Here is a 57,671-nt window from a genome sequence, read left to right on the forward strand (position 1 = left end):
CCCTTCCCATTCCGAACAGGGTAGTTAAGCCCGATAGCGCCGATGGTACTGCCACACCAGGTGGGAGAGTAGGTCGCCGCCTCCTTCAAACCCCTTTACAATTCGTAAAGGGGTTTTTTTATTGCTTATTTTTACTACATGCAAACACCTAACACAATTTTAGAGGAGAAATGGAATGCTTATTCTCATGGTATCGGTATTTTATTGTCTTTATTTGGGGTTTTATATTTATTGTATAATAATGCTATAAGGAGCTTGCAGTGGCCCTTAATGGTCTATGGTGTTTCTCTGGTTCTGATGTTTACGGCTTCTACCATTTATCATTCTGTTTACAAGAGCTCTCTTAAATTTAAGCTACGAAAACTAGATCATATAAGTATCTATTATTTAATTGCGGGTACTTATACTCCCATTTGTTTAACCTTACTTAAAGATGGTAGAGGTTTATTGTTATTATATTTAGTTTGGGGAATAGCCATTTTTGGAACTATTTTAAAGTTATTTTTTACAGGGAGATTTGAAGTGTTTTCTCTTGTGCTTTATGGTATAATGGGTTGGTTAGTAGTCATAGATTTTCCATTTATCTTAAGCTTAAATGATGTTAGTTTTGTTTGGTTGGCTATTGGTGGGTTCTTCTACACTTTTGGAATTTTTTTTTATGCCAATAGGCGGATTTCTTTTAATCATTTAGTTTGGCATGTTTTTGTATTATTAGGTGCAGCGTCGCATTGGTATTTTATCTATTCTGAAATAGTGATTTAATAGAGAATTAAATTAAGTATAGTTCCTCATAATTTTACATTATATTTTACTTTTTGATAAGGCTTATTTAAAGCATCTTACAATATAGTTTACGTTTTACCATGTTATTTTTGGAAATAAACGTTAGTGCTATGCGTGTAGTAATAGAGCGATTGTTTCCTTTTTTAATTATGCTATTAGTTTTGACTCCCTTTTTGTTGTTGAATAAAATTGAGTTAATGCAAGAAATAAATCAAAGGAGGACTATTTTTTTAGATGCTTTATTTCTTAAAGCAAGTTCCTTAGGTAATGCTATAACCGTATTATTAGTATTACCAATCTTATTACGTTTTAGGTTGAAATGGTTGGCCATTTTTATAATTGGTTTTTTAATTCAAGCATTTATAGTAATACTTTGTAAAAAAGGCTTGTTTCATGGTGAGTTGCGACCCTTATTGTTTTTTAGACGTTCTGGTTTAATGCATACCGTTGACCTGATTCCTGGTTTAAAAGTTAGGCACGTAAATACGTTTCCTTCTGGACACACAGCTACTATATTTTATTTGGTTTCCTTTTTTGCAATATTGGCTAGAAATAAAGTTGCCAGTTGGGTTTTGGTTGTTGTTGGTCTTTTTGTAGGATTTTCTAGAATCTATCTTTTTCAACATTGGTACGCTGACGTGTATGTGGGTATGTTTTTCGGAATTTTATCTTCGGTTTTAGCTTACTTGTTCGTTAAGAATGTACCTAAAGATTGGCATTCTAAACAATTAGTGCTTCGTAATTCTAAAGTGTTTAAAAATGCTCAACAGGTTTTAAAACAATTGTTTAATTGATAAGTTCTTTCATAAAAAGCAAGTCTTTGTTACTACAAATAAGTATAGTGTTTGTAGTCAGTTTTATGTGCTGTATAGCTTTTTCTTGGACGTATCCTATTTACATTTTAGATGAGGCCAGAAATGCTGAGGCAGCAAGGGAGATGTTTGTAAATCGTAATTTTGTTACTCCTTTTTTTAATAATACACTTAGAACAGATAAACCTGTGGTGCATTATTACTTTATGACTATAGCGTATCATTTATTTGGGGTAAATGCTTTTGCTGCACGCTTTTTTTCCGCTTTTTTTGGAGCTCTTACATTTGCTGCCACTTTTTATTTTTCTCAAAAGTTTACTTCTATAAGGGTGGCGGTAATCAGTTGTACGGTACTACTATCTTCTCTTTTTTTTATTCAAGAATTTCATCTTTCAGTACCTGATCCTTATTTAATTTTTTTTACGAGTTTTGGTTTGTTTAGTTTATACAGCTTATATATAACTAACAACCGAAAATGGTTTTTTCTAGCATATTTTAGTTTTGGTTTTGGTATTCTTAGTAAAGGACCTATAGCTATAATTTTACCTTTATTAAGTGTAGCTTGTTATTTGTTGTATAGTAAGCAATTATCTTTAAAATCTATATCTAAATTAAAACCAATAGCGGGTTTTTTATTGGTAGTTACAGTTGCTGTACCATGGTTTTATTTAGTCCATGTAGCTACGGAAGGACAATTTACTAACGGTTTTTTTCTAGACCATAATTTAAATCGATTTAATACTGGTAAAGAAGGTCACGGTGGTTTGTTTTTACTTACGTGGGTATTTGTTTTAGTTGGATTACTGCCATTTTCATTTTTTTTGATTCCCGCTTACCGCCATTTTTTTAAATCTAAGGATAGAACTTCAATCGTTGCGTTTAGTGCAATTATTGGTGTGGTAACTATTGTTTTTTTTAGTGTGGCTAGCACAAAACTGCCTAATTACACTATGCCTTGTTATCCTTTCTTGGTTTTAGTGATTGCTGTTTATTTTGATATGGTGTTTAGGAAGATTGAAACATATAAAAAGGCGATAGCTAGAGGATTATTGCTATTACTCATAATTTCTTGCTTACTACCCGTAGGGGGATATGTCGCTTTGTACTTAGAAGAAGGAGTAACTCAATATAGGTGGTATTCGTTACTGTTGCTTGTTCTACCTATTGGTTGTATTCTTTGTCTTTATCAATTTAAAAATAAACGATTTAAAAATTCCTTTTTCTATTTGGCAATTAGTTGGGTGGTTATGGGTTTCTTTTTATTTGGTATTATTTATCCTAAACTAGCCAAAGAGACTCCTACAGAAAAAGTAAAAGCAGTATTAGGGAGTAGTCCTCAATTTGTAGCCTTTCAACGTTTTGATAGTGCTTTTCCATTTAATTTTGAAGCTACATTTAATGTGGTATTCACTATAGAGGAACTAGAATTGTTTTTAGATAATAATCCCAATTATTACGTACTTACCAATACAGGAGACAGGTCTTTATTATTTCAACTTAACCAAAAGTATCAATTGCAATTAAAGCAAAAGGCATTATTTGAAAATCACACCACTCGAGTTTACAAAAAGTAAGCTGTGGCAATTCCTAATATAATTACTAATAGTTTTTGCAGATTAAAAGAATGTCCTTTTGAGCTTTCGAATAATATAATGGTAGCAATGTGTAAAAATACCCCAACGGCTAAGGCTTGTAGGTATATTTTGTATTGTGTAAACCAGGTAGATTCCAGAGCTAAAAAGCTTCCTAACGGTGTCATAAAGGCAAATAGTACAATAAATAAAACGCTTAAAGAAAATTTTAAACTTGAATTAATCAAGAATATAGATAAAATCAAGGCCACCGGGACTTTATGAATTAAGATGCCATAAAGTATATTAGAATCGCTAGCAACAGGCATGCCTTCTACTAGAGCATGTATGGCAAGGCTTAGGAATAGTATCGTAGGGAACTCATTTTTTTTGAGAACAAAATGCATATGACCATGTTCTGCGCCTTTAGAGAAAAACTCTAAGAATACTTGCAACAACACTCCTGCTAAAATAAATAAGGCAACAACTTTAGAATCGGTTTCCTTATACACTTCTGGCAATAACTCAAAAAAGGTTATAGATAGCAGAAAAGCACCACTAAAAGCTAGCATTAAATTAATATATAAGGTCTTTTTAGGCTTGGTTAGATAAACAAAAACAAAGCTTAAGAGTACCGCTATTATGGGTAAAACGTAAATCATTAGGCAATTAAAAGCGTAAGGTGCAAAATTACCCTATTTTTGGAGAATTGAATGTATTTCTATGAGTGGTAATTTTAAAATGTTAGCAAAAACATTGTACGGTTTTGAGCCTTTATTGGCGAAAGAGCTTCGCAATTTAGGAGCTATCAATGTAAAGGAGGGAGTACGTAATGTAACCTTTGAAGGTGATACAGGTTTTATGTACAAAGCAAACCTTTGTTTACGTACAGCATTAAAAATTTATAAACCTATTAAGGAATTTAAAGTTTTTAATGAAAAACAGTTGTATCGTGAATTATTCTTGTTGGATTGGCCATCTTTTTTTGATGTAGATAAAACCTTTGCCTTTGATACTACCATGCATACAGAAGTTTTTAATAATTCCATGTTTGTTTCTCAGCGTGCAAAGGATGCTTTGGTAGATAAATTTAGAGAGGTGACACAGAAGAGACCTAGTGTAAATTCTCAAAATGCAGATGTTAGAATTAATATTCATATTTATGAAAATAACTGTACAGTTTCTTTAGATAGTTCTGGGGCTTCTTTACATCAACGAGGGTACAAAATTGCCACTAATATTGCTCCGATTAACGAAGTTCTAGCGGCGGGCCTTTTGTTGCAAAGTGGATGGGATGGATTAACAGATATGCTAGACCCCATGTGTGGTAGTGGAACCTTCTTGATTGAGGCGGCTATGATAGCTTGCAATATCCCGGCTAATATTAACAGAACATCTTACGCATTTGAAAACTGGATGGATTATGATGAGGAATTGCATCATATAATTATTGATTCTTGTTTAAATAAAGTAAGAGAGTTTAAACACAAAATCATTGGTTACGATAAGGCACCTTCTGCGGTGCGTAAAGCACAAGAAAATGTGGATAACGCAAATTTGAGTGAATATATTACCATAGAACGAAAAGACTTTTTTAGGACAGAAAAGCCAACGGAAAATAAACTTCATCTAGTTTGTAATCCGCCCTATGGAGAGCGTTTAAATGTGGATGTGCCTACATTTTATGCTAAAATAGGAGACACTTTAAAGCAGAGCTATCCAGGAACAGATGCATGGATAATTACTTCGAATTTAGAAGCACTTAAGTCTGTTGGATTAAGACCTTCAAAAAAGATAAAAGTCTTTAATGGTAAGTTAGAAGCACGTTGGTTAAAGTATGAAATGTATGAGGGAAGTAAAAAAGCTAAATATCAGAATTAATACTAAAAAAGTGCCTTAAAAGGCACTTTTTTAGTATTAAGATTATACATCGCAACGCAATAAAGCATCTTTAAGTGCTGCTATTTCATCATCCCAAGTAACCACAAATTCTTGTGCTACATAGCCAGTAAAACCAGTATCTTTTATTGCTTTGATAATTGCAGGGTAATAAAGTTCCTGTGATTCGTCAATCTCATGCCTACCCGGAACCCCTGCCGTATGGTAGTGACCAAAGTATTCATGATACTGCTGTATGGTATTTATAATATCGCCCTCTTGTATTTGCATATGATAAATATCGTATAACAGTTTAAAGTTATCAGAACCTAAACGCCTACAGAGTTCTACACCCCATAAGCTGCTATCGCACATGTAGTCTGGATGATTAATTTGATTAAATAATTCCATCTGTATCACTACTCCATATTTTTCCGCTATGGGCATTAGCTTAGAAAGTCCTTCATAACAATTGTGTAAGCCTACAATATCATTCATGCCACGGCGGTTGCCACTAAAACAAATTAAATTAGTGTAGCCAGCATCAGCAACTTTTGGTATTACCTCTGTATAATTTTTAATAAGTTGTGCATGATTTTTAGGGTCGTTAAAACCATCTGTAAGACCTAATTCGGCACCATTACACATGGCACAGTGGATATCATATTTCTTTAGTAAATCAAAATTGTCAGGTCCAATAAGATCAATCCCTTTAACACCCAAATCTCTTAGTATTGCAAGAAATTCTTCTAAAGGATACATATTAAAACACCATTGCGCTACGCTATGATTAATGTTGTTTTTTAATTTAAAATCCTTTTCTTGTGTCATGGTTTGTGCAGCTAGATTAGTAGTTGCTACGCCTGCAGAGGCAGCCGCGGCAGTGGTAATAAAATTTCGTCTTTTCATTGTTTGCGGTTGTTAACTCTAGAAAGATACCAAATTAGTTATAAATGTATAACCAACACCATAAAGAAAAACTATTAGAGTTAGCGCATTATAAAATGCCTTTTGGTAAATATAAGGGTCGCTACTTGGTAGATTTACCTATTGCTTATTTAGTATGGTTTAGGCAAAAAGGCTATCCTCCAGGCAAATTAGGAGAACATATGCAAACTATGTTAGACGTTAAGTCTGATGGACTTGAGCCATTAATCCGAAAATTACAAAAAGAATTTCCGATATAAATTCCCAATTTTTTTACCGTTTGTTGTAATTTTACGCCCCGTAACGTTGAATTTTGAACATGTCAGAGACCAAGTACATTTTTGTTACGGGAGGAGTAACGTCATCTTTAGGTAAAGGAATTATAGCCGCTTCATTAGCTAAACTACTACAGGCCAGAGGTTATAGAACCACAATTCAGAAATTAGATCCTTATATTAACGTAGATCCAGGAACGTTGAATCCGTATGAGCATGGGGAATGTTATGTTACCGATGATGGTGCAGAAACAGATTTAGACCTTGGTCACTACGAGCGTTTTTTAAACGTGAGAACTTCCCAAGCCAATAATGTAACCACAGGTAGAATTTACCAAAGTGTAATAGAGAAAGAGCGTAGAGGAGAATTTTTAGGAAAAACGGTACAGGTAGTACCGCATATTACCAATGAAATTAAAGAACGCATCCAAATTTTGGGTAAAAGTGGCGATTATGATATTGTTATTACAGAAATTGGCGGTACTGTAGGGGATATTGAATCTTTACCATACATAGAAGCAGTTAGGCAATTGATATGGGAGTTAGGTGATAACAACGGTATTGTAATTCACTTAACCTTGGTGCCGTATTTAGCCGCTGCTGGTGAATTGAAAACCAAGCCAACCCAGCACTCGGTTAAAACGTTGATGGAGAGTGGTATAAAAGCAGATATTTTGGTTTGCCGTACAGAGCATGATATTTCTGAAGAAAAGCGAGAAAAGCTAGCTCTGTTTTGTAATGTTAAAAAAGAAGCTGTTATACAATCTATAGATGCAAGTACTATTTATGATGTGCCTTTGTTAATGCAAGAACAGGGGTTAGATACAGTAGCGCTTAAAAAATTGGCATTAGCGGATAATACAGAACCAGATTTAGAAAACTGGAAAGGCTTTTTACAACGTCATAAAAATCCAAAAAACGAAGTTACCATTGGTCTTATTGGTAAATATGTAGAATTGCAAGATTCTTACAAATCTATTTTAGAGGCTTTTATCCATGCAGGTGCTGCAAACGAGGTTAAAGTAAATGTAAGATTTATTCATTCAGAATATTTAAAGCCCAATAACGTGGATAAAAAACTAATGGGCTTGGATGGTCTTTTAGTAGCTCCAGGATTTGGAGAGCGTGGTATTGAAGGTAAAATTAAGGCCGTGCAATTTGCACGAGAAAACAAGGTGCCATTTTTAGGTATTTGTTTGGGAATGCAAATGGCGGTTATAGAGTTTGCTAGGAATGTTTTAGGGCTAGAGAACGCTAATTCTATAGAGATGGATTCAGATACGCCACATCCAGTAATTAATTTGATGGAAGAACAAAAATCGGTTGTAGATAAAGGCGGTACTATGCGTTTAGGGGCATGGGAATGTGTGTTGACTCCGGGCAGTTTAGCAAGTACCGTATACAATGGTGCAGAACGTATTATGGAGCGGCATCGTCATAGATTTGAGTTTAATAACGCATATAAAGAAGAACTAGAAAACGAAGGCATGTTAGCTACGGGCTTCAATACAAAAACTAATTTGGTAGAAATTGTAGAAATTCCAGATCATCCGTGGTTTGTTGGAGTGCAATATCACCCAGAATATAAAAGTACTGTAGCCAACCCTCACCCTTTATTTGTAGGGTTTGTAAAAGCAGTTTTAAACAAGAAAGTAGAACAAAGCAATGCCAGTTTGGCATAATGCCTAATTTTGGACATATATTTGCTAGCTAGTAGCGTATAAATTATTCTAAGTTATTTTCATGGAAGAAAAGAAATTGGACGTCAAGTCTATAATAGGTTTCGTATTAATTTTTGGAATCCTATTAGGCTGGATGTACCTAAGACAGCCTTCTAAAGAAGAGTTGGAAGCTGAAAAGGCCAAACAAGAACAACTCGCAGCTGCAGAAAAAAAGGCAGAAGAAGCAAAACAACAACCTAGCCAAAATCAATCTAAACCAAGTTTAAATCTTAATGATTCTACGGCAGTAGCAAATTACAAGAGTGCTATTGGTGCTTTCGGATTTACAGAAGCCACAAATGGAACAACAGTTTTAGAAAATGATGTGCTGTATTTGGTTATTGCTAATAAAGGAGGTCAAATAGTAGAGGCTAAAATGAAGGAATTCGTCACTTTTGATAGTATTCCGGTGTATTTAGTAAAAGATGGTAATGCGGATTTTGGGATTAGTTTTTCCACAACCGATAATAGAACGTTAGCAACGCAAGATTTATATTTTGAGCCAAATCTTACCAAAAGTGGCGATAATCAGGTGCTTTCTATGAAAGCTAGGGTTGCAACAAATCAGTTTTTAGAATTTAGGTATGAGATGAAGCCTAAAGACTACTTAGTAGATTTTACAGTTAGGTCTCAAGGCCTGGGTAGTGTCGTAAACTCATCTAAAGAAGTAGATTTAAAGTGGGATTTAAAAGGGATAAGGCATAACAAAAGTGTGCGTTATGAAAACAGATACACCCGCTTAACATATAACCATGAAGATGGTAAAATTAGCAAGCTTTCTGAAAACAGTGATTTAGACGAAGAAACAGAAGAAGAAGTAAAGTGGTTGTCTTACAGGCAGCATTTCTTTAGTTCCATTCTTGCAACGGATAAGCCTTTTAGTACTGCTGCTATCTCCTCTAAGAATTTAGTAGAAGAGGAAAGTAGAAGTATTAGATACACTAAAGATTATTCGGCTAAAATGCCATTGAGTTTGCAAGGAGGCGAATTTAATCAAAGCATGTATTGGTATTATGGACCAACCGATGTTGATGTACTTTCTTCTTATGAAAAAGAAGACAAATACAAAGATTTAGACTTGGTAGAATCTATACCTTTTGGATGGGGAATTTTTGGTTGGATAAATCGCTATGTATTTACGCCACTTTTTGGATTGTTAAGTTCTTTTTTGCCTTATGGTATCGCCATTATAGTAATGACGATAATGGTGCGTTTGGCCTTATCACCAGTAACGTATAAGTCTTATCTATCTCAAGCTAAAATGAAGGTGTTAAAACCAGAGATTACAGAGCTTAATGAGAAGTATAAAGACAATGCTATGAAAAAGCAGCAAGAAACGATGAAACTGTATAACAAAGCAGGAGTTAGCCCAATGAGTGGTTGTGTGCCTGCATTGTTGCAATTGCCAATATTCTACGCATTGTTTATGTTTTTTCCAACATCATTTATGTTGCGTCAAAAGCCTTTTTTATGGGCAGAAGATTTGAGTTCTTATGATACGATATTTGAACTTCCTTTTTCCATTCCATTTTATGGGGATCACGTAAGTTTATTTCCAATTTTAGCGTCTATTGCTATCTTCTTTTATATGACGCTTACCACTGGGCAAACTATGCAAATGCAGCAACAACCAGGTATGCCAAACATGAAATTTATCATGTATTTGTCTCCTATTATGATGTTATTTTTCTTTAATAACTATGCTAGTGGATTGAGTTTATATTACTTTATCTCTAACTTAATTACCATCTTTATTATGTTGGCTATTAAGAACTATATTATAAATGAGGATAAGATTCATGCTCAGATACAAGAAAACAAGAAAAAGCCTAAAAAGGAAAATCGTTTTCAACGTAAGATGAGAGAAATGATGGAAGAAGCAGAAGCGCAAAAAAATACTGGAAAAAGAAGGTAAATGTTTCTGTTATTTTAAAATTCCTGGGGGGAACTTTTTTAGAAAGTTTCCCCCTTTTTTTAGGGGGGAAACATTTCAACATAATAGGTATAGTTTGGAAAGATTTAGGACCCCAAAGATGCGGGCTTTTGAGTGCTTAAAAAATTTTTAGTTGTCAATTACCCAATTTTGTATGGTAAAATATCCAAGGTTGATGTCTCTCCGATGAACGGTACTTTTGTCCATAAAAAAAGCCCTGAGACATAATTTTCTCAAGGCTTTCTATTATTTTTTTGTATCTGATTGACTATCCGTGCAATGCGTCTATTACCTCTTGTGGCAACAATACTTTGTCAATAATATGTACAACGCCGTTACTAGCCTCATTATCCGCACCTGTAACATTTGCATTAGTATCTGTCTTATCGTCTAATTGAACTCCTGCACTTAAATCTATGGTAATAGTTTCAGTCTGTAGGGTTGTCACCATTTGTCCATTTGTTAATTGTCCAGATGTTACCGCAGCGCCAGAAACCACATGGTAAGTTAAGATTTTAGCTAATAAAGCTTTTTCTTCTGCAGTGTCAAAGTCTGCAAGACTATTATATTCACTTCCTAAGCTATCTAATAGCGCAGCAAAAGCTGCGTTTGTAGGAGCAAAAACTGTAAAAGGTCCTTCGCCGCTTAAAGCCTCTACTAGGCCTGCATCTGCCTGTACTAAAGCATCTACTAGTAAACTTAAATCGTCTACAGACATCGCCAATTCTGGAATGTTAGGCGTGTGTAAACTAGCAACAAAATCTACAGCAGCTTGTGGTAGTAAAACTTTATCTATAATGTGTACCACTCCGTTAGAAGCATCTACATCTGGCGTTACAACACTCGCAGGCATATCTGTAGCATCCGCTATAAAAACACCGCCAGTAAGGTTTACTGTTAACATATCTTCACTTACTGTAGTTAACATTTGACCATCTGTCAAATCTGTAGAAAAAGCTTCTGTACCCGCAATTACATGGTAAGTTAAGATATCTACCAATAAAGCTACTTCTTCTTCGGTATCAAAATCGTCTAAAGAATTGTAGTCATCACCTAATGCTTCTAATAAAGCGACAAAAGCAGCGTTGGTTGGAGCAAAAACTGTAAATGGACCTTCACCACTTAAAGTGTCTACAAGACCTGCATTGGCTTTTACTAACGCATCTACCAATACGCTTAAATCATCAGTCTCCTGGGCAAGTTCTACAATATTTTTCATATTTAAACTAGCTACAAAATCAATAGCAGCTTGTGGTAATAAAACTTTGTCAATGGTATGTGCAACACCGTTTGTTGCCATAATATCTGTACCCGTAATGTTTGCATTTGCATCAGAAGCATCTCCAATTACAAATGTTTCTCCGCTTGCAATAACTTCAATAGAGTTATCTGTTAAAGCTGTGCCAACAGTGCCTGCTGCTAAATCAGCAGCTAAAACCTGAGCCGGAACTACGTGGTACAATAAAATGTCTTTAAGTAGTGCAATTTCTTCTTCTGTATCAAAATCATCTAAAGAATTGTAATCATCTCCTAAGGCTTCTAACAAAGCAATAAAAGCATCATCAGTAGGCGCAAATACAGTGAAGGGACCGTCAGATTGTAATGTAGCAACCAAATCTGCTTTTATTACAGCAGCTTCTAAAACAGTTAAAGTTTCTGATTCAACTACAATTTCCACTAAATCTTGCCCTTCTTCTTCTGGCATAAGCGCATCTAAAACTTCTTGAGGTAATAACACTTTATCAATAACATGCACTATTCCGTTGCTAGCCATAACATCTGCAATTACAACTTCCGCATCTGTTTCGGTGGCATCGCCAATAAACACACCACCAGTTAAAGAAACACTTACACTTTCTCCTTGCACAGTAGTTATGGTTTGTCCATCAGATAAATCTGTTGAGGCCGCAGCAGTTCCTGCCACAACATGATACTGTAATATTTTACCTAATAAGGCTTTTTCCTCTTCAGTATCAAAATCTTCCAAAGAATCGTAACCATCTAAGCCAGCTAATAAAGCTGTAAACGCCTCGTTGGTAGGAGCAAATACTGTAAAATTACCCTCTGCACTAAGCGTACCTACTAAATCAGAATTTGCATTTTCATCTGCCTTTACCAATGCGGCAACTAATGAACTTAGCGCTTCCGTGTTTTGGGCAGTAGCAACAATGTTTGCTTCCATTTCTGGTTCCATTTCTTGCCCGTCATCGTCATCACTGTCACAAGACAGGATAAATAGTGAAAAAAAAGCCAGTACTAGATAATTACTGATGCTTAAAAAATTTTTCATAGTCAAATAGTTTAAAAATTGTTTAATTGAATATTTAATTAAGTCAACATTATATTCATATACGCTAGTAATTAGTTACTTATTTGTGTAAGCATTTATGATGTTTGTTGAATTAAACACTATAAAGATTAAACAATATTCTTAAGGTTGCGTCTGTTTAATGTAATTTTGCAAAAGTTTAACAAAATGAGATTAAACAAAAAAAAGACCGCAACAATTAGCGGTCTCTTTTTAATTAGGGTGGGTGTTTATTATAAATGCTTTAAAACAGCTTGTGGAATTAGTACTTTATCTATAAAATGTAAGGTGCCATTACCAAATGCGATATCGGTTTTAGTCACTTTAGCAGCTTTATTAGTTTTGTCAATTAAATTGATTTCACCATTTAAGTGTACCCTTATCGCTTCACCTTGAAAACTCACAAGATCTTCACCATCTATAAAATCATTTGCATTTTTGTTTTGATAAAGAACCAAATGGTAGGCCAAAATTTTACTCAGGATTACTAATTCCGCTTCTGTATCAAAATCAGCTAAACTTTCTATTCCATCTAAACTTTTAAACAGGTTTAGGAATGCGGCATTGGTAGGCAAGAATATAGTAAATTTACTTTGGGTAGTCAATCCATTTTTTATTTCATCACCAGCCATTAATAAAGCGGTCATTACAATTCTATTCTCTTTTAATTCTGCTGCTAAAGCATTAAAAGTTGATGTAGTTTGTTCCGCTAAGCGGTCAACTACTGTTGCCGGTAGTAAAAGGTTGTTTACAATATGTATGGTTCCGTTGCTTGCTGGTATATTTCCATATCTTAACGTAGATGTCAGCCCAACTCCGTCAGTAAAATTTATTGTACCATTAGTGTTGTTTATAGTGATAGGTTCTCCTAATAAGGTAGTAATGTTACCGCTTTTGAGCATGTCTTCAGTAATATTTTTTGGTATTATGTGGTACTGAAGTACTTGTCTTAGTATATCAATTTCAAAAGATGAAGTATAATCATCTAAGGAAGCATTACCTAAAAGAGCAAACAAAAATATGATAGTCTCATTAGCGGGTGCTAAAACCGTATATGGGCCATCTTCTCCTAAGGTATCCAATAAACCAGTAAGTTCTAACGCCTGCTGCAGAAAGCTAAGTTCTGTAGTTTGTTCTACCAACGCTTTAATACTAGTAGCATTTGGGTCAGGAATATCATTCACATCAATACCTATACTGGCCAATAACTCTGCTGTTTCTGGTGAGATTAGAATTTTATTAATTACATGCACTACACCATTGGTTGCAAGTTTATCAATTTCTGTTAGAGCGGCATTGGTGTTAGAGGCATCATTAATTTCCCATCCGTTAGCCGTGGCTACTAACTCAAAGTTTTGGTTGGCTTGTAAAGTAGCATATGCAGTTGCTTCCAAATCTGCTGCTAATAGATTCTGATTTACAACATGGTATTTTAAAATATCTTGTAACAACAAGATTTCTATACTATTATCAAAATCACTAAAAGACGCATATCCTTCTCCCAATAAATCAAAAAGTACTTGTACAGCGTCATCCGAAGGGGCGAAGACCGTAAATGGACCTTCTTCATTAAGAGTGCTTTCTAAACCAGCTACTTGTAAGGCATCTTTGAGTAAGCTCAAATTTTCTGTGGTGCCAATTAGTTCAGCAACTGTTTTATCGGAATTTTGTTGAGGGTTTAGAGCATCTAATACAGCTTGTGGTAAAAGTACTTTATCTACAAGGTGAGCAATACCATTGCTTGCTTGGTTATCTGCTACTATTACACTAGAGCGTGTATTGGTTTTATCTTGTAATTGTACACCATCTGTGGTATAGGTTGTTACGGTTTCGGATTGTAGGGTTGTGTAGGATTTATCATTCGTTACTTGGGCAGCAAGTAATGCTTCATTAGCGATAACATGGTATTTTACAATTTCTTCTAAAAGCAGCAAATCCTCCTCAGAAGAAAAATCATTTAAACTATTATAATCCTCTAGTTCTGCTAACAAGTTCTCAAAAGCGGTGTTTGTAGGAGCAAAAACAGTAATATCTCCTTCCTTGCTTAGTTGCTCTTTAATAGCAGGATCAATTTTATCTAAGGCTAGCGCCAAAAAACTTAAGTCATCAATGCTAGTAGCAAGGTCTAATAAATGTACTGCTGTACTGCTATTATCTTCTTCTGTGCCATCAGAGGCATCAGAATCGGTATTTTCCTGTTCGTTTTCAACTTTACTTGGTCCATCATCTCCTTTGCTACAGGCCACGATTAAACAGGTTAAGGTGAAGATAATTAGGGAATTAAATAGTTTTGGGAAGGCTTTCATTTCCAATTTTAGTTTGATTGTGTTCTCAGCCGATGAAATTACTTCCTGTACCTATAATTAACTTAAATGCAAGCTTAACTCTATGTTAACCCTTTTGATTTAAAAGCACTTTTATGTTAAGTTTCTGGTTGGTAGACCGACGAATATTGTTCGTATTTTTGCAGTGTTATGAGCAGTACAAAGAAAAAAGTAGTAGTAGGACTTTCTGGTGGAGTAGATTCTAGTGTAACCGCATACCTATTAAAGGAGCAAGGATATGAGGTTATTGGCCTGTTCATGAAGAATTGGCACGATGATTCTGTGACCATTTCTGATGAGTGTCCTTGGTTAGAAGACAGTAATGATGCCCTAATTGTAGCAGATAAATTGGGGATACCTTTTCAAACCGTAGATTTAAGCAAGCAGTACAAAGAACGTATTGTGGATTATATGTTCCGTGAGTACGAAATGGGGCGAACACCCAACCCGGATGTACTTTGTAATCGGGAGATTAAGTTTGATGTTTTTTTAAAAATAGCCTTAGACCTAGGGGCAGACTTTGTGGCTACCGGGCATTATTGCCGTAAAGGCACATTTGTTAATAAAGAAGGTAAAGAGGTACATCAACTATTGGCAGGTATAGATGGTAATAAAGACCAGTCTTATTTTTTGTGCCAACTCTCTCAAGAGCAATTGAGTAAAACGCTCTTTCCTATTGGGCATCTTACTAAACCCGAAGTGCGTAAAATTGCAGCAGAAAACGATTTGATTACTGCGGATAAAAAAGATTCTCAAGGCCTTTGCTTTATTGGTAAGGTACGCCTGCCAGACTTTTTACAACAACAGCTAAAACCTAAAAAAGGAGTTATTGTAGAGGTGCCTAAAGATGCTGAACAGTATCAGCTAACACAACCAGTGTTTAATAACAAAACAGAGGAACTTGCCTTTAAAGCTCAAAAACCGCAATATGCTAAAACAGATGGCAAGGTGGTTGGGGAACATATAGGCGCCCATTTTTTTACCATAGGTCAACGCAAAGGATTGGATGTTGGTGGGACTAAAGAACCTTTGTTTGTCGTAGAGACAGATGTGCAGGAGAATATCATTTTTACGGGTCAGGGTAAAAACCATCCAGGATTATTTAGGAGTACATTGTTTGTTAGTGATGCAGAACTGCATTGGGTTAGAGAAGACATGCGGCTAGAATTAGATGGTACTTTAGAAGTGATGGCGCGCATTAGGTATAGACAGCCTTTACAAAAAGCTAAATTGTATAAGGCAGAATCAGGTTTGTATGTAGATTTTGAAGCACCGCAATCCGCTATTACGGAGGGGCAGTTTGTGGCCTGGTATATAAATGATGAGTTAATAGGCTCTGGTGTTATTTCTTAAACTATGACAAATAGGATTACCCAACTTTTTAATATTCAATACCCCATTGTTCAAGGAGGGATGATATGGGCTAGTGGTTATAAGCTTGCCGCTGCAGTTTCTAATGCTGGTGGGTTGGGAATTATCGGCGCAGGGAGCATGTATCCAGAGGTTTTATTAGAACATATTCAAAAATGTAAAAAAGCCACCAATAAACCCTTTGGTGTAAATATACCCATGCTGTATCCAGATTTGGATAAACTCATGGAAATAATCATGAAAGAAGGAGTGAAAATAGTTTTCACTTCTGCTGGTAATCCTAAAGTTTGGACGCCTATTTTAAAGGAAAAAGGAATTACCGTGGTACATGTAGTGAGCAGTCTAAAATTTGCCCTTAAGGCACAAGAAGCAGGTGTAGATGCGGTGGTTGCAGAAGGTTTTGAGGCAGGCGGCCATAATGGTAGGGAAGAAACTACAACAATGGTACTTATCCCTACGGTAAAAGAAAAACTGGAAATTCCCTTGCTTGCTGCAGGTGGTATAGCCACAGGGCGCCAGATGTTAGCGGCTATGGCTTTAGGTGCAGACGGGGTGCAAATTGGCAGTCGGTTTGTAGCGAGTATAGAAGCATCTTCTCATACCGCATTTAAGGAGCAAGTAGTGGCTGCAAAAGAGGGGGCAACTCAGCTAACTTTAAAAGAATTAGCGCCTGTACGTTTGCTTAAAAATAAATTTTATGAAGATGTACAAAATGCTTACGCTCAAGGTGCTTCGGTAGCCGATTTAAAAGCAGTTTTAGGAAGAGCTAGGGCTAAAAAAGGTATGTTTTTAGGAGACTTAGAAGAGGGCGAATTAGAAATAGGGCAGACTTCTGCCTTAATACACGATATTTTGCCCGTTGCAAAAATTATGGAACGGTTACTAACGGAATTTGAAGAAGAAAAGAAACGCTTGACTCAGATGGCCTTTTCTTAAACTGGTATACTTCTAAGCTTTTATATCTTTGCCATCATGAGTAGAATTATAACCATTTTTCTATTATGTTGCTTTTTTAAGACCCATGCACAAATAGAGAATGACAAAGCATTGCATTTTTTAGGTGGTAACTTATACGGACTGGCAGGTGCGGGGATTGCAAAGCAAATATCTAAAGGAGACCGTTTTTGGACGTTTGCTGGTGCGGTTGGGGGCAGTGCTCTAATTGGTCTTGGTAAAGAAGCTATTGATTCTGGCAAAGGCGGTTCTGGTTGGGATAATGATGATTTGTTAGCAACAGTTCTAGGCGGACTTACCGTAGGGGTTACCATAGATATTTTTACAGACCACAAGAAAAAACGAAAGTTACCTACAAATAAGGCTGCAAATAAGGTGGGCTACGTGCCAGAAATAAATGCTGAAAATTTTACCAACGCGCCAATTCCTTCTCTTAGCCAGTTAACATACCCATTTGTATACTAAAGGGTTAATGGTCTGTTTAATTGGTAATAAGCTTTACATTTATAGCAGTTCTCCCGTGTTTTGTACCTAAAAAGCTAGTAATATGCAGAAAGCAACTACCATTCAACAAGTTTTGCAGCAGTTAGATGCAATCATTGCAGAAAGTATACAAGAGAATAATTCCATAGGCTTGTTCGCCTATGTATACAGGCGTACTACGGCAGAAATTGCTAAAGAATTGGCCTTAGGCAACTTTGAGAACGGCCAACGATTAGAGCGTATGGATGTCGCTTTTGCTAATTTATATTTAGATGCTTACAAGGCCTACAAAAATGGTTTAGCCGTGAGCAAGGCTTGGGCAATTGCTTTCTCTAATGCAGCACAACCTTTAACTGTTTTACAGCATATAATGTTGGGGATGAATGCGCATATTAATTTGGATTTAGCTATTGCAACTGCAACCAGCATGGAGAACCAAGATATCAAAGCTATTGAGAATGATTTTAATAAAGTAAATGATATTCTCTTTCAAATTACAGACGAATTACAAGACCGCCTAGGGCGAGTTTCTCCATTGCTTTTTGTGTTAGACTTATTAGGACGAAATAACGATGAAAAGATTATCGACTTCAGCATGAGAAAAGCGAGACAACAAGCATGGAATGCAGCCAATCTACTCTGGTCTCTTGGTCCAGAGGATAACCAACAAGCAATAAAAAATTTAGATATTTTGATAGAAAGACTTGGTGCTAAATTGGCTAACCCGCCATCATTCTTAGTTAAATATGCATTAAAACTAATTCAAAAGTTTGAAAAGGACGAGGTGGGTGTGATTATTACGAAGCTTTCTGCAGACCAGTAAAAAAAAGTCTAAAGCACTTATAATAAACCTCTAGCTTTTATTTCCAGATACTTATTAATAGTGTTAACGGTGAGTTCTTCTGGCTTAGTTAACAAAGTTTGTATACCATGTTTTCTTAACTCATTTACAATTAATTTTTTCTCGTAAATAAACTTTTCTGCAATGGTTTGTTCAAAAATTTGATGCACATTTTTAGCTTTCTTAGTGATAAATTCTTCAAGCTCTGTATTTTCAAAAAAGATGACTACCAGTAAGTGATGTTTGGCTATGGCTTGCAGGTAGGGTAATTGCCTGTGCAAGGCATCCATGGTTTCAAAATTGGTATATAAAAGCAGTAAACTTCGCTGATTTAAATTGCGTTTTACATCTATATATAATCGGCTAAAATCACTTTCTAAAAATTCTGTATCTAAATTGTATAAGGTTTCTAGAATTAGATTCATCTGAGCACTCCTACGGTCTGCCACTACGCGGTTTTCTACTTTGGTATTGAAAGAAAACATGCCTGCTTTATCCTGTTTTTTTATGGCGATATTGCTAATTACTAAAGTGGCATTTATTGCATAGTCTAATAATGATAAGTGATTAAAAGGCATCTGCATTACACGCCCTTTGTCTATTACAGAATAAATGGGTTGGGATTTTTCGTCTTGGTATTGATTAACCATGAGCTGATTGTGCTTGGCAGTGGCTTTCCAATTAATGTTTCTAATATCATCACCACGAACGTATTCCTTAATCTGTTCAAATTCCATAGTATGGCCAATACGTCTTATTTTTTTTAAGCCATACTCAAACAATCTGTTACTAAACGCCATTAAATCGTACTTACGTAGCTGTAAAAAGGAAGGATATACTGGAACTTCGGCCGCATTGTCAAATTGAAATTTTCGCGATAGCAAACCTAAAGGAGAAGAGGCAAAGGCATTAATAGCTCCAAAAGAATATGTGCCCCGCTCTGTTGGTCTTAGGGTATATTCGTACGTTTTTGTTTCGCCCTTCTCTAATTTACTTTGGTACTCAAAATCACGTTTCTGAAATTGAAACGGAATTTCATCTATCAATTTAAGTGTGGCTTTAAATAAATACCTATTGGTAATTTTAATGCTAATTGGATTTTCATCACCGTTAGATAGTTTGTCTGGTACAATCCGGTTTCCCTCAAATTTACCCTTACTCAAGAATAGCAAGATAAAGTCTACCAAAAGGGCTAACACAAAGAGGTAAAATAGTAATTGTATACTGCTTAAGAGATTACCATAAACAAAAGCCACCATAAAAGCTAGGGTAAACAGCCCTAAAGCAATAAAAAACCGCGGGTTTAAGTATGTATTTTTAAAGAATTGTTTCAAACTATTATCTTGGGATTTCTATGGATTCTATTAACTGAGCTACCATTTTACCTGGTGTTAAACCTTCCATTTCTCTTTCTGGTGTTAGAATAATACGATGCGCTAAAATAGCAGGAGCTACTTTTTTAATATCTTCTGGAGTTATAAAATCCCGGCCACTAATAGCGGCTAAGGCTTTTGAAGCATCCAAGATGGCTATTGAAGCTCTAGGAGATGCTCCTAAGTACAAGTTAGCATTGGTACGGGTGGCATTAACCAACTCTGCTATGTAGCGGATAAGGTTATCTTCTACAATTATTTCTTTAATGGTTTCTTGGTACTCAGCTATTTCCTGAGCAGTAAGTACAGCTTGTATTAAATCTTCTTGGTTTTTTGTTTTCTGCTCATGTTTACTCATAAGTATAGTTACCTCTTCTTCTAAAGAAGGGTAATCCACATTTATCTTAAAAAGAAAGCGGTCTAACTGCGCTTCTGGTAAGCGATAAGTGCCTTCTTGCTCTACAGGGTTTTGAGTGGCAAAAACTAAAAAGGGTGGTTGCATAGTATATGCAGCGCCGTCTATGGTAATTTGGCGTTCTGCCATAGCCTCAAATAAAGCTGCTTGTGTTTTTGCAGGGGCACGATTAATCTCATCTATCAAAACAAAATTGGAAAATAAAGGGCCTTTCTTAAATTCGAATTCAGAAGTTTTTACGTTGAAAATAGAAGTTCCTAAAATATCACTAGGCATTAAATCTGGAGTAAACTGAATTCTATTAAATTCCACATCCATACTCTTTGCTAATAATTTTGCAGTTACCGTTTTGGCTACTCCTGGAACACCTTCTATAAGGCTATGACCGTTAGCAAGGATTGAAATGATTAGCAATTCTATCATTTGTTCTTGCCCAATAATTACTTTGCCTAATTCTAATTTTATACGCTCAACGGCATCTTGTAGTTTGGTTAAATCTACACGATTGTTGAATTCCATTGGACTCTCATTAACGCTATTTTCTTCCATTGTTACTGCTTAAAGGCGGTTAGTTTTTTATTTAATGCAACCAAATCATCTTCAGAATGCATAGTTTTTTTATTAAGGTAATTTATATAGTCTATTAGCTCTTTTATTTCTTCTTTGCTTTTGCCAGATTTGCCTGATAGTACCATTATGCTTTTATGATTTAGCACCGTGGTGTCCATAAAATATCTACTTCTTAAATGGGCCAAAAAGTAGTTAAGTTTTTTCTGAATTAAATCCGTATAATCTTTATTTTGATAATACAATGCACCCACCGTTCTAGCAAAGGATACCGATGTATTTTCTTTTGGTGTGATGATAGGAATAATGCGTTGCTCTCTTTTGGCTTTAAAAATCATAAATAATAGCAATCCACTAACTACTAAATAGTAGGCCCATTTTAAAGCCTCTTCATTTAATACGAAGCGTAGGGGAGAACTCACAACTTTGCGGCCTGCTTTTTTAAAATTATCCCAGTATAGTTTATCGTCTTTTAAATAAGAAAAGGTTTGTGCTATATAGTCTTTATTACCTTGTTTTAGGTAATAGTTGGTATAAGCTTGTGGTATGGTATTGATGTAGAAAGCACCTTTACCAAAAGTGGTTTTAATAAAATTGACTTCATGATGTTCCTTATGTTTATTTACATCTAAATAATCCTCAGTTTTATAATCTACATAACCCAATACCGTAGTGTTAGCGGTGTCTACACTAGTAAAGTGAGACTTATCATAACCTCTAGAAAAATAGAATGGTTTTTTAAATTTTGGATGGGTTAAACTTACCTTTACGGTATCTTCTTGTAAGCCGTAGTCGCTATCTATTTCAATATTTAAAGTGTCTGCTAAAAAGTAACTAAAAGAATTTGCGGCAAGAAATACAGTATTCCCCTTTGCTACATATTCCAAAAGTTTATTGGTTTCTTGTTGGTCCAAACTAACATGTCCGTTGATAAGCATATAATTACTAGTAGCATAATCTTCTGGTAAGTTGTATATAAAATCATACACCGATTCTTCTACCGTTTCTATTTCAGAATCAGGAAAAAGGGTTCCTAATTCTTCAAAAAGGATATGGCATCCAAACGGTATTTTATCCGTTTGGGTATAAGAAGGTCTCCAATTTAAAGGTCTTGGCTTTACAATTTCTGTGATGATAATGCCTAAGAATACCGCAAAGAACAAACCAATTATAATTTTAGAACGTTTATCCATAGTTTATTGCGGAATAATTTGGTTAATACTATGGAACTTTTTGGCAACGGATTGATAACCATTATGGTCTAAATACTGTTCACCATACCAAATATAGTCGTATAAATAGGCTAACTCAGAAAAGCCTGCCTTTAATCGTGCTTCTTTAATTTCTATACGGTAGTCGGCATTGGTTTTTTCAAAATGCCAGTCTATTAATTCGCGCTGCGATAACGTTTTTAAAAACCTTAAAAAGTGATATCTAATAGCTAAGCGGTAATCATTGGCGGCAATGGCTTTTTTAAGCAAAACATCAAAATCTAAGGTTTCTATATGTTGTTCTGCCAATTCAATGTCATGTAAAGCACGAGCTTTTTTTATAAAAATGGTGTTGAATTTCTCATTTATAAACAATCTTACAAATAGATAAATAATTAGAGCTCCCATTAAGACATAGACGCTAATTTCCATAAACTTGTAAAATTCTGGAGAAATATCAATTCCAAAATTATCTTGCAACCAGCCTCCTAACCATCTAAAAAATCGGTCTAAAAAATTCTGTGATTCTCCTGTTTTTATAGAATAATCAAATTCTTCACCGTTGTATTTGCTATCTATATCTGTAGGTAACTCGCGCAGCATTATGAGCTCCCCAGTATCTTCTTTTAAGCGTAGGGAGTCTTGTTCTATTTGAGCGTTACCCAATAGAAAACAAAAACTACTTATAATTAGGAATAATTTACGCATCTAAATGTTCTCCTATTTGTTCTATGCGTTTACGTGTGTTAGTATTATACGTCTTTTCGTGTAGTGTATAGTATAGAAATCCATTTACCAATTGCGATAAACTTTGGCCGTAAATCATTATTCCCAAAAATAAAGAAAGCGATAAGGTATATATTACCGTGGCTACCACATTGGAGGTAAGACTAACTTCGTTCTCTACGACATGGAATGTATACACTCCAAAAATTACTCCAGGGACAAAAGAAGCTAATCCTAGCAGTATGGTGATTAATAGTCCCATTACAAGATTAACCCCAACAGATTTCCAGAAACTTTTAGTAACTAAATTCCATCCTTCTCCCAATGATTCTACCACCCCTTTGTTATTCTGTAACATTTCAAAAAAGGAGACTCCTAACCAAGATGCTAAAAAAAACTGTAAAATATATTGCGCAAACATGCCTAAAATGGGAATCAAAGCAAATAATACAGAGATAATTAAAAAGCCAAAATAAATGGCTACTAACAGCAATACAAAAAGTACACTCTTGCCAATATTCCCCTTAAAATACAACCAAATATCTTTTTTTGTGAACGCGTTGGTAGGGTCTTTATCATATAAAATCATAAAGCTAGTAGCAAGACCATAATTAAGAACTCCTAAAATCACAAAGATGATGAAATATAAGCCCATACCAATAAAGAAAATCATCCAATAGGTATCATCATCATTGCTAACCGCACCTAAAAAAGATGCGTTTTCATTAGAGGCAATTAATCCAAGAATACCAGAAACTAGTACATAACTCGTGATTACGATACCAATAAAAAAGATACCGTTATAGCTAATAAATGTGTTGGTGAACTTTTTTATATTTTGCTTAAAAAAATCAAAGTAATCTGTGATAATATCACCGAACTCCCTATTAATTCGTAATTCTATGTAATTTTTTATCATTAAGTTTTTTTAAATAAATAGGATATAGAATGTAATAAAATATGATTAGCACTGCAGATGAGCCTATAATTAAAAAGGCCAGCCAGTTAGGCATGTTGGTGTATCTAGTAATGAATCCCTCTATAAACCCAGCAATAATAAAAAATGGTATAGTACTAACGACTACTTTTAGACCATCTTTAGCCCCTTTCATAAAAGAAACCCGTCTAGCATAGGTTTTAGGAAAAAGTATACTATTACCCATGATGATACCTGCACAGCCAGCTATTACAATTACAGATATTTCTATAGTTCCGTGTAGCCAAATTTGTTTATTAGCTTCAAAGAATACCCCTTTGGTATAAAAAAAGGTTATAAAAGCACCTAACATTATACCATTTTGGAATAAGATATAAACAGTGCCAATACTGGTAATTACGCCAAATGCAAAAGCTAAAAAGCCTACGCGTATATTGTTGATAGTGATACCTAAAAACGACCCAATTTCACTTCCACCTTTGTAAATGGCAGCAGGGTCTCCGTTAGCAATGTTATTTAATGTCTCGTTTACATAGGCATCGCCCAAAATTAGACGAACAAAGCTAGAATCGTTTAAAGCAGAAATACTACCAATAGCAGTAGCTAAGGCAAAGATTAAAAACGTGACGAGCAGGGTTTTGTGGTATTGCACAAAAAATAATGGAAACTCGTAAGCCCAGAAATCTACAATACGGTTGCTACTCTCTTTTTTATTCTTATAAATCTTTTGATGTGCTTGGGAAGCTAAGGAGTTTAAATACAATAAAGTGTTACTTTCTGCGTAATAGGTTTGCGCATAAGCTAAATCGTTGGTTAATTGTATGTATCCGTCGGCAAGGTCATCTGGATTAGGATTTATACCTCCATTTAGTGCTTTTTCAAAAGCAATCCATTTTTCCTTATTTTGCTTAACAAAAGCAGCTTCGCGCATAAAAGAGTATTACAATTGTTAAATTAAATTTTTAATGAGCAATCTCCAAATCAATACAACGCAAAATGTTAATTTAAATTATAAGATAGTTAGCATTGGCGAAAGAATAATAGCATTTTTAATAGATGGTTTTATTCTATATCTCTATGCTATTTTAGTGAGTTTTATTGGGGATGCAATAGGTTACATTTATGAAGATAGGTGGACTCAAAGAGGGCTCGTTGCATTAATATTTTTACCAGCTATGGGGTACAGTTTATTTATGCACGCGCTATTTAATGGCCGTACAGTGGGTAAAATGTTACTTAAAATGCGGGTGGTTAAAGTAGATGGCTCTCCTGTGCATTGGAGTAATTATTTAGTACGATGGATGCTGAGGTTGGTAGATATTTATCTGTTTATAGGTTCTGTGGGTATTCTTAGTATTTTGTTTACAGATAAGAGACAACGTTTAGGAGATGCTGCAGCGGGTACAGTGGTGATAAGTACTAAGAATAAAACTAAAGTGAGCCATACCATTTTGGAAGATGTAGCAGAAGATTATATACCTACTTTTACCAATGTAACTATGTTGACAGATAAAGACGTGAGATTGATAAAAGATACTTTTAGAATTGCTAAAAAAAGTAACGATTATAAAACTTTAACAGCGCTTAGAGTTAAAGTTGATAGTATTTTGCATACCAATTCTGAGTTGTACGATGTGCAGTATATAGATACCGTGCTAAAAGATTACAACTTTTATACCCAAAAATTGTAAGCTTGTTTTTACAAATTGTAGATGTTTTAGGAACTATTGCCTTTGCTATTTCTGGAGTGCTAATAGCGATGGATAAACGGTTAGATTTTTTTGGGGTGATGATTATTGGTTTTGTTACTGCCATTGGTGGCGGTACCTTACGCGATTTACTAATCGGGAATACACCCGTTCTTTGGATGCGAGATGCCAATTATATGATTATTATTAGTGCTACCGTAATCTTGGCAATTGTATTTGCAAAGCAACTAAAATATCTGCGTAAATCTTTATTTCTGTTTGATACTATTGGTATAGGTCTCTACACTACAGTAGGCATAGAAAAGGGATTAGACGCAGGTTTATTACCTATCATTTGTATTGCTCTTGGTACTATAACAGCAAGTTTTGGCGGTGTAATTAGAGATATTCTTTGTAATGAGATACCAGTAATTTTCAGAAAAGAAATTTACGCTACGGCTTGTATACTAGGTGGTATAGCGTTTTTTCTATTTAGATTATTGCCAGTTGTAGATGTGTATGCCAATATTGCCGCAATTGTGGTTGTAATATTAGTCCGTTTGGTTGCAGTTCGCTTTAAAATATCTCTACCTAGTATTTACAGCGACTAGTCTATTACTTCTGCTTTTAAAATGTAAATGTTACGCATTGGCCATTCGCCACTGTCTATGGGAGTCTGGTTAATTTTATCTACTATATCCATACCTTCGATTACTTTTCCAAATGCTGTGTAATCACCATCTAAGTGGTAAGAGCCAGGGTCGGTAACAACAATAAAAAATTCAAATGGGGAGGCCAATTTATGTGGATTATCCCTTTCACTACTTGGCATAGAGATGGTACCTCTGTGGTGTTTGTGTCCTTTTCTAGTGTCTGGCGGCAACAAATAACGCCCTATTTTACTTCGTTTACGACTTGTTCTTTTATCATCAGAATTGCCTCCTTGGATAATAAAATTAGGTACCACACGGTGAAATTGTGTGCTATCAAAGTACTTTTGCTTTGTTAGGTAAATAAAATTTGCCTTATGGTAGGGGACATTGTCATAGAGCTCAACCGTAAAACTGCCTTTAGTAGTGGTAATTTTTACTTTATTTTCTTTTAGACTTTTGGCATAATCAAAGAAGAAGTCAATGGCATTTTCTTCTGTTAATTCAAAGGTATCTTGGGCTTTTTCTATTTTATCTACAGTATCTTCTGCGGTCTTACTGGTGTCATTACTTTTTGATTGCCCAGTAGCCACTGCTTTTTTTTTGTTTTTTTTAGGAGCGTCTCCACAGTGTGTAAACAAAATTAGTAGTAAACTTGTTGTAAGTGCAATTTTTAAAACGCGCATGAATTTTACTGATTTTCGTGAACAAGTTGTAAAAATAAAAAATCTGGATTTGCCTGCAGATGCTTCTCATGCCAAGATGGAGCCAGAAGTGCGTAAAAAAGTAAGGCAAATGCAGCAGGCTAAGCTAAAAGATGCTCGTAAGGCAGCAGTTATGGCTTTGTTTTACCCTAATCAAGAAGGACAAACGCACTTATTGTTAATTCTTAGGAAAACGTACAAAGGCGTACATTCTAATCAGATTGGGTTTCCTGGGGGCAAAGTGGAGCCCACAGATGCCAATTTATTAGCTACCGCTTTAAGAGAAACGGAGGAAGAAGTGGGGGTTGACCCCAAAGATGTGCAACTGTTAAGACCGTTGTCTAAAATTTATATACCGCCTAGTAATTTTTTAGTACAACCGTATTTAGGGCTGTATGGAAAGCCTAAGCCTTTTGTGAAAGATGCTTACGAAGTAGAAGATTTAGTAGAAGTTACTTTGGTAGATTTTATCAATGATAGCAATTTAATACAAGAAAAAATGAACACTTCTTACGGTTCAGATATTAGGGTACCTGCCTTTAAGTTAAATGGTTACACGGTTTGGGGTGCAACGGCAATGATGCTAAGTGAAATCAAAGACCTATTAAAGCAAGTGGTTTAGTCTCTATTTTGTATTTTAGCCTTTCTTAAAATGCCTATGGATATATTTAAATCTACTCCATTTGGACATAATTTGTTCCTAAAAAAATGGTTAATCCGCATCTTGGGATTCATCACCCACTCCAGATATAAGGGTTTTAACAAGTTAGAGATAGAAGGTTCAGAAGTTATCAGGGAATTACCAGAAACAGGGGTGCTGTTTGTAAGTAATCACCAAACCTATTTTGCAGATGTAGTGGCCATGTTTCATGTATTTAATGCGGCTCTAAGCGGCAGAGAAGATAATATTAAAAACGTAGCCTATTTATGGAAGCCTAAATTGAATTTTTACTATGTAGCGGCCAAAGAGACTATGAAAAAGAATTTGCTGGCTAAAATCTTGGCTTACGCAGGTTCTATTAGTATTGAGCGTACATGGCGTTCTGATGGGCAAGATGTAAAAAGACCTGTTAAATTTAGCGATATCTCTAATATTGGTACAGCTTTAGAAGATGGTTGGGTAATTACTTTTCCACAGGGTACTACCAAACCTTGGAAGCCGTTACGTAAAGGAACAGCTCACATCATCAAAAAATATAAGCCTATTGTAGTACCTGTTGTAATAGATGGTTTTAGACGTTCTTTTGATAAAAAAGGGCTATACATTAAAAAGAAGGGAATTTTACAATCTATGATTATAAAAGAACCTCTTAACATAGATTATGATAATGAGAGTATTGACCAAATTATAGAAAAGTTAGAATATGCTATTGAGCAGCATCCTTCCTTTTTACGCGTAATTCCGCAAGAAGAATTGGCGGCTTATGAGGAAGACCACCAAAAGCGTAGGTATAGTTATAAGGGAGATTCTTAAACTTCTAATTTCTTTAACTCCTTGTAATTAATCAACAATCGTTTTAATAAAATACCATAAATTAAACGATAGAATAGCCATAGTGCGCCACCTAAAAGTATAAGGCAAACTACAATTAATACTGCCATTAAAACATAAATTAAAATGGGATTATCTCTAGCGGCTATATTTTCTTGTATAGATTTAAATTCTGGTTCGTAAAAGAACATCTCTAAAGAAATAATGATACCAGATAACATAGCTATAGACATGCTGGCCCAGACATAATTGACCACCGTTTTCCTTGTTTTTAAAATCTTTTGCATTAATGCTTTAGCAGAATCTGTATTATTAATTTGCTTGTAATTAAGGTAGAATTTTACCATAAAAAATAGCATTACCGAATAAGTTATTCCTTCTAAAACCCACGCTAGCGTTTCTGTATAAAGAAAGTTTTTATCTGTTTTAGATTCTTCAAGAGGCAATTGCCCAATTAAAATCCAAAAGAGAAATTCGGCAATACTTATGTAGAAAATCCATTTTACAATGGAGCTCGATTTTTTCAAAATCATTCTATAGATTTCGTCATAACTAAGTTTTGGCAGTTGGTCACTCTTTTTCTGCCAATCTTTTTTCAAAAGTTCCAATTCATCCATCATGGTCTAGGGATTTAAAATGGTCCTTAATTTGGTTTTCACTCTGTTCATCTTCACTCTTGCATTAACTTCACTAATGCCCAATGTATCTGCTATTTCCGCATAATTTTTATCTTCTAGATATAAAAACACCAAGGCCTTATCAATATCTCCAAGCTGTTTAATAGCATTGTACATAAGCTTTAATTGTTGTTCCTCCGTATCATCGTACTCATGAGCTTTAATCTTAAATATTACCGAATCATAATCCTGCGTTTTTACACGCTTTTTAGATTTTCTATACAGGGTAATAGCGGTATTTAAAGCAACTCTATACATCCACGTACTGAACTTAGCATCACCTCTAAACTTTGGGTATGCTTTCCAAAGTTGAATGGTAATCTCTTGGAACAAATCGTTATGGCTGTCCCTATCATTGGTATAGAGACTACACACTTTATGAACAATGTTCTGATTGTTCTCTAGTTCCGTAACAAATTGATGTTCCAGTTCTTTTTTCACTAATGGTTGGGTAGTTGATTGCTTATTAGTTGCAAAAGTCAGCGTATTGTTACAAAAATTAATTACGATAATCCAAGGCAGGTGGTCGGTTGCCTAGTAAAGGTTTGTAAACAAAGTTGTTACCTCTTTTTTCTTTAAATTCATTTTTTGCTTTTGTAATAATTTCTGGAGAGTTAAAAAGCTCTAACGCAGTTAAGCTTATCGTTTTGGCAGCAATCATCATTCCTTTTATACCAATAGATGTTCCGCCGGCAGCTACAGCTTGCCAACTGTGAGCAGCTGTCCCAGGTACCCATGTTGCAGTGCTAAAACCAACTGTTGGTACCACAAAGCTTACATCACCAACATCTGTAGAACCATAAGCTCTGGCTTCTGTTTTATAGGGTTGTATGGCAAGAGCTATCTCTTCTTTTAGTTCTTCTTGCCCTAAAGATTGGGATATTTCTTGAGCAAAAGCTTTTTCTTCTGAGGAATAAGTCATTCCGCCTACTGCGCTTAACTTATCGTGAACTAATTTTTGTAGGGTAAGGTTAGGGAGTAACTCGTGCGTTCCACCAATCATTTCATAGTCCATCGTAGTTCCTGTTCCTAGAGCGGCACCTTCTGCGGCCTTAACCATGCGGTCAAAAATTGAAACAACCACATCTCTATTACCGTGACGGGCATAATAATAAACTTCTGCAAAATCAGGAACAACGTTTGGTGCTTTGCCACCATCTGTAATAACATAATGTATTCTAGCATCTTGCGGTATATGTTCTCGCATCATGTTAACCATTACATTCATGGCCTCTACGCCATCTAAAGCAGAACGCCCGCGTTCTGGAGCTCCAGCGGCATGAGCAGAAACACCATAAAACCTGAATTTAGCAGATTTGTTAGCTAGTGCTGCACCTGCACTAGCAGCATTCTGAGCGCCAGGATGCCAATGTAAGGCAACATCTACATCATCAAAAACTCCAGAACGTACCATGTATACCTTACCAGAGCCACCTTCTTCTGCTGGGCAACCGTAGAAGCGTATTCGTCCCTTTTTTCTATTGGCTTTTAGCCAATTTTTAATTGCAACTGCGGCGGCTGTACTGGCGGTGCCAAATAAATGATGCCCGCAGGCATGACCAGCAACACCTCCAGCACTTTCTTTGGTAGGTATTGCTTTTTGGGATAACCCTGGGAGGGCATCAAACTCTCCTAAAATCGCAATAACAGGACCTTCCGTACCATATTCTGCCATAAATGCAGTTGGTATATCTGCAATGCCAGAAGTGATTTTAAACCCTTCCTTATTTAACGTTTCTTGTAGTAATCCAGAGCTTTTTACTTCTTGATAGCCCATCTCTGCCCAATCCCATAGTTGCAAGGCAATTTTAGAATAGTCTTTAGTTTGTTGGTCTAATTGGTCAAGCAGTTTATCAGCCGATTCTTGTGCTTGTAAGAATAAGCCAGTGAACACAAGTACTGCTATTAAAAACTTTTTCATAAAGTTGGTTTTGGTATAGGGTTTTAAAGATAATATAAAATATAGGCGTATGCTACACGTTAAGGAATGGCTTTATGCTTAAATTTGCGATACATGAGTTCAATGAATATTCCACAGTCTAGTTTTTCACGGGTAGTCATTATCGGTGGAGGATTTGCCGGTATTGCTCTGGCCAAGAAGTTAAGCAAACAAGAATTTCAGGTCGTGCTTTTAGATAAGCATAATTATCATACGTTTCAACCGCTATTATACCAAGTATCCACGGGTGGTTTAGAACCAGATTCTATCGCTTACCCTATACGGAAAGTGCTGCAGGGGTATCCTAATTTTTATTTTAGACTGGCAGAGGTATTGAATATAAATACAGAGCGAAACATCATTGATACCAACATTGGACCATTAAAGTTTGATAAGTTGGTGGTGGCTACGGGTACAGAAACCAATTTTTTTGGGAATGAAGAACTGGCACGCAATAGCATGTCCATGAAAACCATTCCACAATCCTTAAATCTTAGAAGCTTAATTTTAGAGAATTTTGAGCAAGCTTTGCTAACGGACGATTTACACGAAAGAGAAGCATTGATGAACTTTGTTATAGTTGGTGGTGGACCAACGGGAGTTGAACTTGCAGGTGCTTTAGCAGAAATTAAAAAGGGTATTTTACCGAAAGATTATCCTGATTTAGATACCCGGAGGGCACAAATAAATTTAGTGCAAAGTGGAGACCGTTTACTGCCAGCAATGAGCGAAATTGCCTCTAAAAAGGCAGAAGATTTTTTAGAGGAATTGGGCGTTAATGTTTGGAAAAATCTAAGAGTAGCTAATTTTGATGGCAAAAAAGCAACAACGAACGGAGATACCATATTTGAAACCGAAACTTTGATTTGGGCTGCGGGTGTAAAAGCGGTGACAATTCGTGGTTTGGATGGGGAAAATTTTGTAAGTAGGTCTAAAAGATTGTTGGTGAACCAGTATCATCAAGTAAAAGGTTTTGACCATATTTATGCCATTGGTGATGTAGCCCAAATGGAATCGGAAGATTACCCCAGAGGACACCCTATGATGGCGCAACCCGCAATGCAACAGGGCGAAAATTTAGGAGATAATCTGGTAGCTAGTCTAAAAGGCAAAGCGCCTAAACCATTTAACTACAAAGATAAAGGTAGTATGGCTACTATTGGCAGAAACAAAGCGGTTGCAGATTTGCCAAAATTTAAGTTTCAAGGTGTATTTGCTTGGTTTGTGTGGATGTTTGTACATCTTTATTTCTTAATTGGGTTCAGAAATAGGGTAGTAGTATTTATCAATTGGGTATACAATTATATAAAGTTTGATAGGGAAGCACGTTTAATCATTCGTCCTTATAAACAACAATTTAAAACAGACCGTTAATTTAATTTCTGGGATGATATTTTTCCAGGGTAGCACTTAAATGGGTGCGGTCTACATGCATATATACTTCTGTAGTAGTTATACTTTCATGACCTAACATTTGTTGTATAGCTCTTAAATCGGCACCATTTTCTAATAAATGAGTGGCAAAAGAATGCCTAAAAGTGTGTGGACTAATTACTTTATTAAGTCCAATTTTAGTAGCCAATTGTTTTATCAAGGTAAAAATCATGGCTCTAGTTAATTGTTTGCCTCTTCTGTTTAAAAATAAGATGTCTGAGTGTTCTGGGGCTATGGTTTGGTGTATACGTACCTGGTCCGTATAAATGGTGATGAATTTCTTGTTGAGGTCACTAATGGGTACAAAACGTTGCTTGTCTCCTTTACCTGTAACTTGAATAAAATCTTCATCAAAATAGCAGTCTGATAGTTTAAGGTTGACGAGCTCACTCACCCGTAATCCACAGCCATACAAGGTCTCTAAAATAGCTCTATTTCGTTCTCCTTGAGGATGACTTAAATCAATTGCGGCAATTAGCTTGTCAATCTCTTTTGTAGATAATGTATCTGGTAATTTTCTGCCAATTTTGGGAGCCTCTATCAAATCTGTGGGGTTGTCTGCTCTTAAATCTTCAAAAACCAAGTAATTAAAGAAACTTTTTAACCCAGAAATTATTCTTGCTTGCGTACGCTCATTGACTACTTTAGCAATGTCATAAATAAACTGTTTTACTTGGTCTTGGTGTATTAATACAGGGCTTACAGTCATTGCATTGTCTTGTAAGTAACGCATTAATTTTAAAACATCTAAGCTGTAATTCTCAACAGAATTAGTCGCTAATGCGCGTTCAATTTTCAGGTAATGTTGATAATTATTTAAAGCAGTTTCCCACGTCATAATAGCAAATGTACATTCAAAACATAGGACTTAAAAATGGTGATGTTTAAATTCTTACCTTATAAAACCATAGTATAACCGCTGTTTTACAACAGAATAAGAACATCTTGCAACTAATTGTGGTATGTAAACAAGAGATGCTAGAAATTGCAGTACAATTAACAATCAAACCATGAAGAAAAGAATTTTTTGTTTTGTCATTTTAGTATCAGCAATAGTTGCAGCACATGCACAAAAAGTAGACCGTTCCTTTTTTAAAGCAGGCTTACAGGTTTCTATGCCAATAGGTGATGCAGGCGATATTTCTAATTTTGGATTAGGAATAGATTTACAACAACATTACGGAGTGGATAAAATTTTGGATTTAGGATTTGCAACAGGATTTATAAACTATTTTGGTAAAACAGAGACCATTTCTGATGACTTTATAGAAGTAGAGGCAGATTTTCCTAATATTCAATATGTTCCGCTTGCAGGTTTGGTAAGATTTTACATTTCTAAAGGCGTTAATTTTGGCGCAGATGTAGGGTATGCACTGGGGCTAGATGAGATTTCTGAAGGTGGTTTTTACTACAGGCCAACTTTAAGTTTAGGGATGTCAGACACCTCTGCAGTAGAATTTTCATACACGGGTATTTCTGATGATGCGGTGGACTGGTCTTCTGTAAATTTAAGTTTGGTTTTTCTGTTTTAAGAACTAACTATAATAAATAAGAGTTGTAAGAGTTATTTTATTATTATTGTAACGTTTTAATATATAATCAAACAACTTAATTTATTATGAAAAACTTATTATTTTCTTTAGTAGCAATACTAGGTATTACAATTGGCGCTAATGCACAAGACACTTCTTTTGGTGTAACTGCAGGTTTATTTAATGCAGATGCAACTGTAAAATTTGAAGGTGAAAAACAAGATGTAGATGGCAGTACAGGTTTCTACATTGGAGTAGTTGGTGATTTTTCCATCACTGAAAAATTTGGGATTAGACCAGAACTACTTTACGCCAATATAGATGAGAGTTCTGCTATTTTTATTCCAGTTATGGCTAAGATTTTTGTTGCCGATGGATTGCATTTTCAAGCAGGTCCTCAATTCGGTTTCTCTTTAGAAGACTTGCCAGAAGATGCTAGTGCATTTGATTTAGGATTAGGAGCAGGTTTGGGCTATGATTTCCCTTTTGGACTCTTTTTAGAAGGGAGATACACTTTCCAAGTTAACAATTCTTATTCGGGTGATTTAGACATTACTGCTAAGGGTAAATACTTAACTTTTGGTGTAGGTTATAAATTTTAAGATTGTTTTATTCTTAAGATTTATTTAATGTTGAATTATATACATTTGAAGTTTCAACAACAAACACTACATATTATGAAAAGACTTTTAATTACATTGACCTTAGTTTTTGGTTTAGCCTTAACAGCTCAAGCGCAAAACTATAAAGGAGCCATTGGTTTAGGATTAGATTTAGGAGAAGGTTTTACCTTTGTTGGACCAAGTGGTAAGTACTTTTTTGATGAAAATAATGCAGGTCAATTTGATCTTGGTTTTGAAGATCAGGTAACTGCTTTAACTTTCTTGTATTCTTATCACGGTCAGTTTTCTGGTGCAGATGGTTTACAGTGGTTTGCAGGAGCAGGACCAAGCATTTGGTTAATTAAAGATTTTGACACACAATTCTCTTTAAGACCACATGTAGGTTTGGATTTTAAAATCCCTAATGTGCCTTTAGCTTTTTCTGGAAGTTGGAGACCTATCTTAGGATTGAGTGATGGTTTTGACGGAAACCGTTTTGAAGCTGGTGCGTTTGCTTTAGGCTTTAGATACGCTTTCAACTAATAAATTACATAATCAACAACTAAAAAGCAGTGCCTTGGCACTGCTTTTTTTGTTTTGTATTTTTGCTAACACTTAATTTGGGAATGTGTCATTAAGAATATTCACCAAGTCTATGACCCACCATACCCCTAAACCACCTAGGGTAAGGATAAACAAAATATTGTATCCTGTTGGTTTGCCAGCGTACCATCTATGTGCAGCAAAGAAACCTAAGAAAAACCACAGTGCAAGTGCTACCCATTTGTTGTAAGAAGCGGCGGCTAGAGGAGTTTCTAAATCGGCTACGGCAACTTCAATTAATTCGTTACTTTCGTTGTTATTTTGATGCCTTTTAACAGGAAAAGATGCAGAAACATTAGTTAGCATAAAAATCATGCATAAAAATGTAAAGAGGAATTTTAATTTCATAGTACAAATTTTTAATATTTTTAAATGTACAAATCGAGGAATACCCTTTTAACCCTTTTCATTTTATTATGGACTGTAACCCACTTAGAGGCGCAAAAACATGAATTTTTAGGAGTTTTAACCCTTAAAGATACGGTACACGTGGCCTACCGTCTACAATTAGAGCTAAAGGGTGAAAAGGTTTCTGGGTTTTCTGTTACAGATTTAGGTGGAGCTCATGAAACCAAATCCTATGTTACTGGTGATTATTATCCGGAAACTAATACACTAAAATTTCAAGAATACGGTATAGAATATACCAAATCTGATGTAGATACCTATGATTTTTGCTTTGTGCATTTTTCTGGCAAAGTGAGTAGCTTACCTAAAGAGAATATTATTCAAGGTCAGTTTGTTGGTAGATATGATGATGGCTTTGCGTGCTTGGATGGGGAATTAAATGTAAAGTCTATAGCTAAGATTTATAACAAGGCTAAACGTATTGATAAAAAAATACAAAAGGCTAAAGTTGTGCCAGATAGTATTAAGGCAAAAACAAGTATGACGAAGACCATTGAAGAAAGACGGTTAAATATGCTTAAAGCCAACGAAAAAACCTCCATTTTTATAAATGCAAATAATCTGCACTTAACCATTTTTGATGCTGGTAAGATAGACGGTGATGTAATTAGTGTGTATGTAAATAATGAGCCGTTAGTTGTGAAGCATGTGGTTGGTAAGAAAAAAAGAATCTTTACCATTCCTCTTAAAGATAAAGTTACAACACTAAGAGTGGTAGCGGAGAACGAAGGTGAAATAGTGCCTAATACAGCTAAAATAGAAATAAGCGATGGATTTAAAAAAATAGAAATGTTGAGTAACCTTAAAAAGGGAGAGACTACGCAACTTGTTATACATAAATTATACAAATGAAATTAATTATTATAAACGGACCTAACCTAAACTTACTGGGTAAGCGTGAGCCAGAGGTTTATGGTAGCAAAACATTTGAAGATTATTTTTCTGAACTTCAGTTTAAGTTTAAAAATACGCAATTGGAGTATTACCAGAGTAATATTGAGGGTGAGTTGATTAATAAAATACAAGAAGTTGGCTTTAGTTATGACGGCATTATTTTAAATGCTGCTGCGTATACGCACACTTCTGTTGGGATTGGGGATGCTATTAAAGCGATAGAAACACCGGTTATAGAGGTACATATCTCTAATACCTTTTCTAGGGAAGAATTTAGGCACCAATCCTTTATTTCTCCAGTGGCTAAAGGTGTAATTTTAGGCTTTGGACTGCAAAGCTATGATTTGGCTATACAAAGCTTTTTAGGTTAAATTACTTAAATACTTTTTGTCTACGTAGAAGGTTCCAAAAGGAAGTAGGGAGGCTACAAAAAAGATGAAAAAACGTTTAATACCCCATTTTTTCTCCCAGCAAAGAATCCCTGCCAAGACTACAAAAAGTATAAATAAAACACCATGTGCCATGCCAACAGGTTTGTTTGGACCGCCAAGGCCTGCCCAATATTTTAGAGGCATGGTAAATCCAAATATCGCTATGTAAGATATGCCTTCTAAAATGGCAGTAAGTCTAAAAAGTTTCAACATAAATTTTTGTAAAAGAAACCGCCAAAAACTAGGGTTGATGGCGGTTTAGTTTATATTACTTAAGTAGTACTATAAGTGGATGACTTCATCATAAGCGTCTGCAACAGCTTCCATAACAGCTTCACTCATAGTAGGGTGTGGATGCACTGCTTTTAAGATTTCGTGCCCAGTAGTTTCTAATTTTCTAGCTACAACAGCCTCTGCAATCATATCGGTAACCCCGGCTCCTATCATATGGCAGCCTAACCATTCACCATACTTCGCATCAAAAATCACTTTTACAAAGCCTTCAGAATTACCACCTGCTTTCGCTTTTCCACTGGCAGAGAATGGGAATTTACCCACCTTAATATCGTAACCTTCTTCTTTAGCTTTTTTCTCTGTTAAACCTACAGAAGCCACTTCTGGCATACAATACGTGCAACCTGGAATGTTGCCATAGTCCAAGGCTTCTACATGCATGCCTGCAATTTTCTCTACACAAAGAATACCTTCTGCAGAAGCAACGTGTGCAAGTGCTGGTCCTGGGGTAACATCACCAATAGCGTAGTAGCCCGGAATGTTGGTTTGGTAAAAATCGTTTACCAATATTTTATCTCTATCGGTAGCAATACCTACATCTTCTAAACCTATGTTCTCTATGTTGGTTTTAATGCCTACCGCAGAGAGTACAATGTCTGCCTCTAACACTTCTTCCCCTTTTGCAGTTTTTACGGTAGCTTTTACGCCTTCGCCGCTAGTATCTACCTTGGTAACCTCTGCATTAGTTTTTATCTTAATACCTGCCTTTTTAAAGCTACGTTCTAATTGTTTAGAGATATCTTCATCTTCTACGGGAACTACATTTGGCATATATTCCACAACGGTTACTTCCGTACCAAGAGAATTGTATACGTAAGCAAATTCCATACCTATGGCACCACTACCAACAACAATTAACTTTTTAGGTTGTTTTTTTAGGGTCATTGCTTCACGGTAACCAATTACTTTTTTACCATCTTGCGGTAAGCTAGGCAATTCTCTGCTTCTGGCACCAGTAGCAACTATAATATGGTCTGCGCTATATTCTGCAGGGTCTCCGTTTGGGCCTTTTACTATCACTTTTTTGCCTGGCAATAATTTTCCGTAGCCGTTAAGAACTTCTATCTTGTTCTTTTTCATTAAAAACTGAACACCCTTAGACATACCGTTGGCAACATCTCTACTACGTTCTATTACCTTGTCAAAATCGTGCTCTACTTTTTTTGCACTTAAACCGTAGTCTTCTGCGTGCTTAAGATATTCAAATACCTGAGCGGATTTGATCAACGCTTTTGTTGGGATACAGCCCCAGTTTAAACAAACACCTCCAAGGCTTTCTTTTTCCACTATTGCGGTCTTTAAGCCTAGCTGTGAGGCACGGATTGCGGTAACGTAACCACCGGGTCCACTTCCCAAAACAATTACATCGAATTTGCTCATTATTTTTTCTTTTAGGTTTTGTATTTACAACGAGTGCAAAGATAGTGAACTCAACAAGATTTTGGTAGCCCAAAACCAAACCGCTTTTTTAGAAGTTAAGACATCAACGTATCATTAAATTCTTGTGATTTTCCTTTAGCGATAGAAGGAGATATCCAAGCTTCTTTTTTAATTAGTTTTGCTAAATAAACCATTTGGCCTATATGATTGGCATAATGTGCTAATTGACGGTGAAACGCAGCTATTACTGTGTGTGGTTCTTTTCTAATGTAGATTAAACTATTAAAATTATCAGCATTCACCATTTCTAAAGCACCAAATAAACATGCCCAACCAGCATTCCATAATTGATGGAGTTCTTCTTTGGTTTGTGGTGGTGTTATAAATTCAGTATCCCTATTGCGCCAAGATTTTTCCCCATCTTCTGTAAAGAAATTAGTGAATCTACTGCGCATGTTGCCTGCCATATGTTTTATGATAATGGCAATGCTATTAGTACCAACATAGGGCTCCCATAGTAATTCCTCTAGAGTTAAGACGGATAGTGTGTAATCTCCAAGTTTTTTATAACGTTTAAATTCAAATGTTAGACTATGGATAAATTCTTCATGACTCATCCGATAAATTTACCAAGTAATGGTCAAATAATTGCTTTATCTTTTCTTGGGTTAATGGTTTTCTTTCAAATCCTTGAACATCGCCGTATGTAGCTGCTTTTTTTTCATCTTCTGGATTTAAAGAAGTTGTAAGCATAACCACTACAGGAATTTGAAAATAATCTTCTGATGCTTGATATTCATCTAAAAATTCCCAGCCATTCATCCCAGGCATGTTGATGTCTAGGAAAATCATGTGTGGTAAAATGTTATTATTAGATTTTTTCAGGTATTCCAAAGCGTTTTCAGCACTAGTCATGGTTATCGTATCTTTAACCATTCCAGATTTGAGCAAAGCTCTTTTATTTAAAAAATTTGTGGGTGCGTCATCATCTATTAGCATAATAACATAAAGGTTGTCTGTACTCATGTTGTGGTTTTAAGTATGGTAAAAAAGAAGGTGCTGCCTTGTTTAGAGGCAGAGCTGACCCATATTTTTCCACCATGGATTTCTACTATTTTTTTGCAACTCGCTAGTCCAATTCCGGTGCCAGAATAGATCTCTGAACTATGGAGACGCTGAAAAATACCAAAGATTTTTTCCTTATATTTTTCTTCTATACCTATGCCGTTATCCTTAACGGAAAACAGATAGTCCTGTGGTCTGTCTACACATTCTATGGTTATTTTAGGTGCTTGGTCTGCTCTTCTAAATTTTAAGGCGTTGCTTATTAAATTCTGGAATAGTTGCCTCAATGCATTTTCATTACCATATACCTTGGGAAGTTTTGCAATTTCTAAAAAAGCTGAACTTTGAGTGATTTTTACATTTAAATCTACTAATACATGGTCTACAATTTGGTTTAAATCGCAATAGCTTTTTTCTAATGATTTATTAAACTTGGCATACTCCATTAAGTCACCTACCAAATTTCTCATACGGTTAGTGCATGCAGAAATAAAGTCTAAATATGTTTTTGCTTCTTCTGGAAATTGACCTGAAAAATCATCTTCTAAAATATTTACAAATGAGGATATGGTACGTAATGGCTCTTGCAAATCATGAGAGGCGATATACACCATATTTTTTAATTCTTGATTTTTCCCTTTCAGTGATTTATTCAGTTTTAAGATTTCTTCCTCTGCATTTTTAATACGTGTAATATCTATTTTTATAACCAAATATCTTTTAGGAACACCGTTGATGTCTTTAATTGGAATCACGGCAGCATTGGTCCAAAAGGTAGTAAGGTCTTTTCTCAGATTTTTAATTTCGTTTATCCAAATATGACCACTACGCACGGTTGCCCATAGCTGTTCAAAAAAGTAATGGTTATGATTATGCGCATCTAATCGTTGACTGTGCGTTGCTCCAATGAGTTCTTCTTTGCTATAACCAGACACTTGGCAAAGCATATCATTAGCATAGGTAATAACCCCTTCATTATCCATCACAGAAATCATGGCGACCTGATCTATGGCGTGTCGAAATTGTTCTAATTCTGAGTTGGAATTTTCTAAGGATTTTTGAAGTTTAATACGCGATTTATTGGTTTTGTTAATAAAATGATTGCTTATCATTAAAAAAGCAAAAGCAGCGGTAAGTAAAATGACCGTTAATAGAATGATTGCAAATTGAGGGTCTAAAAGATGGTTTTTTATTAAAAGTTGATGTAAAAAACTAACACCTAACGTAAATAGTATCATATACGGTGTAGTTCTTCTTAAAATTTTGCTTCCTAAATTTTTACCATGGAATAATGCAGCTGGCCCCCAGGTCCTTTCTTGATAGAGATAAGATATAGCAATGGCTAAAAAGAAAAAGGCTGTGGAAAAAGCCATTGTTTCTAGAAAGGAAGTTCTATTTTCTCCTGGAATACCCAAAATTATGGAAATGATAGAGATGGAGGCTATGATGAATATACTTATGAATAAAAGCTGCGCAATTTTAGGACCTTTATTTTTAGTATGCCTTTTAAGTAGAATGGCAATTACTGATAATTGAAAACAAATTGCCGTACCCTTAGACATTTTACCAGGATTTACGGTATTGTAATAATCTTTAGCAAAGACATTATCTATTTCTAAGGGGAAACTAAAGTAGTAGCTAATAAGCGTGTAAAACGCTACGCTAAATACAAATAAACAAATTACAACAACAATAGGGTTGAATGGAGATTCTGCTTTTTCTTGCGATAGAATTAGTGCTACTAAAAGGCATAGAAAACAAAGAGCTGTATTGAATTTCATGGTATAATTATCCCCCGCATACCTAAGGATAAAATCAAATTGCAAAATCCAACCAAACAGTATAAAAACTAAAAAAAGCATGGCAATACCCATGCCTAAAATTTTGGCCTTTTCTTTTAAAAACGCTGCGGTCATTGGTTTTGAGTTAGATAAAACTATACTTATCTAACTCAAAAATACCAAGAATATTCTTACAAATGTTAAGGAAAATAAATAATTATTAGTGATTTTCTTGCTTCTTAAAATCCAAACTAACAGAATTTATGCAGTAGCGTTGTCCTGTAGTCTCTCTAGGGCCGTCATCAAATACATGCCCTAAGTGGCTACCGCAATTAGCACATAAGGTTTCGGTACGTAACATACCATGAGACGTATCTCTTTTGTACTCTATTGCACCTTCTATAGCTTGGTCAAAAGAAGGCCAGCCACAACCACTCTCAAATTTAGTGTTACTATGAAATAATTTAGCATTGCAGGCTTTACAATGGTAATCTCCTTTTTCAAAATGTAGGTTATACTCACCCGTAAAAGGTCTTTCTGTTCCTTTTTGGCGTAGCACATAATATTCTTCTGGACTTAGCTGCTCTTTCCACGCCGCATCAGATTTGTTTTTATCGCTTGTGCTCATATTATTGGTTTTCTACGTTTGGAATAAAATTTAAAGCTACGCCATTAATACAGTGCCTTTTACCAGTTGGTTCTGGGCCATCATCAAAAACATGTCCTAAATGCCCCCCACAGGTAGCACAATGCTCTTCTGTTCTGGCATAACCAATGTTATAGTCAACATCAAAAGCAACATTACCTTCTATCTCTTGGTAAAAACTAGGCCATCCTGTTCCAGATTTATACTTGTGCTCGCTTTTAAACAAAGGAGTGCCACAAGCTGCACATACATAAGTGCCGGCCTCCTTATTAGTGAGTAAATCACTCGTAAAAGCTCTTTCTGTACCTGCTTTACGCAATACATAATACTCTAATTCTGTAAGTGTGGATTTCCACTCTGCATCAGACTTGGTAATTTCAAAGGTTTCTTCTTTTTTAGTTTCGGTCTTTTGAGAATTGCCCTTGCAAGAAGAGAACAAGACCATTAAAAGTATAGCAATATTTTTCCCCATCTTTTTTTCTTTTTGGTCGATTAAATTAGGTTAACCTTTCAATTTTTAGGCTAAAATTAAAAAAACCGTAGCCAACAATATATTTGGACTACGGTGTCTATTTAACTAACTAAAGAAATTTAATTTAAACTAATTTTTTCTATGTTGCTTACGTCTAATTTTAAGTTGCTCATTACTGCGTTAAAATCATTTGCATTAAAATCAGCACTTTGTGCAAATTCTGCGGGTACCACAACAATTCTAAATAATTGATTATCTGTAAAGTCTATATCAATATTAGATAGGTCGTAATTGCCGTCAATAAAAATTTCAAAATCTACAAAAGTATGTGCAAATACATACTGTAACGTACCTTCTGCGGTAAAGAAGTTTTGCGGTATTTGGCTCCACGCACTTGCAGTAGAACCATCAGATAATTCTACCTCACCATCATAACGGTAAACTAAAACAGCATCGCTTTCAAAAACTTCTGTTATTCCAACCTCTTCAAAAGAAATGGGCGTAGAGGTCCATAAATTACCCTCTAAATAATCAAAGTTTATATTTTCTACTTCTACCACTTGGCCAAGTATGTTTACACCGTCTTCACCATCAAACCCGGGAGGTCCTTGCGGGCCTTCTGGTCCTTCACAGGCAACAACAATGGCTAAAACGGCTAATCCTAAAAGTGTTTTTAATTTTGTCATGTTCAATGGTTTTTATGATTTTTTGCTTTCTAAATAATCTTCTAGAGGGTTAAATCAAAAAGCGTTCCAAAAATAATCTAAATACTTTATGCGGTAAGATTAAGATTACTTGCTCAAAGTTGTTTAATATTGTATTAACCCTTTACAGTAGCATATGGCCAACGTTATACCGCATAGTTTCTTTACTGAGTTTGATATTAATCTTTTTAAAGCAGGTAAACACTTTAGGTTGTACCGTAAATTAGGTTCCCATATTACAGAGGTAGATGGCGTAAAAGGAGTATATTTTGCGGTTTGGGCACCCTCTGCAAAGCAGGTTTCAGTGGTAGGTGATTTTAATCAGTGGAATGCAGATGAACACCAGCTTTTAGTACGTTGGGATAGTAGTGGCATTTGGGAAGGCTTTATACCTAACGTGGAACACGGAGCTATTTATAAGTATAAAATAGCTTCTCACCATGATGGAATATTTACGGAAAAGGCAGACCCTTTTGCTCGGTATTGTGAACATCCCCCTAAAACCGCATCCGTAGTTTGGAACGCAGCTTATCAATGGAAAGACCAGAATTGGATGGATACCAGGGAAACACATAATAATCTGGATCAACCCTATTCGGTTTACGAGGTGCATTTAGGCTCTTGGAAAAAGAAAGGAGATAATCAATTTTTGAGTTATACAGAACTCGCAAAGGATTTGGTTGCTTACGTAAAGGAAATGGGTTTTACCCATGTAGAGTTTATGCCCATAATGGAATATCCTTTTGATCCCTCTTGGGGGTATCAGTTAACAGGATATTTTGCACCCACTTCTAGATTTGGAACGCCAGAGGATTTCAAATATTTGGTAGATGCATTTCATAATGCAGGGATTGGAGTAATCCTAGACTGGGTTCCTTCTCATTTTCCAGAAGATGCGCACGGTTTAGGTTATTTTGATGGATCTCATTTGTATGAACATCCAGATAGGCGTAAGGGATATCACCCAGATTGGAAAAGCCTCATATTTAATTACAGTCGTAATGAAGTACGTGCATTCTTGATTAGTAATGCCATTTTTTGGTTAGATCAATACCACATAGACGGCTTACGCGTAGATGCCGTAGCATCTATGCTGTATTTAGATTATTCTAGAGAAGATGGGGAGTGGGAACCAAATATGTATGGCAATAATGAGTATTTAGAGGCAATCTCTTTTATAAGAGAAATGAATACAGAAGTGTATGCCAGTTTTAAAGGAGTACAGACCATAGCAGAAGAATCTACAGCTTTCACAGGTGTTTCTAAACCCGTACATTTTGGAGGACTTGGGTTTGGTATGAAATGGATGATGGGGTGGATGCATGATACCTTGGAATATTTTAAAAAAGAACCAGTACATAGAAAATACCATCAAAATGACCTTACGTTTAGCATGACGTATGCCTTTACGGAAAATTTTATGTTACCTTTTTCTCATGATGAGGTGGTATACGGAAAAAATTCTTTAATCTACCGTATGCCTGGTGATGAATGGCAGCGTTTTGCAAACTTACGCTTGCTTTTTGGTTATATGTTTACCCACCCTGGAGCTAACTTAATTTTTATGGGGGGTGAGTTTGGGCAAACATCTGAATGGAATTTTCAGCAAAGTTTGGATTGGCACCTTACCCAATTCGGCTTTCACAATGGAATACAAAAACTGATTAAAGACTTAAATAAACTGTATAGAACCGAGCCTGCATTGTATCAAAAACAATTTAGTCCAGATGGATTTGAATGGATAGAATGGAATGATGCAGAAAACTCCGTAATCTCTTATATTAGAAAAGGGGAGCAACCCAAGGACGATGTTATTGTCATTGGTAATTTTACACCAGTTCCAAGAGAAGATTATAGAGTAGGGGTTCCAACAGGATCTAAACTCAATCTACTATTTACAAGTGATGCAACAGAATATGGAGGTAGTGGAATGGGTGCTAAGACCATAAAACCAAGCAAAAAGGCATGGAATGGCAGACCAAATTCGGTAGTGCTAACATTGCCGCCGCTAGGGATTTTGGTCTATAAAAGGTAAAACATTAACTAATAACGTTTTAATCACGGACCAATACAGTTATGGACTTCCAAAAATCAATGGAATGTCCTTTTTTTGTTAGTCTAAAATCATACATACTATGATTACCAATACAGAAATCGAAAGACGGGGAAATCAGTTTCCAAACAATGTTGTTGACTTTAAGCACGACAATGAAAAAGTATGGATTACCACACACAATGGGGTAATACTAGAAATTACAATCATGAGAGATTCCATGGTTCGGTTTAGGTACGCCACTGAGCACGCGTTTGAACCAGATTTTTCTTATGCCATTAGTGCAGACGTAAATACAGGATACAATTCTTTAACAGTTAAAGAAGAGATTCCAGAGTTTGTTATAAAAACTTCTAAAATCATCATTTACGTCCAAAAAAAGGATTTAAAAGTACAAATAACAGATTTAGAGGGTGCTGTTATTAATGAAGACGATTTAGGTTTTCACTGGGAAGAAAACTTTGATTACGGTGGTAACATTGTAAAAATGACCAAGGTTACCCAATCTGGTGAAAGTTTTTATGGTATGGGAGACAAAGCTTCACATACCAATCTAAAAGGGAAAAGAGTTTCTAATTGGGTTACAGATTCTTATGCCTACGGTAAGGATCAATCACCACTTTATAAGGCCATTCCTTTTTATGTGGGCTTGCATAATGAAAAAGCTTACGGAATATTCTTTGATAATTCCTTCGGGACTTATTTTGACTTTGCACATGAACGCAGAAATCTAACTAGTTTTTGGGCAGATGGTGGAGAAATGAATTATTATTTCTTTTATGGTCCAAAAATTTCGCAAGTAGTAGAAGCGTATACGGATTTAACAGGAGTACCAGAATTACCACCCATGTGGGCGTTAGGTTTTCATCAATCTAAATGGAGCTATTATCCAGAAAAAAAAGTAAAAGATATTGCCGCCAAGTTTAGAAAACTAAGAATACCCTGCGACGCTATTTACCTAGATATTGATTATATGGAAGGGTTTAGGTGTTTTACCTGGGATAATAAAAAGTTTCCGGACCCTAAACGGATGATAGACGAGTTAGAGGCAGATGGTTTTAAAACCGTAACTATGATAGACCCTGGCTTAAAAATAGACCGGGATTATTGGGTCTATCAACAAGCTATGGACAATGATTTTTTCTGTAAACGAGCAGATGGGCCACATTTTAAAGGAAAGGTTTGGCCAGGAGATTGTAAGTTTCCAGATTTTACAGATCCTAAAGTAAGAGAATGGTGGGCTACATTGTATAAAGAAATGATTTCTGAAATGGGTGTGCATGGTGTATGGAATGATATGAATGAGCCTGCAATTATGGAAGTGCCTACCAAAACAGCTAACCTAGATGTAAGACACAATTATGACGGGCATCCTTGTAGCCATAGAAAAGCACATAATGTGTATGGTATGCAGATGGTGCGTGCTACCTATAACGGAGTTAAAAAATATACATTCCCTAAGCGACCTTTTGTATTGACAAGAGCGGCATACTCTGGCACACAAAGATATTGTGCAACTTGGACAGGAGATAACGTAGCTACATGGGAGCATTTATGGATTGCAAACGTGCAAATGCAGCGTATGTGTATGAGTGGCTATTCTTTTGTAGGGTCAGATATTGGTGGTTTTGCCGAACAGCCTAACGGAGAATTGTTTGCGCGCTGGGTACAATTAGGAGTTTTTCATCCGTTTTGTAGGGTGCATTCCAGTGGAGACCATGGGGACCAAGAACCTTGGTCTTTTGGTAAAGAAATTACCGATATTGTTCGCAAGTTTATAGAACTTCGGTATGAGCTATTACCATACTTATACACAGCTTTTTATAAATACGTAGAAGACGGTGTTCCCATGCTTCAATCTTTAGTATATTTTGACCAAGCGGACACACAAACTCATTTTAGAACAGACGAGTTTATTTTTGGGGAACAAATTTTAGTTTGTCCTGTACAAGAACCCAATTCTCAAGGGCGCAGAATGTACGTGCCAAAAGGGAAATGGTATAATTATTGGACAGATGAACTTGTGGAAGGCGGTGTAGAAAGATGGGTGTCTGCTCCACTAGATAAAATTCCACTCTTTATCAAAGAAGGCGCAATGATTCCCAAATATCCTGTACAACAATATGTTGGTGAAAAGGAATTGGTTGAGTTAAAGATAGATGTTTACTTTAAAGAAGGTAAAGAAGATTCTGTAATTTATGAAGATCAGCAAGAAGGTTTCGATTATAAAAAAGGAAGATACAGTTTGCGCAACTTTAGACTTTTAGGTAAGCCTAATGAATTAATTATACAACAGTTTAAGGATGGCACCTATACTACTAGTTATGAAACGTTTAAAATACAATTTCATGGGTTGCCATTTAAAATAGAAACTATAGAGATAGATAATGAAGAAGTAACTTTTGAATCGGTTAAGTTTGACGGTAATAGAACTATTGAAGTTAGCAAGGACATTACTGCCATACACTTAATCGGTAAATAAAAAGTTGTATTTTACGATTTAAACACAATTACCATTATGAGAAAGTTAGGATTATCCCTTTTGGTTTTTTTAGGCGTAGTAGCGTGTAAAACCAATCCGTTTACGGGGCAAAGGACGTTGAACTTTTATGGCAATCAGCAAATTTTCCCCATGGCTTTTGCACAGTACGATCAGTTCTTATCAGAGAACAACGTGATTACAGGTACTACAGAAGCACAAATGATTACAAACGTAGGTCAGCGCATAGCTACAGCTGCAGAACGTTGGTTAGATGCCAATGGATTTCCCGGATATTTAAATGATTACAAGTGGGAGTATAATCTGGTTAAAGATGAAACGGTGAATGCGTGGTGTATGCCAGGTGGTAAAATTGTTTTTTACACAGGTATTTTACCAATTTGCCAAGGTGAAGCTGGTATTGCAGTGGTTATGGGTCACGAGGTTGCACACGCATTAGCGGACCATGGAGCACAACGTATGAGTGCGGGTACACTACAACAAATTGGTGCAGTTGCTGGTAATGTGGCTATCCAAGACCCTCAGAAAAGAAATATGTTTAATCAGGCATACGGTATTGGTTCTCAGTTAGGGATTATGTTGCCATTTAGCAGAAGTCATGAAACGGAAGCTGATAAAATTGGTCTTCAGATTATGGCTATTGCAGGGTATAATCCAGATGAGGCCGCTGAGCTTTGGAAGCGTATGAAGGCAAATAGTGGGGGGCAGGCGCCACCAGAATTTATGAGTACACACCCGTCTAATGACACTAGGATTAACAATCTTACGGCGTGGGCACCAGAAGCTAAGCAAGAAGCAGCCAAGTTTGGGGTTACTTCTTTTAAGTAAAAAAATAGATTTAGTATCTTGAAAGCTGCTTAACCAAGCAGCTTTTTTTTATTTAGTTATATGACACAAACATTTGCGCTCAAAGGAGAAAAAAAGCTCCTAAATGCCTGGGCTTTTTATGACTGGGCAAACTCGGTCTATAGTCTTGTAATCTCTTCTGCTGTATTTCCTATTTTTTATGGAGCATTATTTAGAACTGCAGGTATAGAAAAAGTTTCGGTTTTTGGTTTTGAAATTGCCAGAGCTCCGTTAATTAGTTATACAACCTCAACTGCATTTGTTTTTATTGCACTAATAACACCATTAATATCTGGTATTGCAGATTATTTGGGTAATAAGCGTTTTTTTTTAAAGTTCTTTTGTTATTTAGGAGCTATTTCTTGCGCCGGACTTTATTGGTTTTCTTTAGAAAATATTTATCTAGGTCTTTTGTGTTACTTCTTTGGTTTGGTAGGCTTTTGGGTAAGTTTTGCTATCAATAATTCTTACTTACCAGATATTGCCTTTCCAGAACAACAAGACCGTATTAGCGCCAAAGGTTTTTCCTTAGGCTATATTGGTAGCGTACTTTTATTGCTCTTTAATTTGCTAATGGTAATGAAACCAGATTTCTTTGGCATTACAGATGCTTCTGAAATAGGGGGAGATAGCGCTAAAATTAAGGCTATGAAGTATTCTTTTATTACCGTGGGTTTTTGGTGGGCTTTATTTAGCCAATATACTTTTAAACATCTACCTAAAGGCTATAAAAAAGAAGGTGCGCGTAAAAATGTATTGTTGAACGGTTTTCAGGAGTTGCAAACTGTTTGGAAACAACTGCAAGGACAATCACAACTAAAACGGTATTTAGGTGCTTTTTTTGTATATAGTATGGCGGTACAAACAATAATGCTTATTGCTACTTATTTTGGTGAAGAAGAGATACAATGGGGGACAGATGAAGAGCGAACCGTGGGACTAATAATCAGTATCTTAGTAATACAAATTGTTGCTGTTTTAGGAGCAACCGTAACCGCTTGGTGTTCTAAAAAGTACGGAAATATAAAGACCTTAGTAACCATAAACATAATGTGGCTTGGCTTATGTGTATATGCCTATTTTGTAATAACGCCTTTAGATTTTTACATAGCAGCTGGTTTAGTAGGCTTAGTGATGGGCGGAATACAAGCGTTGAGTAGGTCCACTTACTCTAAGTATTTGCCAGACACCACAGATACTACTTCTTTTTTTAGTTTTTATGATGTATCAGAAAAAATAGGCATTGTAATCGGCACCCTTATTTACGGTTTGATTGCGCAAGTGACAGGGGGTATGCGTTTAAGTACAATTTTTTTGGGTATATTTTTTTTAATAGGGGCTTTTTTATTAACTAGAGTGGAACGGTCTAAGTAACTGTTAAAATAACGGTTATTATTATGGATTCCTTACAATTAGTTTAGTAACTTACCGTTCTAAATACAAATGCAAAGCACAATACACTAACCAATCTCCCACAATTATGAAATTTATTATAACTCCTTTATTAATCTGCATTTTATTGGCTTCATGCAGTAGTAATGTAGATTTAGCTATAGATAATCCTACGGATCAACCTGTTTTTATTAAGGTAGATGATTTAGAGGTAGAGATACCTGCGAACGAAGTTGTATGGGTAGAAATGGGCAAAGGTGACCATGAGTTAACATTACAGAACGATAGTTTGGTTAAACATAACTTTGATCAATCCTTGTATATGATAAACCCTACCTTGAACGAATATTTGTTGATGGAAGAATACTATGGTAGCGATGCATTTTATAGTTCTTATGAAATGACAAGTAAATTTAGCTCTAAAACTGTCAATTACATGGGTATTGAATTTGAGGGTAACTATGATGTGGTAGATAAACTTATCAATACAGTAACTTGGGACTACGGACCTAGAGAAAAATTACCAGAAATGGTACAAGTAGAGTCTGGAGAAAACTACACTGTTTTAAAAAAGCTGCTTAGTCCTACAGAATTTATAGAAATGGTTCAACAAAGTGCTGGAGCGGAATAATCCAAGAATTATGCATATTGGTATACATGCCACTTGGGACGCCTATAACTGCAATGCAGATGCAATTTCTTTTGTTGATAAAGTAGAAGGAGTTTTGCATGCAATTACAGATACCTTAGACTTAAAAGAAGTAAATGGTTCTTTTAAACAATTTGAGCCTATTGGGGTAACCGGAGTTATTTTATTAGAAGAAAGCCACATAAGCATCCATACGTGGCCAGAGCATAACTATGCGGCGATAGATGTCTTTTCTTGTAAGGCTTTTGATGCGGATTTAGTTACAGAAATTATTAAAAAAGAGTTGTTATCTAACCAAGTTGAAACTACAATTTTAAAAAGAGGTAGTTTAGAAATGGTAAAAAACGTACAAAAAGTTCTTAGATAATGTAATGTGTCATAAACTCACAATCATCCGTAATAATTGGGTTATCTTCTGTTCTTAAATTAATTGCTGAAGCTTTATGGGTATAAAATACTCCCGTTTGGTAGGCATATTTTTCTGAGTCTTCTGCTAACGGAATGTACTCTTGATGAATCTTTTGTTGATGTGCATAATCGCCTTTAGACGTAGTTTTTTTAGAAGTATGTATTTCTATATTTTCTCCTAAACGGCCAAATATTGGTTTTGCAACATAATTTCTAAGGCTTGCTGGAGTTAAATAAGTATTAGCAATACAAACATTGGGATAGTTTTCTGTAAGGTACGCCAAGAATTTTTTGTTTTGCCATAAAGCCGTAATTGGGGGATTTAATACCGTGCATAAATCTTTTTGTATGATGGTCGCTAAATCCTTGGCTAATTCTGGTTCGTCCGTAAACATCCAATCCCAAGGTATCATTTTAAACCATATATCTGCAATTTGGTACTCTCCATTTATCTCATACAAAATGCCATTCTCATGAGAGAATATAACATCTTCTAGGTGTGTATAAAATACTTTATAGCCTTGTTTATAGCCAATGTCTAAAATTGCATTAACATTGAGTACATCTTCTTCATAACCAAAAGAAGACCCTAAAATAAAAGGTTGGTCATGGGGTATTTTTGTTTTTAAGTGTGCTAAAGTATGTCCTATGTCCTCTGCTAGTGTATTGAACTGACTTGCACCGGTAAGTAGGTTTAATTGTGCTTTTTGCCAAAGAATCGTTTCAGGTAGCGTGCTGCACGTATCTGCATTAAATTCTATCACCTTTGCTGGTGTGTTCCCAAAACCTCCGTTTACATCAAACCGGCCATATAAAAAGGGGTGTTTCTTACGATGCTCCCAAGTGTACTGTATACAATCCCAAAAAAACTTGGGAATACCAAAATCACTCAATTTTTGGTCATTGATAACCTTTTGTGTGGCGCTTTGAAATAATTCAAAAGCCACAGTAGCTGTTTTGCTAAACGTATCAACCTCTTCCCGGTAAAGGCCTAAAAGCTCTTCAGAGAAATAATCTTGCTTTAAGTACCAATAAAGCTGGTGTGGTAAATCTTTCTTTTTTAATCGTTTAATGCTTTTAAAACGATTATCCTCCAAAAGAACGGAATGATTTTCCTGACCCATAACCTTTAGATGAACTTCCTGGAACTTTTACTTTTCTGCTTGTAGCCGTACTCTTTAATTCGTTTTGTAGCCCGGTAGATTTGTTATAAGCTGTAGCATCCTTGTAGTAACTAGAGTTTGGTGCTACATTACCTAATCTTCTATTAAAATAAGAAGCTGCTAAAGAATAGTATAATACACTTCTTAATCCTCTACCGTAGCGCTGTTCACTTTCATTATTTTCTATTTTGGCTAAAGAGAGCGTATCTACCTTTCCTTCTAGTGTATGAACAATGGCTATGGAATTTTCTTTCTTATCTATTAAGCGCTCGTCAATAATTTTGTATTCATCGCCTGGCTCAACTTCTTCTACCTCTGTAATAGTACCTTTCGTAGCTTCGTAAATGGTTTCTTCTTTAAAGTCTTTAAGCTTTGGCTCGCCATTACCACCACAGCTGCTTGCTATGATACCCGCAGATAAGGTACTGGCAAGCATCAATTTTCTACCAAATGCTCGCCCGTTTAATGTTTTTTTATTCATCTTTGAAAGGATTGTTTATACGTAACGTTATCAAACCTAGCTAAATTTTATGAGAAACAAAATTCTTTTATCCATTGCCGTATTTATTGCAGGATTGTGCTCTATAATTTATGAACTTTTGGTGAGTACAACGGCGACCTATTTTTTAGGTGATGGGGTAAGGCAGTTTAGCATAATTATAGGTGTTTATTTATTTTCCATGGGGATTGGCGCTTTTTTATCTAAATACCTTTCTAAATTACCTATTCGGTTTTTTGTGCATGTTGAATTTTTATTGGGATTTATAGGAGGTATTTCTGTTCCCTTGCTTTATTTTTTGTTTGTACAGGTAAGTCCGCTAACCTTGCAAATTCTTTGTTTGGTAATCATATTTGTAATTGGCCTACTCACCGGCATGGAAGTGCCGTTGCTAACATTTGCTTTTGATGGGGTAAACGTAAAGAACGATTTGTCTAACGTATTGTCTTTAGATTACATAGGTGGCCTATTGGCAACGCTAATTTTTCCATTTATTCTATTACCTTTTGTGGGGTTGTATTATTCGTCGCTCATCTTTGGGATTCTCAATATTGTGTTGGGTTTAGTCATCAGTTTTAAATTTTTAGACTTTTCTAAGAAAACTTTTGCCTTTGGTATTACTACTCTTATTGGGTTATTGGTATTAGTAGGTTATGGAGGTAGATTGTTAAAGGTATGGGATAATGCTATTTACAAGAGTCCTATTGTTTTAAATGAGCAAACGCCTTATCAAAAAATAGTAGTGACAAAAAAACTAGAAGATGTACGTTTGTATTTAAATAGAGTTATTCAATTTTCTTCTTTAGATGAGCACCGCTATCACGAGTCCTTAGTACACATTCCTATGGGGGCTCACGAAAACCCAAAAAAAATATTAATATTAGGTGGGGGCGAAAATTTAGCTAGTAGAGAAGTTCTTAAGCATGCAACAGTAGAAAGCATAGATGTGGTAGATATTGATAGTACTATGTTTTATTTAGCAAAAGAGCATCCCATATTTAAAAAGATAAACCAAAATGCTGCTGTGCATGCTAAGGTAAATCTGATTACAGCAGATGCTTTTAGTTATTTAGCAAATACCACAGAAGTTTATGATGTAGTCATAGCAGATTTACCAGATCCTGTGAATGAGGCTATTGCGAGGCTCTACAGCAGGCAATTTTTTCTTCTTGCAAAATCAAAACTTTCTAAAAATGGAGTGTTTGTTACACAGGCAGGAGAAATTTACTTTTCCAATACGGTTTTTAGTTGCATTAATACTACATTAAAAGAGGTTTTTAAAACCACCCATGCCTACCATACCTATATTCCATCTTTTGGTGATTGGGGTTTTGTTATGGCTGCAGACCATGACTTACCACTACAAAGCGTACCAGGCAAATTCCCTAAAACCAATAAATTTTTAACTGCCACGCAATATGGTAATATGTTTAATTTACCCGCAGATTTAGAGGTTGTAGAAACTAAGGTGAATACCATGGATAGCCCAGTAATCTTAAATTATTATTTAGATGATTGGGCAAAATGGAAAACTGATTTACAACAAGGAACGCCATAGGTTTTAAGTTGTAAATCAGTTTTAGTTCTGAACAGGAGTTGTTACGCCCTACTTACATCTCCAGAACCAGAGCTTTTGCTTTTTACTTTAGAAGGATTGCCCTTATATGTAATGTTGCCAGAACCAGAAACTCTAGCATTTAAAATTTTTTCTACAGTGATTTCTATATCTGCAGAGCCAGAAACGGTAGCCTCTACATTTTTCGCAGTTAAATCATAAGCGGAAATGTCCCCAGATCCAGAAATAGTCACCTCAAAGTTAGAAGCTTGCCCACTTAAATCCATATCTCCAGAGCCGGATAATCTTGCTTCTAAATGATTAACATCAACATCTAAGGTCACGTCTCCAGAGCCAGATACACGTGTTTCTAAACTAGCGCCTTTAAGGGTAGTACTGCTCGTTATATCACCAGAACCAGATAAACTCAATTCATCTATTTCTTCTACAGGAACTGTGATATAAATACCGTTTTTGTAACTAGAAGGTTTTAGATTTACTCCTTTTTCTGTTTTAATTACAAGCACCCCATTGTCTACCTCTGTAATGACATAGTCTAATAAGTTTTCTTCGCCTTTTAAGGTTAATTCGCCCTCACTGCCGCTTACCAATTTAACATCGAACCAGCCGCTAATAGCTATACCGTCATAATCGTTTACAGAGCGTTCCAGAGTTACTACGTTTCCGTTTCCTTTTATTCGTTTTCCCCATTGGGCGTGTGCGCTTATGGTAAAAATACAAGTTAGTGCTACTAAAATTCCGTTTTTCATGATGTTCGTTTTTTGATTGTTAGTTATTAAAGAAAGATATGCCTCCATATTCGCTATTTATAGTTACGGTATTGGGTGCATTAGCATTACCGTGAAAACCTTTATAATATTTTCTTGTAGATTTTTCATTACTGTAATTAATTTCAAAATCTTCCTTACCACTGACCCCAGCGTATTCGGTATTGATTTCAAAAGTAAATTGATAATCAGAATCATATCCAATTTTTATTCCTGTGTAATCTGAGTTGATGTCAATATTACCAGCATTCGGCATCATTCTATTAATCTTTACAGAACCGTAATCTGCATTGATATCCACATTACCTTCTACATCGCCAAGTTTTACACTTATGTAACTGCCTCTTCCTTGTACATTTTTGGCGTAACCAACATCTATGGAACCGTAATCACTAACATAATCTAGATGCTCCATTTTTTCTATGTTGGAGTGGGTGTAATCTGCTCTTATGATAAGGTTACCTGCTTTTTCTATAGTAAAACCAGAATAGTCGGCAAAAATTTCAGCACTGTTTACGTACTCAAAGGTGGATTTAGAAGTGTAATCAAATCGCAATTCATTATTTCTACCTCTTAATTCCCCAATTTCCATTTTACCGTAATCGCAACTAATTTTGGCATGTCCATCAATTCTATCTAAAAAAATAGAACCATAGTCATTGCCTAGATTTACACTGTTTTTTACGGGTACTTTTATGGTGTAGTTCACTTGTACGTTCACATTGTGTTTGCCACCCCAGTTCCATCCCCAACTGCTTTTCTTTTCTGTGAATCTGGTAATAGCAGAAACCATGCTAGCAGTGTTTTCAAAATCTACATCTATTTCTGCCAAACGCTCTTTTACGCGTTCTTCATCATTGCCATTGGTTTTAATATGTACTTCTATTAAAACTTTGTTTTGGTCCCAAGAAGAGATGTTTAAATTACCGTAGCTATTTTTTACCCGTAGTAAGGCATCCATATTTACAGTGAATTCCTTTTTTATGGTTTTTTCTTTGGTGTGTTTACCGCTCCAATGTGTATCATTAGGAGCAGCCTTAGCGCTAGGCGGTGCTGCTACCAATAGGAGTAATAAAATTTTAAATAGTAAAGTTCGCATCATTTACTGTGTTTATATTTTTAATCTGTTCTATATTTTCTAAAACCTCTTTTACTAAGGCTATCCGGGTTTCAAAGTTGATTATCATGGCGTTTAAAATAAATTTGCTGTTTCCGCCATTTATCAATTCCTGCTCCAACGCTTTATAATCCTTTTCTAGTTTTTGCAGTTGCAGCAAAGTGTCATCTACAAGTTTGGCAGTTTCAGGAGATTTGGCTTCTTGCAATTCTACCACCTGCTCGTCTATTAGACTTGTAAAATAAAATGCTGTTTGTTGCGCTTCTGGGGCAATTTTTACCACTTGTTCTTCTATACTACTAGGAGTGTTTAGGTATTGAAATCCTAGTACACAAACCAAAGCAATACTAGCTGCAATAGAAAGTGGTTTCCAAAAATTACGTTCTTTTTTAGGTAAGGTTGCAACTCCTTTGCCAGTATTTAATTTATCTAAAAAACGTAGTTCATGACCCGCTGTGGGTTCCGCAATATCTAATTGCCCATCTAGTCTGTTAAATAGCTCCTCTATGGTATCCTTCTTCATGGCTATATATTTACAGTTATTAATTTTTTTCTAAGACTCTCTTTTGCCCTACTAATTGTAGTTCTGCAATTGGCGTAACTTATATTCATAATGTCACATATTTCATCATAATCATAACCCTCTATTAAATGTAAGGTCAAAGAAAGACGGTAATTGTCTTTAAGACTTTTCATGGTATCCATCACTTTTTGAGCCTTCAGTTCTGTAAAACCACTTGTTTCTAAAGCAACATCGCTGCTTTCTTCAACCCTGTACATTATATCTTCCAAGTCTACCGTACTTGTTTTTTGTTTTTTTCTATAGTGGTGTATACTGTTGTTGATTACTATCCGTTTTAACCAAGCCCCAAAGGTGACGTCTCCTTTAAAACTTTGTAACTTGGTAAAAGCGCTTAAGAAGGATTCTTGCATAACATCTTCTGCCTCTGCAGTATGTTTTACAATGCGGAGTGCCGTGTTATACATTGCCTTGTAATACAGGTTGTATATTTTTAACTGGGCACTCTGTTGTCCTTTTAAACATTGCTGTAACAACAAATTTATATGTTCACTATTGTGGCTCAAAAATGTGATAGGTTTGTCTTATAGATGAGGTAATTTAACCATTGTTACACTTTTGCATAATTTTTTTATAATGCATTGGCATAACTATTGTTTTAGAAAGGAACATAAATGTAGTAAATCGTCGTTAACAAGCAGTATTACTGGGTGCTTTAAGAATCTGACGGGGTAAAGAATATAATACGGCTGTCAAGGGTTAATGACAGAATGACTTAAAAATTGATATGGGTAATATAAAATTTACAAATTTTGACAATATGTCTCTTCAAGGATTGGATGAAGATGCGGAATTAATTCCTTTACTAACTCCAGAAGATGAGGAGCAGATGAACAGGGAAAGTCTGCCAGAAACTTTGCCTATTTTACCATTGCGTAATACCGTATTGTTTCCAGGTGTTGTAATCCCAATTACTGCAGGTAGGGATAAGTCTATTAACCTAATAAAAGAAGCTAACAATGGTAGTAAGGTTATTGGGGTGGTTTCTCAGAAAGATGAAAATATAGAAAATCCTGCAGCAAAGGATATTAATACTATTGGTACGGTTGCTCGTATACTTAGAGTATTACAAATGCCAGATGGGAATACTACAATTATAATTCAGGGTAAAAAGCGTTTTGAAATAGATAACATCGTTACAGAAGAACCTTTCATTACTGCAAATATTAAGGAGGCTTTTGAATCTAGACCAGAGGAAGATAGTGAGGAGTTTTTGGCCATTATAGAATCTATTAAAGAGTTGGCGTTCCGCATTATTAGAGATAATCCGAACATTCCTAGTGAGGCAACCTTTGCCATAAAAAATATACAGAGT

59 protein-coding genes and 1 rRNA gene (1 of these 60 running past the window's edge) are annotated in these 57,671 nt (G+C 35.6%); 30 read left to right on the plus strand and 30 right to left on the minus strand.

Translation table 11 applies throughout. The features are described from left to right. The 4 genes from rrf to HCO57_RS00020 form a co-directional block, all read left to right on the plus strand. Positions 1-85: ribosomal RNA gene (gene rrf / locus HCO57_RS00005) — 5S ribosomal RNA — on the plus strand; the annotation flags it as partial. Between the two features lie 53 nt (positions 86-138). Beyond that, positions 139-762 carry a PAQR family membrane homeostasis protein TrhA gene (gene trhA / locus HCO57_RS00010; protein WP_167987240.1) on the plus strand — a complete coding sequence of 208 codons (624 nt, stop codon included), beginning with the start codon at positions 139-141 and terminating at the stop codon, positions 760-762. Positions 763-893: 131 nt separating this feature from the next. Further along, on the plus strand, positions 894-1,577 hold the full coding sequence (locus tag HCO57_RS00015) for a phosphatase PAP2 family protein (protein ID WP_167987242.1): 684 nt from the start codon (positions 894-896) through the stop codon (positions 1,575-1,577). Between the two features lie 26 nt (positions 1,578-1,603). Continuing rightward, positions 1,604-3,169, plus strand: a complete 1,566-nt coding sequence (locus HCO57_RS00020; RefSeq protein WP_167987244.1) for an ArnT family glycosyltransferase — start codon at positions 1,604-1,606, stop codon at positions 3,167-3,169. Here HCO57_RS00020 and HCO57_RS00025 read toward each other — a convergent pair. Next, positions 3,157-3,828: a ZIP family metal transporter gene (locus tag HCO57_RS00025; protein ID WP_167987246.1), complete on the minus strand. Its 672-nt coding sequence runs from the start codon at positions 3,826-3,828 to the stop codon at positions 3,157-3,159. The genes HCO57_RS00020 and HCO57_RS00025 overlap by 13 nt on opposite strands. Before the next feature lie 61 nt (positions 3,829-3,889). Here HCO57_RS00025 and HCO57_RS00030 point away from each other — a divergent pair, with 61 nt between their 5' ends. Further along, positions 3,890-5,047, plus strand: a complete 1,158-nt coding sequence (locus tag HCO57_RS00030; protein ID WP_167987248.1) for a class I SAM-dependent RNA methyltransferase — start codon at positions 3,890-3,892, stop codon at positions 5,045-5,047. Positions 5,048-5,089: 42 nt separating this feature from the next. Here HCO57_RS00030 and HCO57_RS00035 read toward each other — a convergent pair whose 3' ends face one another. Further along, positions 5,090-5,953, minus strand: coding sequence for a hydroxypyruvate isomerase family protein (locus tag HCO57_RS00035; protein WP_167987250.1), 864 nt, complete (start codon positions 5,951-5,953; stop codon positions 5,090-5,092). Positions 5,954-5,997: 44 nt separating this feature from the next. Here HCO57_RS00035 and HCO57_RS00040 point away from each other — a divergent pair, with 44 nt between their 5' ends. The 3 genes from HCO57_RS00040 (at position 5,998) to yidC (ending at position 9,882) form a co-directional block, all read left to right on the plus strand. Next, complete coding sequence (locus HCO57_RS00040) at positions 5,998-6,231, plus strand: DUF3820 family protein (protein ID WP_167987252.1); 234 nt, start codon at positions 5,998-6,000, stop codon at positions 6,229-6,231. Positions 6,232-6,290: 59 nt separating this feature from the next. Then, on the plus strand, positions 6,291-7,928 hold the full coding sequence (locus HCO57_RS00045; RefSeq protein ID WP_167987254.1) for a CTP synthase: 1,638 nt from the start codon (positions 6,291-6,293) through the stop codon (positions 7,926-7,928). A 61-nt stretch (positions 7,929-7,989) separates the two neighbouring features. After that, positions 7,990-9,882 (plus strand): membrane protein insertase YidC, encoded by a 1,893-nt coding sequence (gene yidC / locus HCO57_RS00050; protein WP_167987256.1) that lies wholly within the window; start codon positions 7,990-7,992, stop codon positions 9,880-9,882. Between the two features lie 286 nt (positions 9,883-10,168). On the opposite strand, the gene HCO57_RS00055 is transcribed toward yidC, so the two are convergent. Together HCO57_RS00055 and HCO57_RS00060 are read right to left on the minus strand one after the other, a co-directional pair. Next, positions 10,169-12,190, minus strand: coding sequence for a fasciclin domain-containing protein (locus HCO57_RS00055; protein WP_167987258.1), 2,022 nt, complete (start codon positions 12,188-12,190; stop codon positions 10,169-10,171). Positions 12,191-12,441: 251 nt separating this feature from the next. Continuing rightward, entirely contained in the window at positions 12,442-14,514 is a 2,073-nt protein-coding gene (locus HCO57_RS00060) for a fasciclin domain-containing protein (RefSeq protein WP_167987260.1), read from the minus strand. A 168-nt stretch (positions 14,515-14,682) separates the two neighbouring features. On the opposite strand from HCO57_RS00060, the gene mnmA reads away from it, so the two are divergent. The 4 genes from mnmA (at position 14,683) to HCO57_RS00080 (ending at position 18,163) form a co-directional block, all read left to right on the plus strand. Continuing rightward, positions 14,683-15,885: a tRNA 2-thiouridine(34) synthase MnmA gene (gene mnmA, locus HCO57_RS00065; RefSeq protein ID WP_167987262.1), complete on the plus strand. Its 1,203-nt coding sequence runs from the start codon at positions 14,683-14,685 to the stop codon at positions 15,883-15,885. A 3-nt stretch (positions 15,886-15,888) separates the two neighbouring features. After that, positions 15,889-16,839, plus strand: a complete 951-nt coding sequence (locus HCO57_RS00070) for an NAD(P)H-dependent flavin oxidoreductase (RefSeq protein ID WP_167987264.1) — start codon at positions 15,889-15,891, stop codon at positions 16,837-16,839. A 36-nt stretch (positions 16,840-16,875) separates the two neighbouring features. After that, on the plus strand, positions 16,876-17,322 hold the full coding sequence (locus HCO57_RS00075; protein ID WP_209065902.1) for a hypothetical protein: 447 nt from the start codon (positions 16,876-16,878) through the stop codon (positions 17,320-17,322). An 82-nt stretch (positions 17,323-17,404) separates the two neighbouring features. Beyond that, positions 17,405-18,163: a DUF5995 family protein gene (locus tag HCO57_RS00080; protein ID WP_167987266.1), complete on the plus strand. Its 759-nt coding sequence runs from the start codon at positions 17,405-17,407 to the stop codon at positions 18,161-18,163. A 17-nt stretch (positions 18,164-18,180) separates the two neighbouring features. On the opposite strand, the gene HCO57_RS00085 is transcribed toward HCO57_RS00080, so the two are convergent. From HCO57_RS00085 to HCO57_RS00110, 6 genes are read right to left on the minus strand one after another with little or no spacing between them, the layout of a single operon-like run. Then, positions 18,181-19,515, minus strand: a complete 1,335-nt coding sequence (locus HCO57_RS00085; RefSeq protein ID WP_245167509.1) for a DUF58 domain-containing protein — start codon at positions 19,513-19,515, stop codon at positions 18,181-18,183. 4 nt (positions 19,516-19,519) lie between these two features. Beyond that, positions 19,520-20,518, minus strand: coding sequence for an AAA family ATPase (locus tag HCO57_RS00090; protein WP_167987268.1), 999 nt, complete (start codon positions 20,516-20,518; stop codon positions 19,520-19,522). A 2-nt stretch (positions 20,519-20,520) separates the two neighbouring features. Continuing rightward, positions 20,521-21,729: a DUF4350 domain-containing protein gene (locus HCO57_RS00095; protein ID WP_167987270.1), complete on the minus strand. Its 1,209-nt coding sequence runs from the start codon at positions 21,727-21,729 to the stop codon at positions 20,521-20,523. Between the two features lie 3 nt (positions 21,730-21,732). Beyond that, positions 21,733-22,455: a hypothetical protein gene (locus HCO57_RS00100; RefSeq protein WP_167987272.1), complete on the minus strand. Its 723-nt coding sequence runs from the start codon at positions 22,453-22,455 to the stop codon at positions 21,733-21,735. Further along, positions 22,448-23,392 carry a hypothetical protein gene (locus HCO57_RS00105; protein ID WP_167987274.1) on the minus strand — a complete coding sequence of 315 codons (945 nt, stop codon included), beginning with the start codon at positions 23,390-23,392 and terminating at the stop codon, positions 22,448-22,450. Before HCO57_RS00105 ends, HCO57_RS00100 begins: the two co-directional genes overlap by 8 nt. Further along, positions 23,361-24,341 (minus strand): stage II sporulation protein M, encoded by a 981-nt coding sequence (locus HCO57_RS00110; protein WP_167987276.1) that lies wholly within the window; start codon positions 24,339-24,341, stop codon positions 23,361-23,363. Before HCO57_RS00110 ends, HCO57_RS00105 begins: the two co-directional genes overlap by 32 nt. A gap of 34 nt (positions 24,342-24,375) precedes the next feature. On the opposite strand from HCO57_RS00110, the gene HCO57_RS00115 reads away from it, so the two are divergent. Next, positions 24,376-25,101: an RDD family protein gene (locus HCO57_RS00115; RefSeq protein ID WP_167987278.1), complete on the plus strand. Its 726-nt coding sequence runs from the start codon at positions 24,376-24,378 to the stop codon at positions 25,099-25,101. A gap of 2 nt (positions 25,102-25,103) precedes the next feature. Further along, positions 25,104-25,709 carry a trimeric intracellular cation channel family protein gene (locus HCO57_RS00120; RefSeq protein ID WP_136952050.1) on the plus strand — a complete coding sequence of 202 codons (606 nt, stop codon included), beginning with the start codon at positions 25,104-25,106 and terminating at the stop codon, positions 25,707-25,709. Here the strand turns inward: HCO57_RS00120 and HCO57_RS00125 are convergent. Then, positions 25,706-26,434, minus strand: coding sequence for a peptidylprolyl isomerase (locus tag HCO57_RS00125; protein ID WP_167987280.1), 729 nt, complete (start codon positions 26,432-26,434; stop codon positions 25,706-25,708). The genes HCO57_RS00120 and HCO57_RS00125 overlap by 4 nt on opposite strands. Between HCO57_RS00125 and HCO57_RS00130 the strand changes: the two genes are divergently transcribed. Both HCO57_RS00130 and HCO57_RS00135 read left to right on the plus strand, forming a co-directional pair. Beyond that, positions 26,433-27,074, plus strand: a complete 642-nt coding sequence (locus tag HCO57_RS00130) for an NUDIX hydrolase (protein WP_167987282.1) — start codon at positions 26,433-26,435, stop codon at positions 27,072-27,074. The two genes, HCO57_RS00125 and HCO57_RS00130, sit on opposite strands and share 2 nt — an antisense overlap. A gap of 36 nt (positions 27,075-27,110) precedes the next feature. Further along, the gene (locus tag HCO57_RS00135) at positions 27,111-27,926 is read left to right on the plus strand and encodes a lysophospholipid acyltransferase family protein (RefSeq protein WP_136952047.1); all 816 of its coding nucleotides are present in this window, start codon (positions 27,111-27,113) and stop codon (positions 27,924-27,926) included. Here the strand turns inward: HCO57_RS00135 and HCO57_RS00140 are convergent. From HCO57_RS00140 to HCO57_RS00150, 3 genes are read right to left on the minus strand one after another with little or no spacing between them, the layout of a single operon-like run. Continuing rightward, the gene (locus HCO57_RS00140) at positions 27,923-28,561 is read right to left on the minus strand and encodes a hypothetical protein (protein WP_167988081.1); all 639 of its coding nucleotides are present in this window, start codon (positions 28,559-28,561) and stop codon (positions 27,923-27,925) included. The genes HCO57_RS00135 and HCO57_RS00140 overlap by 4 nt on opposite strands. A 6-nt stretch (positions 28,562-28,567) precedes the next feature. Then, the gene (locus HCO57_RS00145; RefSeq protein ID WP_136952046.1) at positions 28,568-29,062 is read right to left on the minus strand and encodes an RNA polymerase sigma factor; all 495 of its coding nucleotides are present in this window, start codon (positions 29,060-29,062) and stop codon (positions 28,568-28,570) included. A gap of 58 nt (positions 29,063-29,120) precedes the next feature. Beyond that, on the minus strand, positions 29,121-30,542 hold the full coding sequence (locus HCO57_RS00150) for an amidohydrolase (protein WP_167987284.1): 1,422 nt from the start codon (positions 30,540-30,542) through the stop codon (positions 29,121-29,123). Positions 30,543-30,644: 102 nt separating this feature from the next. Here HCO57_RS00150 and HCO57_RS00155 point away from each other — a divergent pair, with 102 nt between their 5' ends. Next, a complete protein-coding gene (locus tag HCO57_RS00155; protein ID WP_167988082.1) occupies positions 30,645-31,934 on the plus strand; it encodes an NAD(P)/FAD-dependent oxidoreductase in 1,290 nt (429 codons plus the stop codon). Between the two features lies 1 nt (position 31,935). Here HCO57_RS00155 and xerA read toward each other — a convergent pair whose 3' ends face one another. After that, entirely contained in the window at positions 31,936-32,832 is an 897-nt protein-coding gene (gene xerA, locus HCO57_RS00160; RefSeq protein WP_167987286.1) for a site-specific tyrosine recombinase/integron integrase, read from the minus strand. Positions 32,833-33,004: 172 nt separating this feature from the next. Between xerA and HCO57_RS00165 the strand changes: the two genes are divergently transcribed. From HCO57_RS00165 to HCO57_RS00175, 3 genes are all read left to right on the plus strand, one after another. Next, positions 33,005-33,526 (plus strand): hypothetical protein, encoded by a 522-nt coding sequence (locus HCO57_RS00165; protein WP_167987288.1) that lies wholly within the window; start codon positions 33,005-33,007, stop codon positions 33,524-33,526. 86 nt (positions 33,527-33,612) lie between these two features. Further along, positions 33,613-34,128, plus strand: coding sequence for a porin family protein (locus HCO57_RS00170; protein ID WP_136950839.1), 516 nt, complete (start codon positions 33,613-33,615; stop codon positions 34,126-34,128). A gap of 75 nt (positions 34,129-34,203) precedes the next feature. Then, positions 34,204-34,671 carry a hypothetical protein gene (locus HCO57_RS00175; RefSeq protein WP_136950838.1) on the plus strand — a complete coding sequence of 156 codons (468 nt, stop codon included), beginning with the start codon at positions 34,204-34,206 and terminating at the stop codon, positions 34,669-34,671. A gap of 72 nt (positions 34,672-34,743) precedes the next feature. Here HCO57_RS00175 and HCO57_RS00180 read toward each other — a convergent pair whose 3' ends face one another. Next, positions 34,744-35,079 carry a TM2 domain-containing protein gene (locus HCO57_RS00180; protein ID WP_245167511.1) on the minus strand — a complete coding sequence of 112 codons (336 nt, stop codon included), beginning with the start codon at positions 35,077-35,079 and terminating at the stop codon, positions 34,744-34,746. A gap of 24 nt (positions 35,080-35,103) precedes the next feature. On the opposite strand from HCO57_RS00180, the gene HCO57_RS00185 reads away from it, so the two are divergent. Together HCO57_RS00185 and aroQ are read left to right on the plus strand one after the other, a co-directional pair. Further along, positions 35,104-35,991, plus strand: a complete 888-nt coding sequence (locus HCO57_RS00185) for a hypothetical protein (RefSeq protein ID WP_167987290.1) — start codon at positions 35,104-35,106, stop codon at positions 35,989-35,991. Beyond that, positions 35,988-36,404, plus strand: coding sequence for a type II 3-dehydroquinate dehydratase (aroQ, locus tag HCO57_RS00190; RefSeq protein WP_167987292.1), 417 nt, complete (start codon positions 35,988-35,990; stop codon positions 36,402-36,404). The genes HCO57_RS00185 and aroQ overlap by 4 nt, the downstream gene beginning before the upstream one ends. On the opposite strand, the gene HCO57_RS00195 is transcribed toward aroQ, so the two are convergent. The 8 genes from HCO57_RS00195 to HCO57_RS00230 form a co-directional block, all read right to left on the minus strand. Further along, complete coding sequence (locus tag HCO57_RS00195; RefSeq protein ID WP_167987293.1) at positions 36,396-36,677, minus strand: DUF3817 domain-containing protein; 282 nt, start codon at positions 36,675-36,677, stop codon at positions 36,396-36,398. The genes aroQ and HCO57_RS00195 overlap by 9 nt on opposite strands. A gap of 69 nt (positions 36,678-36,746) precedes the next feature. Next, entirely contained in the window at positions 36,747-38,138 is a 1,392-nt protein-coding gene (lpdA, locus tag HCO57_RS00200; RefSeq protein ID WP_136950834.1) for a dihydrolipoyl dehydrogenase, read from the minus strand. A 95-nt stretch (positions 38,139-38,233) separates the two neighbouring features. Further along, on the minus strand, positions 38,234-38,755 hold the full coding sequence (locus tag HCO57_RS00205) for a DUF1572 family protein (RefSeq protein WP_167987295.1): 522 nt from the start codon (positions 38,753-38,755) through the stop codon (positions 38,234-38,236). Further along, entirely contained in the window at positions 38,745-39,164 is a 420-nt protein-coding gene (locus tag HCO57_RS00210; protein ID WP_167987297.1) for a response regulator, read from the minus strand. Before HCO57_RS00210 ends, HCO57_RS00205 begins: the two co-directional genes overlap by 11 nt. Next, positions 39,161-41,119 (minus strand): sensor histidine kinase, encoded by a 1,959-nt coding sequence (locus HCO57_RS00215; RefSeq protein ID WP_167987299.1) that lies wholly within the window; start codon positions 41,117-41,119, stop codon positions 39,161-39,163. The genes HCO57_RS00210 and HCO57_RS00215 overlap by 4 nt, the downstream gene beginning before the upstream one ends. Positions 41,120-41,204: 85 nt before the next feature. Continuing rightward, the gene (msrB, locus tag HCO57_RS00220) at positions 41,205-41,612 is read right to left on the minus strand and encodes a peptide-methionine (R)-S-oxide reductase MsrB (RefSeq protein WP_167987301.1); all 408 of its coding nucleotides are present in this window, start codon (positions 41,610-41,612) and stop codon (positions 41,205-41,207) included. Position 41,613: 1 nt separating this feature from the next. Further along, positions 41,614-42,102 (minus strand): peptide-methionine (R)-S-oxide reductase MsrB, encoded by a 489-nt coding sequence (msrB, locus tag HCO57_RS00225; protein ID WP_136950829.1) that lies wholly within the window; start codon positions 42,100-42,102, stop codon positions 41,614-41,616. Between the two features lie 119 nt (positions 42,103-42,221). After that, positions 42,222-42,788: a collagen-like protein gene (locus HCO57_RS00230; RefSeq protein WP_136950828.1), complete on the minus strand. Its 567-nt coding sequence runs from the start codon at positions 42,786-42,788 to the stop codon at positions 42,222-42,224. A 154-nt stretch (positions 42,789-42,942) separates the two neighbouring features. On the opposite strand from HCO57_RS00230, the gene glgB reads away from it, so the two are divergent. The 6 genes from glgB to speD all read left to right on the plus strand — a co-directional run bounded on the left by glgB (position 42,943) and on the right by speD (position 50,613). Then, complete coding sequence (gene glgB / locus HCO57_RS00235; RefSeq protein ID WP_167987303.1) at positions 42,943-44,841, plus strand: 1,4-alpha-glucan branching protein GlgB; 1,899 nt, start codon at positions 42,943-42,945, stop codon at positions 44,839-44,841. A gap of 100 nt (positions 44,842-44,941) precedes the next feature. Continuing rightward, positions 44,942-47,341, plus strand: coding sequence for a glycoside hydrolase family 31 protein (locus HCO57_RS00240; RefSeq protein WP_167987305.1), 2,400 nt, complete (start codon positions 44,942-44,944; stop codon positions 47,339-47,341). Between the two features lie 36 nt (positions 47,342-47,377). Beyond that, a complete protein-coding gene (locus HCO57_RS00245) occupies positions 47,378-48,187 on the plus strand; it encodes a M48 family metallopeptidase (RefSeq protein ID WP_167987307.1) in 810 nt (269 codons plus the stop codon). A gap of 60 nt (positions 48,188-48,247) precedes the next feature. Then, positions 48,248-49,579: an MFS transporter gene (locus HCO57_RS00250; RefSeq protein ID WP_167987309.1), complete on the plus strand. Its 1,332-nt coding sequence runs from the start codon at positions 48,248-48,250 to the stop codon at positions 49,577-49,579. Between the two features lie 106 nt (positions 49,580-49,685). Continuing rightward, positions 49,686-50,228 carry a hypothetical protein gene (locus HCO57_RS00255; RefSeq protein ID WP_167987310.1) on the plus strand — a complete coding sequence of 181 codons (543 nt, stop codon included), beginning with the start codon at positions 49,686-49,688 and terminating at the stop codon, positions 50,226-50,228. A 10-nt stretch (positions 50,229-50,238) separates the two neighbouring features. Continuing rightward, on the plus strand, positions 50,239-50,613 hold the full coding sequence (gene speD / locus HCO57_RS00260) for an adenosylmethionine decarboxylase (RefSeq protein WP_167987311.1): 375 nt from the start codon (positions 50,239-50,241) through the stop codon (positions 50,611-50,613). Here speD and HCO57_RS00265 read toward each other — a convergent pair. Then, positions 50,606-51,778: a glutathionylspermidine synthase family protein gene (locus HCO57_RS00265; protein ID WP_167987312.1), complete on the minus strand. Its 1,173-nt coding sequence runs from the start codon at positions 51,776-51,778 to the stop codon at positions 50,606-50,608. The two genes, speD and HCO57_RS00265, sit on opposite strands and share 8 nt — an antisense overlap. Next, positions 51,741-52,298 (minus strand): hypothetical protein, encoded by a 558-nt coding sequence (locus HCO57_RS00270; RefSeq protein WP_136950820.1) that lies wholly within the window; start codon positions 52,296-52,298, stop codon positions 51,741-51,743. The genes HCO57_RS00265 and HCO57_RS00270 overlap by 38 nt, the downstream gene beginning before the upstream one ends. Positions 52,299-52,347: 49 nt before the next feature. On the opposite strand from HCO57_RS00270, the gene HCO57_RS00275 reads away from it, so the two are divergent. Next, positions 52,348-53,874: a polyamine aminopropyltransferase gene (locus HCO57_RS00275; protein ID WP_167987313.1), complete on the plus strand. Its 1,527-nt coding sequence runs from the start codon at positions 52,348-52,350 to the stop codon at positions 53,872-53,874. Positions 53,875-53,915: 41 nt separating this feature from the next. Here the strand turns inward: HCO57_RS00275 and HCO57_RS00280 are convergent, their stop codons facing one another. From HCO57_RS00280 to HCO57_RS00295, 4 genes are read right to left on the minus strand one after another with little or no spacing between them, the layout of a single operon-like run. Beyond that, a complete protein-coding gene (locus tag HCO57_RS00280) occupies positions 53,916-54,641 on the minus strand; it encodes a head GIN domain-containing protein (protein WP_167987314.1) in 726 nt (241 codons plus the stop codon). A gap of 19 nt (positions 54,642-54,660) precedes the next feature. Continuing rightward, a complete protein-coding gene (locus HCO57_RS00285; RefSeq protein ID WP_167988084.1) occupies positions 54,661-55,758 on the minus strand; it encodes a hypothetical protein in 1,098 nt (365 codons plus the stop codon). After that, entirely contained in the window at positions 55,739-56,299 is a 561-nt protein-coding gene (locus HCO57_RS00290) for a hypothetical protein (protein WP_167987315.1), read from the minus strand. Before HCO57_RS00290 ends, HCO57_RS00285 begins: the two co-directional genes overlap by 20 nt. Before the next feature lie 2 nt (positions 56,300-56,301). Next, positions 56,302-56,862 carry an RNA polymerase sigma factor gene (locus HCO57_RS00295; RefSeq protein ID WP_167987316.1) on the minus strand — a complete coding sequence of 187 codons (561 nt, stop codon included), beginning with the start codon at positions 56,860-56,862 and terminating at the stop codon, positions 56,302-56,304. A 221-nt stretch (positions 56,863-57,083) separates the two neighbouring features. Between HCO57_RS00295 and lon the strand changes: the two genes are divergently transcribed. Continuing rightward, positions 57,084-57,671: the 5' portion of an endopeptidase La gene (gene lon, locus HCO57_RS00300; RefSeq protein ID WP_167987317.1), read on the plus strand. Its footprint extends 1,863 nt past the window's final position; only the first 588 of its 2,451 coding nucleotides appear in the window; its start codon is at positions 57,084-57,086; its stop codon lies beyond the right edge, outside the window.

This window comes from Croceivirga sp. JEA036, from assembly GCF_011882165.1.
Taxonomy (GTDB): domain Bacteria; phylum Bacteroidota; class Bacteroidia; order Flavobacteriales; family Flavobacteriaceae; genus Croceivirga.

Bases quoted from the DNA above. Each gene is read 5' to 3' on its own strand.
- HCO57_RS00155 (WP_167988082.1), top strand. From the start codon at position 30,645: ATGAATATTCCACAGTCTAGTTTTTCACGGGTAGTCATTATCGGTGGA.
- HCO57_RS00110 (WP_167987276.1), bottom strand. From the start codon at position 24,341: ATGCGCGAAGCTGCTTTTGTTAAGCAAAATAAGGAAAAATGGATTGCT.
- HCO57_RS00060 (WP_167987260.1), bottom strand. From the start codon at position 14,514: ATGAAAGCCTTCCCAAAACTATTTAATTCCCTAATTATCTTCACCTTA.
- HCO57_RS00210 (WP_167987297.1), bottom strand. From the start codon at position 39,164: ATGAGTACAGACAACCTTTATGTTATTATGCTAATAGATGATGACGCA.
- HCO57_RS00285 (WP_167988084.1), bottom strand. From the start codon at position 55,758: ATGCGAACTTTACTATTTAAAATTTTATTACTCCTATTGGTAGCAGCA.
- trhA (WP_167987240.1), top strand. From the start codon at position 139: ATGCAAACACCTAACACAATTTTAGAGGAGAAATGGAATGCTTATTCT.
- HCO57_RS00150 (WP_167987284.1), bottom strand. From the start codon at position 30,542: ATGAAAAAGTTTTTAATAGCAGTACTTGTGTTCACTGGCTTATTCTTA.
- lpdA (WP_136950834.1), bottom strand. From the start codon at position 38,138: ATGAGCAAATTCGATGTAATTGTTTTGGGAAGTGGACCCGGTGGTTAC.
- xerA (WP_167987286.1), bottom strand. From the start codon at position 32,832: ATGACGTGGGAAACTGCTTTAAATAATTATCAACATTACCTGAAAATT.
- HCO57_RS00280 (WP_167987314.1), bottom strand. From the start codon at position 54,641: ATGAAAAACGGAATTTTAGTAGCACTAACTTGTATTTTTACCATAAGC.
- HCO57_RS00165 (WP_167987288.1), top strand. From the start codon at position 33,005: ATGAAGAAAAGAATTTTTTGTTTTGTCATTTTAGTATCAGCAATAGTT.
- HCO57_RS00030 (WP_167987248.1), top strand. From the start codon at position 3,890: ATGAGTGGTAATTTTAAAATGTTAGCAAAAACATTGTACGGTTTTGAG.
- HCO57_RS00070 (WP_167987264.1), top strand. From the start codon at position 15,889: ATGACAAATAGGATTACCCAACTTTTTAATATTCAATACCCCATTGTT.
- HCO57_RS00255 (WP_167987310.1), top strand. From the start codon at position 49,686: ATGAAATTTATTATAACTCCTTTATTAATCTGCATTTTATTGGCTTCA.
- glgB (WP_167987303.1), top strand. From the start codon at position 42,943: ATGGCCAACGTTATACCGCATAGTTTCTTTACTGAGTTTGATATTAAT.
- HCO57_RS00140 (WP_167988081.1), bottom strand. From the start codon at position 28,561: ATGGATGAATTGGAACTTTTGAAAAAAGATTGGCAGAAAAAGAGTGAC.
- HCO57_RS00240 (WP_167987305.1), top strand. From the start codon at position 44,942: ATGATTACCAATACAGAAATCGAAAGACGGGGAAATCAGTTTCCAAAC.
- msrB (WP_136950829.1), bottom strand. From the start codon at position 42,102: ATGGGGAAAAATATTGCTATACTTTTAATGGTCTTGTTCTCTTCTTGC.
- HCO57_RS00130 (WP_167987282.1), top strand. From the start codon at position 26,433: ATGAATTTTACTGATTTTCGTGAACAAGTTGTAAAAATAAAAAATCTG.
- speD (WP_167987311.1), top strand. From the start codon at position 50,239: ATGCATATTGGTATACATGCCACTTGGGACGCCTATAACTGCAATGCA.
- HCO57_RS00205 (WP_167987295.1), bottom strand. From the start codon at position 38,755: ATGAGTCATGAAGAATTTATCCATAGTCTAACATTTGAATTTAAACGT.
- HCO57_RS00075 (WP_209065902.1), top strand. From the start codon at position 16,876: ATGAGTAGAATTATAACCATTTTTCTATTATGTTGCTTTTTTAAGACC.
- HCO57_RS00025 (WP_167987246.1), bottom strand. From the start codon at position 3,828: ATGATTTACGTTTTACCCATAATAGCGGTACTCTTAAGCTTTGTTTTT.
- HCO57_RS00250 (WP_167987309.1), top strand. From the start codon at position 48,248: ATGACACAAACATTTGCGCTCAAAGGAGAAAAAAAGCTCCTAAATGCC.
- yidC (WP_167987256.1), top strand. From the start codon at position 7,990: ATGGAAGAAAAGAAATTGGACGTCAAGTCTATAATAGGTTTCGTATTA.
- msrB (WP_167987301.1), bottom strand. From the start codon at position 41,612: ATGAGCACAAGCGATAAAAACAAATCTGATGCGGCGTGGAAAGAGCAG.
- mnmA (WP_167987262.1), top strand. From the start codon at position 14,683: ATGAGCAGTACAAAGAAAAAAGTAGTAGTAGGACTTTCTGGTGGAGTA.
- HCO57_RS00290 (WP_167987315.1), bottom strand. From the start codon at position 56,299: ATGAAGAAGGATACCATAGAGGAGCTATTTAACAGACTAGATGGGCAA.
- HCO57_RS00040 (WP_167987252.1), top strand. From the start codon at position 5,998: ATGTATAACCAACACCATAAAGAAAAACTATTAGAGTTAGCGCATTAT.
- HCO57_RS00215 (WP_167987299.1), bottom strand. From the start codon at position 41,119: ATGACCGCAGCGTTTTTAAAAGAAAAGGCCAAAATTTTAGGCATGGGT.
- HCO57_RS00135 (WP_136952047.1), top strand. From the start codon at position 27,111: ATGGATATATTTAAATCTACTCCATTTGGACATAATTTGTTCCTAAAA.
- HCO57_RS00090 (WP_167987268.1), bottom strand. From the start codon at position 20,518: ATGGAAGAAAATAGCGTTAATGAGAGTCCAATGGAATTCAACAATCGT.
- HCO57_RS00245 (WP_167987307.1), top strand. From the start codon at position 47,378: ATGAGAAAGTTAGGATTATCCCTTTTGGTTTTTTTAGGCGTAGTAGCG.
- HCO57_RS00035 (WP_167987250.1), bottom strand. From the start codon at position 5,953: ATGAAAAGACGAAATTTTATTACCACTGCCGCGGCTGCCTCTGCAGGC.
- HCO57_RS00270 (WP_136950820.1), bottom strand. From the start codon at position 52,298: ATGAATAAAAAAACATTAAACGGGCGAGCATTTGGTAGAAAATTGATG.
- HCO57_RS00015 (WP_167987242.1), top strand. From the start codon at position 894: ATGCGTGTAGTAATAGAGCGATTGTTTCCTTTTTTAATTATGCTATTA.
- HCO57_RS00230 (WP_136950828.1), bottom strand. From the start codon at position 42,788: ATGACAAAATTAAAAACACTTTTAGGATTAGCCGTTTTAGCCATTGTT.
- HCO57_RS00055 (WP_167987258.1), bottom strand. From the start codon at position 12,190: ATGAAAAATTTTTTAAGCATCAGTAATTATCTAGTACTGGCTTTTTTT.
- HCO57_RS00275 (WP_167987313.1), top strand. From the start codon at position 52,348: ATGAGAAACAAAATTCTTTTATCCATTGCCGTATTTATTGCAGGATTG.
- HCO57_RS00265 (WP_167987312.1), bottom strand. From the start codon at position 51,778: ATGGGTCAGGAAAATCATTCCGTTCTTTTGGAGGATAATCGTTTTAAA.
- HCO57_RS00125 (WP_167987280.1), bottom strand. From the start codon at position 26,434: ATGCGCGTTTTAAAAATTGCACTTACAACAAGTTTACTACTAATTTTG.
- HCO57_RS00175 (WP_136950838.1), top strand. From the start codon at position 34,204: ATGAAAAGACTTTTAATTACATTGACCTTAGTTTTTGGTTTAGCCTTA.
- HCO57_RS00100 (WP_167987272.1), bottom strand. From the start codon at position 22,455: ATGCGTAAATTATTCCTAATTATAAGTAGTTTTTGTTTTCTATTGGGT.
- HCO57_RS00170 (WP_136950839.1), top strand. From the start codon at position 33,613: ATGAAAAACTTATTATTTTCTTTAGTAGCAATACTAGGTATTACAATT.
- HCO57_RS00045 (WP_167987254.1), top strand. From the start codon at position 6,291: ATGTCAGAGACCAAGTACATTTTTGTTACGGGAGGAGTAACGTCATCT.
- HCO57_RS00105 (WP_167987274.1), bottom strand. From the start codon at position 23,392: ATGATAAAAAATTACATAGAATTACGAATTAATAGGGAGTTCGGTGAT.
- HCO57_RS00195 (WP_167987293.1), bottom strand. From the start codon at position 36,677: ATGTTGAAACTTTTTAGACTTACTGCCATTTTAGAAGGCATATCTTAC.
- HCO57_RS00080 (WP_167987266.1), top strand. From the start codon at position 17,405: ATGCAGAAAGCAACTACCATTCAACAAGTTTTGCAGCAGTTAGATGCA.
- HCO57_RS00095 (WP_167987270.1), bottom strand. From the start codon at position 21,729: ATGGATAAACGTTCTAAAATTATAATTGGTTTGTTCTTTGCGGTATTC.
- HCO57_RS00115 (WP_167987278.1), top strand. From the start codon at position 24,376: ATGAGCAATCTCCAAATCAATACAACGCAAAATGTTAATTTAAATTAT.
- HCO57_RS00180 (WP_245167511.1), bottom strand. From the start codon at position 35,079: ATGAAATTAAAATTCCTCTTTACATTTTTATGCATGATTTTTATGCTA.
- aroQ (WP_167987292.1), top strand. From the start codon at position 35,988: ATGAAATTAATTATTATAAACGGACCTAACCTAAACTTACTGGGTAAG.
- HCO57_RS00185 (WP_167987290.1), top strand. From the start codon at position 35,104: ATGTACAAATCGAGGAATACCCTTTTAACCCTTTTCATTTTATTATGG.